Here is a 41,626-nt window from a genome sequence, read left to right on the forward strand (position 1 = left end):
CCGATGGTAGTGTGGGGCATCCCCATGTGAGAGTAGGGCACCGCCAGGTTACCAAATATAAATTGAAAGAGAGAACCCCAGTTGAAGGACTGGGGTTTTTGTTTTGGAATTTACTCATTATTTAATCAAATAAGAGTCTGATTTTAATTTCCAATAAATATGTCTATTTATATCATTTAGAGTTTTGATTTTTTATATTTTTCAAATAGACTTTATATACTCGTTTTCTAATCTCATCCATTATGCTTAAAAATTTAGACGAAATAACTTCAAGTATTATCGCTGATCCTCAAAATAAAGATTTTACAGAACGTGGAATTTTCCCTTTATTTTCGGCGCCTAAAATAGCCCGAATTAATATTGTAGGTCAAGCTCCGGGATTAAAAGCTGAGCAATCTCGTTTATATTGGAATGATAAAAGTGGTGATCGTCTGCGTAATTGGCTAGGTGTGGATTACGATTATTTTTATAATTCTGGGATATTTGCGGTTCTTCCTATGGATTTCTATTATCCTGGAAAAGGTAAATCTGGTGATTTACCACCTCGTCAAGGTTTCGCAGAAAAATGGCATCCAATGATTTTAGAGCATCTACCTAATATTCAGCTCACTATTCTTATTGGGCAATATGCACAGAAATATTATTTACTTGAAAATAAAGATAATGTAACTGACACTGTTAAAAATTATAGTCAATTCTTACCGCACTTTATGCCTCTTGTGCATCCTTCCCCTCGCAATCAGCTTTGGATTACAAAGAATCCTTGGTTTGAAGAACAAGTTATTCCTGAATTACAAATTTTAATCAAACAGATAATTAATAAAGACTAAGTTTTTCATTTCTTACGCACACATAGTAATAACAATCTCTTTTACTTTATGGATATAATAAAGCCTGTATGTGCAGGCTTTTTTATAACGATAATAATGTTTTAGGAGATTTGATGAAAAATTTCAAATATTTTGCTCAGAGTTATGTGGATTGGGTTATTCGTCTTGGGCGACTTCGTTTTTCTCTTTTAGGCGTGATGATTCTCGCGGTTTTAGCACTTTGTACTCAGATTTTATTTAGTCTATTTATTGTTCATCAGATTTCTTGGGTAGATATTTTTCGTTCGGTAACTTTTGGCTTACTCACTGCGCCTTTTGTTATTTATTTTTTCACTTTATTGGTCGAAAAGCTTGAACATTCTCGTCTTGATCTTTCTAGCTCGGTTAATCGATTGGAAAAAGAGGTCGCCGAGCGAATTGCCGCTCAGAAAAAATTATCCCAAGCATTGGAAAAGTTAGAAAAAAATAGCCGTGATAAAAGTACCTTACTTGCCACAATAAGTCATGAATTGCGCACGCCATTGAATGGAATTGTCGGGCTTAGCCAGATTTTACTTGATGATGAATTGGATGATCGCCAGCGTAATTATTTAAAAACTATCAACATAAGTGCGGTCAGTTTAGGCTATATTTTTAGTGATATTATTGATTTGGAAAAAATTGATGCGAGCCGAATTGAATTAAATCGCCAGCCAACAGATTTCCCCGCCTTATTAAACGATATTTATAATTTTGCCAGTTTCCTTGCTAAACAAAAAAATCTTATTTTTTCTTTAGAGCTTGAACCTAACTTGCCTAATTGGTTGAATCTTGATCGTGTGCGCTTGAGCCAAATTTTGTGGAACTTAATTAGCAATGCGGTGAAGTTTACAGATCAGGGAAATATTATTCTTAAAATCATGAGAAATCAGGATTGTTACCATTTTATTGTAAAAGATACAGGAATGGGGATTTCTCTTGAAGAACAAAAACATATTTTTGAAATGTATTATCAAGTGAAAGAAAGTCGCCAGCAAAGTGCGGGTAGCGGTATTGGGCTGGCTATTTCTAAAAATCTCGCTCAGTTAATGGAAGGGGATTTAACGGTTGAAAGTGAGCGAGGAAAAGGCGCAACTTTCCATCTTACTCTCCACGCTCAAGAAATTTCTGAAAAAGAATCCGTTAAGAAAAATATTCCATCTTTGAACATTCTTTTAGTGGAAGATGTTGACCTCAATATTATGGTTGCGAAAACTATTTTGGAAAAACTTGGGCATCATGTTGATGTTGCGACAAATGGCAAGCAGGCGATCACTTTATTTGAGAAAAATGTTTACGACATTTTATTGCTAGATATTAAATTACCAGATATGAGTGGTTTTGAAATCGCCCAATATTTGCGAGAGAACTATGAGAACGGTATTTATGATTTTTTACCGCCGATGATTGCTTTTACCGCCAATGTTATGCAAAGCGAGCAAGAATATTTAGAAATGGGCATGGATGGCGTATTACGCAAACCCATTTCAATTAAGGATTTACACCATTGTTTACAGCAATTTTTTGCGGATGAAAGGGAACCTATAATCGAAGTAAATGATACTAGTGTATTTTCAGAAAAATTTGATTTGGCATTAATTGAAACCCTTGGAAAATCCCAAATTTTAGAAAATTTATCTTTATTCAAACAAACGATGCCAAATTATCTTGCTCAATTATCAAAAGATAATATGAAAGAAACAGAAGATACCGCCCATAAAATTAAAGGCGCAGCGGCATCGGTAGGGTTAAATCATTTACGTCAATTAGCGGATACTTTAGAAAGTGCGGCTAAAAATTCTGATATTTTTAATTGCACTGAATTGATTGATGAAATTGGAAATCACTGGTTAGAAAATGTGGAAGACTTAGCTCAATTTTGTGAATACTAATGAATTTTTGTTTGGACAGATAACAATAATCCAGCAGTTTTAGGATCAAACTACTGGATTTAATGATTGATATATTAAATTTAAATCTTTCCCCCAACTCCTTTAAATTTCTCTACAAATGCAGCAATTTTTTGGAAAATAGTCTGTTTTTTAGTGAGATATTGTGGATTAAGTGGACTCATTTTTGGCAATACTTCATTGAGTGCCGTGCCGTTTTCGCTGGCATATTCGCGTTTTAGTGAAGTGCTGATATAGCGTTTTGCTGCATCGACATTCAAATTTTCTTTTTGAATTAGGGCTTCTGCTTCTTTTTGTTGCTCGTTCTGGGCAAAAAGGAAAAAGGCATCAATCAAGCTTGCTTTATCGGGAATATCATCTAAATTTGTTTGGTTGATAAAATCGACAATCAAGCTCTCTTTAGCACGGTTACCTAAACTTGAGCGAACTGTGCGGCGGATTTCATCAATTAACACCTCTTTGTCTTGGTTTTTCTTATGATGTTCGAAAATTAACGCAAGAATATAATCCAAATTGATTTCTTGAGATTTTAATAAATCAACTTCAAATACGACATCATCCCAGTTAATGGTTGAATTGTCTTTATCATTGCTTTCTTTTCGCTGGCGTAGCCAATAGCGAATATCATTATAAGTTGAACGATAATCTTGCTCCGCTCTTACTGGTAAAGTGGGAACTTTCAGCATTTCTGCAATTTGTTCATCATTCACATAATGTACTTGCTTGAATTTCTCCATTGCAATCGGATCATTTAAATCGACCGCTTGTAAGGCTTGCAATGCTGCAAATTCATCGTAATTTTGCAAAATATTTTCAATACGTAAATATTCGCCAAATAATTTTACAAACTCTTTTTTATCTTGCTCTGTTTCGATTTCTGTTGGATTAGGAAAGCGATTTTGCAGCTCTTGAATAACCTCCAAATAACCCCGTTGATTGTCATCACCGTTAAAATAGCTGTCATAGCTTTTCTCTAGTACGACATTCTTCGTGTTTTTATCGCCAAATAGTGTGATTGCATCAATGGTATTTTGTTCCAAATCGCGGAAAGTAACGATATTCCCAAAGGTTTTAGTTGTGTCATAAATGCGGTTGGTGCGAGAAAAAGCCTGCATTAATCCGTGATAACGCAAGTTTTTGTCCACGAAAAGCGTATTCAACGTAGGGGCATCAAAGCCTGTTAAGAACATTCCGACTACAATCAGTAAATCCACTTCCTGATTTTTCACACGTTTAGCAAGATCGCGATAGTAATTTTGGAATGATTGACTATCTACGCCATAACTCGTGCCAAAGTAATGATTGTAATCATCAATGGCTTTTGTTAAAAATTCTTTTGCCGTACTGTTTAGAGCAGTGGGTTCAAAGGTCTCATCTGGAATATCGCCAATCGCATCTTGTTCTTCATTTGCCGCAAAAGAGAAAATGGTGGCAATTCTTAACGGTTTTTCTTGTTCAGACTGTAGATTTTGTAAAGTTTCGTAATAACGTTTTGCCGCTTCCATACTGCTTACCGCAAACATTGCATTAAAGCCTTTACCTGTGGCGTTAAAGCGGTGGGTTTTCTGTTTAAAATTGTTAAGGATGTATTGCGAGATTTCTTTAATACGCTCAGGGTGTAAAAAGGCTTGTTTCTGCTCAAGTGCGGTTAATTTTTCAGGATCTTTTTCTATTTCTAAGGCTTTAAATTGTGGGCGGACATCGTTGTAATTGACCTTGAATTTCAGTACTTTGTCATCACGAATAGCATCGGTTATCACATAAGAATGCAATTCCGTACCGAATACACTGGCTGTCGTTTCCGCACCTAATGCGTTTTCAGGAAAAATTGGTGTGCCTGTAAAACCAAATTGATAGAATTTTTTGAATTTACGTTTTAGATTTTTTTGTGCTTCGCCAAATTGGGAGCGATGGGCTTCATCAAAAATAAATACGACTTGTTTTTGATAAATTGGCAAATTTTCTTCCGATTTCATCAAATTATTCAACTTTTGAATGGTGGTTACGATAATTTTGTTATCGTCTTTTTCAATATTGCGTTTAAGCCCTGCGGTACTTTCCGAGCCATTCACGCTATCAGGCGAAAAACGCTGATATTCCTTCATTGTTTGATAATCTAAGTCCTTTCTATCCACCACAAAGAACACTTTATCAATAAAGTCTAATTCTGTTGCAAGGCGAGAGGCTTTAAAACTAGTAAGCGTTTTACCTGAACCTGTGGTATGCCAAATATAGCCACCACTCTCGCGATTGCTCCAGTTTTTAGCCAAATAAGAACTTTGAATTTTCCATAAAATCCGCTCAGTGGCAGCAATTTGATACGGACGCATAATCAATAGGGTGTCGGAAACATCAAACACGCAGTAATTTACCAACACATTGAGTAAAGTATTCTTTTGCAAGAAAGTCGCTGTAAAATCCTTTAAATCTTTAATCAAAGTATTTTTTGCCGTTGCCCAATTCATTGTGAAGTCGTAGCTGTTCTTATCGCGTTTGGTGGTGTTGGCAAAATAGCGAGTATCCGTGCCATTAGAAATGACAAAAATCTGAATATATTTAAAGAGAGAATTTTCTTTATTGAAACTTTCTTTGCTGTAGCGATGAATTTGATTAAAGGCTTCACGAATCGCCACGCCACGTTTTTTCAGTTCAATATGCACAAGCGGTAAACCATTGACCAAAATTGTCACATCATAACGATTATCATAGCTGCCGCTTTGTTCAAATTGATTGATGACTTGCACAGTGTTATTAGAAAGATTTTTCTTATCAAGCAAATAGATATTCTGAATGCGTCCATTATCGAACACAAAATCATAAATATAATCATCGTGAATTTTTCGGGTTTTCTCTATCAGACTATCACTGGGCTTATCCAAATATTCTTCTAAAAAACGATGCCATTCCGCATCAGAGAAAACCACATTATTTAATCGCTGTAATTGAATACGCAAATTTTTAATCAGTTCCCCGTGATTATTAAGACCTTGTAAATGCTCATATCCTTGTGCCAGTAAATCACGAATAAACTCACGCTCAAGGCTCCCTTCCGTTTGGTAACCCGCATTAGGCTCTTCCACAAATTTATTATATTGATCTAAAACGATAAAATTATTGGATTCAGCGATGGTTTTGTATTGGGTCATGAGTGGCTCCTTAATGCTTTTGCTTTTTGTAGGGTGGGCTTTAGCCCACCGTTTTATTAATGTTTTACTTGATATTGCTTACCATCTTGGGCAGTTATTAAGTAATCCTTAATAACTGAATACTCATCTAACTCTTTGTCTTTTAATATATTTTTTATATGTAAGGCGATATTTTGTACAGAGGTGTCAAAAAGTTCCGCAAGCTGATTTTGGGTTAGCCAAGCCTCATTTTCAACAACTAATAAAGCAACGTGAGATTTGCCGTCATCGGTGTTGTAGATGATTAAGTCGTTCATTGGTACTCCACGAAATTGCAGAATTCATCAATCGCACTCATCAATTTCTTTACTTCATTTTTATCAGAATCACTCAAATTTGAAATTTCTTCGCTTGAGTGTGCTGAATGGCTATTCAGATCAATTAATCTTGGTTTAAAATCATTACCTGTTTTGTTATTAATAGCTTCCAATAATTCTTTCCATCCTTTATAGCCAAGATAAGTAGATGTTTTTTCTAATAGATTCCGGAGAAAATTAAAGTGATATTTTTGTAGATCTCCATTAACTATGGCTTTCTGAATTTCTTTTCTCAAAAAAATATGATATGCGAATGGGTGATCATTATCTTGTTTAATCAGAGCATATTCTTCATTTTCATATTTCTCTAGATAATATTTTTTATAGTTATCTTTTTTAAATTCATTATGTAATACATTATAAAATAATGGGTTGTGTGTTGATATTATTACTCTTACTTTGGATTTTATGATCTTAATTATTTTTGCCAAATCCATAGCTAGTTCTATTAAATGATTCTCATCTAAAGAGCTAACTGGATCATCTATAAAAATGTATTTAATGGATTTGAATCTGTCGTCAGATTCTTCATAACTTATTTTTACTTTATCTAAAATAGTGTAAAATATACTCCATATGAAGTTGCTTTCTTCCCCTTTTGATATTTTAATTTTTTCTTCTGCCCTGTTATCTCCACTAGCATAGTAAAAAATAACTTTAGAAAAGTCTTCGTCAAATTTAGGGGTTAATTTATTATTATTTATATATCTTTGAAAGTTTAAAATTATTTCTTCTTTTTCATCTTCATATAATATATTGTTTATCCAGTCTATAAATTTATTTTTATAGATATTCAATGTTGGTGTTGTTATCTTATTATCCCAATAAAAAATATCTTCTGTATAAGAGTTGTAATATATTATTTTTCTATTCTCATCTATAGATGTAGATGATTGAACTAACTTCTTGAATTCATTTGATAATCTTGTTTTACCAGTTCCATTGAAGGCATAAATTAAATGAACTTTCCCTTCGTCGTTCATTAAATCTTGAGATAGCTCTGATAATTTTTTACTCATAAATATTACCTCCTAAAAAATTTAGTAATTCTTTTTGATAATACGAATATTGTTTTTTTCGGTTATTAATTTCTTTTGGTAAACCATGAAGTAATGAGTTTGTTAAACTATAAAATTTATCTAGTTTTTCAATAATCCTTTGTTGAATAGTTATTTCGGGAACAGGTATCCTAAATTCCTTTACTTTTGAATCTGAGATTGCGGGGTATGCGGAGCCGCTTTGATTTTCTTCCACATAGTTTTTAAAGTTAATTGTAGATAAAAAATAAAATAGCCATTTAGGTAAAATAATTTTAGTATTTGCTCGTAATACGCAATATCCTGTACTTGCGATCTCATCTGAAAATTCCTTGCTAATCAATACTACACGTTGTTGTGTTGGTCTAGTTGTTGCAAAGATAACATCATTTTCTTTGACTATTTTTTGTGCTCTACTAGGGGCATTTAGGGCATTGATCTCAATAGTTCCAGTAATATTATTATTTTCTCTATCTACAGACGTTAAATCTATATAGCGATATGTTTTAGTATTGTTTTTCCATCTTATATTTTGAGTTTTTTCAACAAGTTCTTCTAACGTTTTCCACTCAAACCCAACCTTCCCAAGTTCTTCTTCACTTAACAATTTCTCCCGATAGTATTCATATTGTTTCTGGCGTAGTATAAGCTCGCTGGTAAGCTCGCTGGTAAGAGCTGTCAATGCGTCCAAAATTTTTACGATTTCGGTTTGGACGGAGAGTGGGGGGATGGGGATTTCTAATTTTTTTAGCTCGCTAGCATTTAGTGCTGGAATCCCTGTAAAAGAGCATAAATTATGAATCTCTTTTTGAAAATGAAGCAGCACATGGTAAAGAAAGCGAACATTTAATTCATAGTCTGATTTGATTGTTACAGAATAATTAAGATTTCCTCGGAAATATTTACCTTCTTGCCAAGTAATTGAGCCAACACCAGCTCCTCTTGTTGTAATACCAATAGGATCATTTTCAGTGTTCCACTCATTAATAAATCCTAAGGGATCACGTCCACTGTTGATAACAGGGTATATTCCAGGGTTTTGTGCAATAATATTTTTGCTAACTGACTGACCTGTTTTTATATCTGTGACTTTTCCTAAGGACTTCCACTCAATCTCAGCTCCATCCAATAATTTTTCTAAAAAAGTGCGGTTGTTTTTCATTGTGTTTCTCGTAGGGCGGATTTCATCCGCCGTTATAATATTGATATTCTTTCGGCGGACTGCTATCCGCCCTACTATGGCTTATTTTTTCTGATGCAACTTCTGTACGGTTGTTTTTTCTAATGCTTTTAATGTAGCTAGATATTCCTGTTCAATGGGGGAAAGTGTTTTTACCTCATAAGCTCTATATTCTGAAATGGCTTTTTGTTCAGCTTGTTCCCGACTGATTTTCCCCCACTTTGCAACACGCCTTTACCATACATTTGAGCAAATTTATCTAGTTCATTAACCCAATCTTGCATATACATTGGCGTATGAGATTGTGCTTTAAGTTCAGCTAGGTCAAAAAAAGCAGATACCAAACGATTTAAACGAAATAATTCTTCTTCTGTGAGATAATTTTTTGCAACTTTGACTTCTTTTAATGTGGGTAATGCACCTTTAAATGTAGTTAGCCCCATAAAATCTTTATTGCTATCTACTCTATAGTAAATGAGTTCTGCCGATGTTTGTTCACAAGTTGCATAATGTAACTTATTTTGTACCGTTTTGAAGAATTTAACTGTTGCTTCGCTTTTAGGATTATAATCTTGGCTGGTTGCGTATAGTTCTAGAACTTGGCGATATAATGCTTTTTCACTTGAGCGAATATCTCTGATTCTATTGAGTAATTCTTTCCAATAATCTCCACCACCATTATCTTTTAAGCGTTCATCATCTATCGTAAAACCTTTTACCATATATTCTTGTAATCGCTCGGTTGCCCATTGACGGAATTGTGTGCCACGAGATGATCGAACTCGGTATCCTACAGCAATAATCAGTGGTAACGAATAATAAGCTAATTGGCGAGAAACGTTTCGATTTCCTTCATTTTGAACTGTCAACTTATAGTTGACGGTTGAATTTTCATCAAGTTCGCCTTCAGAAAAGATAGCTTTGATATGCTTACTGATATTTTGTTTAGTGGTCTGATATAGCTCAGCCATTTCAATTTGAGATAGCCAAATCTGATCATCAAATTTCTGTAATCTAAACTGAGCATTACCTTCATTGGTGGTATAAAGCACAATTTCCATTGTTACCCCTCAATCTCCGCCACTATCTTGTCAATCTCGGCACGCAAGCGGTCGATATTAGCAACTGTTTTACGAATTTCCGCATTGAGTTCATCAATATTAATCACTTCGCGAGTGTCTTTTTGTTCCACATAAGAGCTGACCGCAAGGTTGTATTCATTTTTAACGATATCTTCAAAGGACACGGATTTGGCTAAATGCGGCATATCTTCTTTATCGGCAAACAGTTTGAGAATTTGTTCAATATGTTCTTCTTCTAGTATGTTGTTATTGGTGGCGGATTTAAATAAACCGCTGGCGTCGATAAATTGGGTTTGGGTATTAGGTTTATGTTTGGAAAGCACTAGAATATTCACTGCGATACTGGTGCCGTAAAATAGATTAGGTGCAAGGGCAATCACGGTTTCCACAAAATTGTTTTCCACCAAATATTGACGAATTTTTTGTTCCGCACCGCCGCGATAAAAAATGCCAGGGAAGGAAACAATCGCCGCCCTGCCTTTGCCTGAAAGATAGCTTAATGCGTGTAAAATAAAGGCAAAATCTGCTTTGGATTTTGGGGCAAGCACACCTGCGGGGGCGAAGCGTTCATCGTTAATCAGTGTGGGATCGTCCGAGCCAACCCATTTCACGGAGTAAGGCGGGTTAGAAACGATGGCATCGAAAGGTTTGTCATCGCCAAATTGTGGTTCCATTAAGGTGTTGCCTAAAGCGATATCAAACTTGTCGTAGTTGATGTTATGCAAAAACATATTCATACGGGCAAGGTTGTATGTGGTGTGGTTTATTTCCTGCCCGAAAAAGCCTTCTTCAATAATATGTTCATCAAATTGTTTTTTGGCTTGCAACAATAAAGAACCCGAACCAGCAGCAGGGTCATAAATTTTATTGACCGAGGTTTGCCCGTGCATTGCAATTTGAGCAATGAGTTTGGAAACACTTTGTGGAGTGAAAAATTCACCACCTGATTTACCTGCATTGGCGGCATAGTTAGAAATAAGATATTCGTAGGCATCGCCAAATAAATCAATATGGTTATCTTCAAATTTGCCAAAATCAAGTTCAGCCACGCCTTTCAAAACAGCCGTTAAGCGGTCGTTTTTATCTTTTACGGTATTGCCTAAGCGATTGCTGGTGGTGTCAAAATCTGCAAATAAGCCTTTAATATCTTGTTCAGACGGAAAGCCCATCGCTGAGTTTTCAATATCAGTAAAAATCTGTTTTAAATCTGTATTAAGATTTGGGTTGTTACTGGCGTTATCTGCAACATTTTTAAATAGCTGGCTTGGGTAAATAAAGTAGCCTTTCGTTTTTATTGCATCTGTTTTAATGTCTTGTGTAATGATTTCATCAGGTAATTGGGCATAATTTACTCTTTCATCGCCCGCTTCAATATAATTGGCAAAATTTTCGCTAATAAAACGATAGAAAAGTGTGCCAAGCACATATTGTTTGAAATCCCAGCCATCGACCGAGCCTCGAACATCATTAGCAATTTGCCAAATACGACGTTGAAGTTCGGCACGTTGTTGAATTGCAGCTGCCATAAAATCCTCAGAATATTTTGTGTAATGAGTTGGATAGATATGTGAAAAATTATACAGGAAATTAGTCTATTCTGCGTGAATTTCTATGAGTTTATCTTGTGGCTATTTGTAAAAATAATGTCTCGTTTGCAGTTTGTCTTGATAAAGTGCGGTTGAAATTTGCAATGTTTTTATGAAGGGCTTTTTTAGAGGAAAATATTTGAGAAAGGGCATGTCGTGCATGCCCTATAGTTTGACGTATTAGTTCATAATTCCTTTATGTCTTAACAACGCATCTAATTGCGGCTCTCTGCCACGGAAGCGTTTGAAGAGTTCCATTGGTTCTTCTGAGCCGCCACGCGTGAGAATTTCATCTAAGAATGATTTGCCGGTGATTGGGTTGAAAATACCTTCTTCTTCAAAGCGAGAATAAGCATCAGCTGATAAGACTTCTGCCCATAAATAGCTGTAGTAACCTGCGGCGTAGCCCCCTGCAAAAATATGGCTGAAACTGTGCGGGGTTCTTGCCCAATCTACGCCTTTTATGACGGCAACTTGTGATTTCACCGCTTTAAGAGTCTCTAATATTTGATTGGTTTTTTCCGCATCAAAGGTGTGATGTAAACGGAAATCAAAAATACCAAATTCAAGCTGACGTAAGATAAACATCGCAGCTTGGAAATTTTTTGCTTTTAATAATTGCGTAAGTTTTTCTTTTGGCAATGGCTCGCCTGTTTCGTAATGTCCTGAAATAAATGCCAAAGCTTCTTCTTCCCAACACCAGTTTTCCATAAATTGACTTGGTAATTCCACCGCATCCCAAGGCACACCGTTAATACCCGCCACATCGGAGACATCAATTTGAGTAAGCATATGATGAATGCCGTGACCAAATTCGTGGAATAGGGTAGTTACTTCATCGTGCGTAAATAACGCTGGCTTATTACCGCTAGGCGCATTGAAGTTGCAAGTTAAATAAGCCACTGGGGTTTGAATACTGCCATCTAGTTTACGCTTGTGCCCAATACAATCATCCATCCACGCCCCACCACGTTTATGTTCGCGTGCATATAAATCAAGATAGAAACTGCCACGGAGTTGATCGTTTTCATCAATTAAATCAAAGAAGCGCACATCTTTATGCCAAGTGTCCACGCCTTTGCGTTCCACTGCACGAATATTGAAAATGCGTTTAATTAATTCAAACAATCCTGAAATCACGCGATTTTCAGGAAAATATGGGCGAAGTTCTTCATCATTAATGGCGTATAAATGTTGTTTTTGTTTTTCGCTGTAAAAACCAATATCCCAAGGCGCAAGTTCAGTGACACCAAATTCTTTTTCGCAGTAATCTTTCAATTCTTGCAATTCTTTTTCGCCTTGAGGTTTAGCCCGTTCGGCAAGATGATCTAAGAAATCAAGCACTTGTTGTGGGTTTTCTGCCATTTTGGTGGCAAGTGAAAGTTCGGTGTAAGTATGAAAACCGAGTAATTTTGCCAATTCCACGCGTAACGTAAGAATTTCTTCCATAACTTTACTGTTGTCCCATTTGCCAGCATTAGGGCCTTGTTCAGAGGCGCGTGTTGCATAAGCACGGTACATTTCTTCACGCAATGCACGATTTTCACAGTAAGTCATCACAGGCAAATAACTTGGGATTTCTAACGTAAAACGATAACCTTTCAATCCTTTACTTTCGGCAGATTGTTGTGCAGCTTGTAGTGCGGATTCAGGTAAACCAGCAAGTTCTGCTTCGTTTTCAATGAGTTTTTCCCAGCCCATCGTGGCATCTAATACGTTATTGCTAAATTGTGAATTTAATTCCGATAAGCGCGCCACAATTTCGCCATAACGTTGTTGTTTCTCTTCTGAAAGCCCGATACCTGAAAGTTCAAAATCACGCAGTGAATTTTCAATGGCTTTCTTTTGCGCAATAGAATAATCGGCAAATTCAGCACTATTTTTTAACGCTAAATAGGCATTATAAAGTCCTTTATGCTGACCAACCCAAGTGCTGTATTCAGAAAGTAAAGGCAAGCAAGATTGATAGGCTTCACGTAATTCAGTGCTATTTTTTACTGAATTGAGATGAGAAACAGGCGACCAAGCACGGTTTAAGCGATCATTGGTTTCTGTTAAAGGCAAAATAAAATTTTCCCAAGTAAAGTGAGGTTGTTTTAACACTTGTTCTATTGTGTCACGACAATCTTGAATTAATTTTTCAACAGCGGGTTGAACGTGTTCTGGCTTGATTTGTGAAAATGGCGGTAAGCCTTGAATGTTAAGTAATGGATTTGACATAGACATAAATGTTCCTTTTTTGAAAACTGCTTTTTATGTGACGACAAATTCTATAATATCAAGGTTGAAAAATCTAAAAAATCAGTAATAATGGTTCGCATTTTCTTTTTTATTAGGAACATTATGAAAATTATTTACATTATTTTAGGTTTTCTTTCTCTTGCTCTTGGCATCATTGGCATTTTCCTTCCTATTTTACCGACCACGCCTTTTTTATTACTTACTTTATTTTTCTTCGCAAAAGGTTCAAAACGCTTAGAACAATGGTTTTTAGGTACAAGTATTTATCAAAAACATCTCAAGTCTTTTAATGAAAATCGATCTTTAAAGAAAAATACCAAAATTTGTATTTTGACTTTTGTCACCACAATGCTACTGATTGGTTTTTATTTCACGCCAAGTGTAATAGGTCGTAGTGTTATTGTTGCGTTGATTTGTATTAAGTTTTGGTTCTTCTTATTTTGGGTTAAAACCGAAAATGAATAATTTGTTCGCTTTGTGCCAACGAAGTGCGGTTATTTTTTCCATCATTTTTACGATGGTGGCTTGTGATAAATTGGATAGTCCCAAGCCTATTTTGCCTCAAGTTGAGACACCAAAAAATACTCAATTAGAATCTAACCGAGTTGAATTAAAACGTGGTGTTTATGGCGATTTGACTTTGCAACCTTGGCAAGCACAAAGCGAAGAACAAACTCAATTATTACGAGATCTTTTTGAAGGCTTAATGGCTTATGATGCGCAAGGTAATCTTGTTCCAGCTGTAGCAGAAAGTTGGCAAACCGAAGACAATAAAACTTGGATTTTCACTTTGCGTGAACATGCTAAATGGTCGAATGGTAAGCCTATCACTGCATCAGATTTTGTGCAATCTTGGCAAGCACTTTCTCAGTCTGAAAGTCCACTTAAAAATTATTTGGCTTTCATGAATGTGAAAAATGCGAAGACAGTATTGGAAAAAGCGTTACCTGTTGAATCCCTAGGATTGTTTGCCGAAAATGACCGCACTTTACGCATTGAATTAGATAAAGCATCACCATATTTACCTTCTATGTTGGCACACGTCAGCCTTTTGCCTCGCTATGCTAAATCAAGCGAAACGTTTATCAGCAATGGTGCTTATCAATTACAAAGTCAGGCTGAGAATCAGTACGTTTTAACTGCCAATCCTTATTATTGGGCAAAAGAAAAAGTGATATTTCAGCAAGTGAAGTATCAAAAAATTGCAGTTGATGCAGATTTATCTGATTTTGATGTTGTAATGAATCAGAAAAAAGTCGATCAGAATATCCAAGATTATCCGCAACTTTGTACTTATTTCTATGAGTTTAATCTTTCCGATCCTGTGTTACAAAAAAGTGCGGTAAGAAAAGCGATTGTTTCGATGATTTCTACCAAGAATTTGGTTGCAGATATTGCTCATCTTCATCCTAGCAATACTTTTCTGCCAAAATCTATGCTAGGTGAGCAAGAATCTATTTGGGAGCCTGTTGTTGCAGAACAGCTTCTTTCCCAAAATCAAATTAGTGAAACTCACCCGTTGAAATTACGTATTCGTTATGATGATTCGTCTCTGAATCAAACCATTGCAATGCAATTAAATCGTCAGTTATCGCAATCAGATTTATTACGAGTTGAAAATCAAGGGATGAGTTGGCAAGAATTACAAAGAGCTCGCACAAAAGGGGATTTTCAATTAATTCGTTCTGGCTGGTGTGCTGATTTTAATGATCCCGTCGCTTTCTTAAATTTGTTCTATTCAAAAAGCCCTGATAACAAAAATGGCTATAAAAATGCAGAATTTGATCGTTTATTTGAAAGTGCAATGATGACGACATCCGAAAAAGTGCGGTTAGAAAATTACGAAAAATTAAAAGAAATAGTTCAACAAGAACATTTAGTGTTACCCATTTTTCAATATAGTACGCCAGTTTATCTCGCACCAAGTATAATGGGCGCGCAAGTAAATTCCGTTGGAACCATTTACAGTAAAGATTTGTGGAGAAAGGTTCAAAATCAATAATTACCCTTGCAATCAAGAAAAAAAATCTTTAAGATTGGAGGCATTGGGGACAACTCCTACATCGTCCCCTTGCGATTATCTTAGATAACTGTGCCTGAACAGCTAACTAAACAACAGATAATCAAGAAAATGAAAAAGAGCGTTTTTTTCATTTTACTTACTCCTGATAAGCCCCGATCTTTGGAATACGAGACGGGGTTTCTCGTTTTTAGCAATATGCTAAAAAATCCTTCGATTATTCCGTAACTGTGAGTTTAAATAAAAAAGCCATACTGTTCAATATAACAGTATGGCTTTTTTAACATATCTTATTTGTTAAATAATCTCTTCCTGGCAATGTGGACAGGTCATTAAATGTTGTTCATCATTGTTATGCACAATGTAATGCCCCATTTTTTTCGCTTTTGTATCAAGATATTTTGTATTGTAGCGGTTTTCGCCCACATTAAGAGGAACTCGTTCAACCACGTTGATACCAGCTTTTTTCATGGTTTCTACTTTTTCTGGGTTGTTGGTCATCAAGCGAACTTTTTTGACACCAAGTAGCTCGAACATATCGGCACAGACTTCGAAGTTACGTTCATCTGCTTTGAAACCTAAAGCAAGATTGGCTTCAATGGTATCCATTCCTTTATCTTGTAAAGAATAAGCACGGATTTTATTAATCAAACCAATGCCACGGCCTTCTTCACGATGATAAATTAAGACACCGCGACCTTCTTCTTTAATTTGTTTCAACGCTGTCGCCAGTTGGAACCCACAATCGCATTTTAAGCTGTGAAGCGCATCGCCAGTTAAACATTCAGAATGGATGCGTGCTAACACAGGTTCATCAGCATTAGAAATATCGCCCATTACTAAGGCTACATGTTCTTTTTTGGTATCTGGAAATTCAAACCCCACCATTCTGAAAATACCATATTCAGTAGGTAAATTGGCTTGCGCAACTAGCTGAATTTTTGCCATAAAGTGATCCTTATTCGTAGTCATTTCTGTTAGAATGCGCGCGTTATTTTTTATTATCAAGGGGCGAGCATGTTTAAAAGGCTGTCATTATATACGTTATTACTTTGTCTTGTACCATTTTTTATTTGGGGTATTTCCTATCAGTGGCATGGCAATAGCCAATTAACTCAAGCTGATTATTGGCTTTATTTGCTCACTGAAACGGGTAGCGTACCTTATGCGTTGATCACCTGTGTGTTATTTACGATTTTGTTCGCCTTTTTATTCAAAAATCCAAAACAATGGATATTAGGCGTAATTGTGATGGGAATTTCAGTTATTGCCACTCAAGCCGCAAAAACAGGGGCAAAAGCATTATTTGAAGAACCTCGTCCATTCACCGTTTATCTAGCTGAGCAAACTCATTCAACGCCTGCAAACTTTTATAAAAATGACCGTACTTTGCGTGCAGAAATCGCTAAGAATTTTTATTCGATGGATGCCATTACACCAGCTTGGTTAGTTCATCATTATGAAAATGAAACAGGCTATTCGTTCCCCTCTGGACATACAATTTTTGCGGCAACTTGGCTAATGCTTGCTGTTGGCTTTACTCAATTATTGGGTAACCGTTCTTTTAAAGCAAAATTGCTGGTGGCGGGTATTGCAGTGTGGGGCTTGTTGATGTTGATTAGCCGTGTGAGATTAGGCATGCATTACCCAATAGATTTATTAGTGGCGACATTGCTGGCATGGTTGATTAATAGCATTATTTTTGCCTTTTTAAAGAAAAAGGCGATCTTTGTCATAAAATAATGATTAAAGTGCGGTTAAAATTTTGGTTAATTTTAACCGCACTTCTTTATACAGGAGCAGATTATGTATTATGGTTTAGATATTGGTGGTACGAAAATAGAGCTTGCCGTATTCAATGAAAAATTAGAAAAATTATATTCTGAACGGGTGCCAACACCTAAAACCGACTATGAAGAATGGCTTAACACAATTGTGGATTTAGTGAATCGTGCTGATGAAAAGTTTGGTGAAGTGGGCACCGTAGGGTTGGGCGTGCCTGGTTTTGTTAATCAACAAACTGGATTAGCCGAAATTACCAATATTCGTGTGGCAGATAATAAACCAATTTTACGCGATTTGTCTGCGCGTTTGGGCCGTGAAGTGCGGGCTGAAAATGACGCAAATTGCTTTGCGTTATCTGAAGCATGGGACGAAGAAAATCAACAATATCCGACTGTACTTGGTTTAATTCTTGGAACTGGTTTTGGTGGTGGCTTTGTCTTAAACGGTAAAGTTCATTCAGGTCAAGTGGGAATGGCGGGAGAGCTTGGTCATTTACAACTAAATTATCATGCTTTGAAATTATTGGGATGGGATAAAGCCCCAATTTATCAATGCGGTTGTGGTAACAAGGCTTGTTTGGATAATTATCTGTCTGGTCGCGGTTTTGAAATGCTTTATCGAGATTTAAAAGGTGAAACATTATCTGCGCGTGAAATTATTGATTTGTTCTATCAAGGCAATGAAAGTGCGGTAGATTTTGTGAATCTTTTTGTTGAATTGGCGGCGATTTCTATTGGCAATATTATTACGGCATTTGATCCGCATATGATTGTGCTAGGCGGTGGATTATCTAATTTTGATTACCTTTATGAGGCTTTACCAAAAGCATTACCACCTCACTTGATGCGAACAGCAAAAGTTCCACCAATTAAAAAAGCGAAACACGGCGATTCCGGTGGTGTGCGTGGTGCAGCAGCGTTGTTTTTAACCAAATAATTCAACAAACTAGCGGGCGTGTTCAAATAATACGTCCTTTATTTTAGAAAATATTTAGAATATTCTAAAATTATTAGATTTTTTCTTGTTTGTATTTCTTTTCTTTAGAGAAATTATTAAAAAATCTCGCCTTTTCATTGAAAACTCATACAATCAAATTATTTATCGCTTGAGGGATGATTATGGAATTTGAATTTTCAAAAATGTTAGAAGAAGTGCTAACTTGGATAGTCGCACACCTTGATGGACCTTTATGGGATGCCACAATTATTATTTTGCTTGGGACTGGTCTATTTTTTACCATTACAACAGGATTTGTGCAGTTCCGTTTATTTCCAGCAAGCCTTCGTGAAATGTGGTTTGGTCGTGCGGTAGAGGGAAGTTCGTTAACACCTTTCCAAGCGTTTACAACAGGTCTTGCGAGCCGCGTTGGTGTTGGTAACATTGGTGGGGTTGCAACGGCAATCGCCTTAGGTGGCGAAGGCGCAGTGTTTTGGATGTGGGTAACGGCATTTATTGGTATGTCGAGTGCTTTCGCTGAATCTACTCTTGCTCAATTATTTAAAATTCAGGATAAAGATGGCTCATTCCGTGGTGGCCCTGCTTATTATATTGTGCAAGGTTTAAAATCACGTTGTATGGCAGTGGCTTTTGCGCTTGCATTAATTTTTACATTTGGTTTTGCCTTTAATTCTGTGCAGGCAAACTCTATTGTTGAAGCGACGAGCAATGCGTGGAATTGGAAAGGGGAATATGTTGGTATTTCATTAGTAATTTTGACCGCACTTATTATTTTCGGTGGTGTTAAGCGGATTGCGATTATTTCGAGTAGTCTTGTGCCAATGATGGCGCTTTTCTATTTGATTATGGCGGTGATTATTCTTGGTATGCATATTGATATGATTCCTTCCGTGATTCATCGTATTATTCAAAGTGCATTTAGTTTTGATGCTGCCGCTGGCGGAATGTTTGGTGCGCTTGTATCAAAAGCAATGATGATGGGGATTAAACGTGGTTTATTCTCAAACGAAGCGGGGATGGGTTCTGCGCCTAATTCGGCTGCAGCAGCTCACGTTAAGCATCCAGTTAGCCAAGGTTTAGTGCAAATGCTCGGAGTTTTTGTTGATACAATGATCGTTTGTACTTGTACTGCCGTTATTATTTTGCTTTCAAATAATTATGGTAGCGAAACGCTAAAAAGTATCTCACTTACGCAAAATGCCTTGCAATACCACATAGGTGAATTTGGGGTGCATTTCCTAGCGTTTATCTTATTGTTATTCGCTTATTCTTCTATTATTGGCAACTATGCTTATGCGGAAAGTAATATCCGTTTTATCAAGAATAAACCTTGGTTTGTATTTTTGTTCCGTTTAATGGTGCTCTTCTTCGTGTATTTTGGTTCGGTTCGTTCAGGTAATGTGGTGTGGAATTTTGCAGATACGGTAATGGCAGTCATGGCAATCATTAACTTGATCGCAATTTTGATGTTGTCTCCAATCGTATGGAAATTGATGAAGGATTATCAACGCCAGCTTAAAGAAGGAAAAACACCAGAGTTTAAAATTGATGAACACCCTGAATTACGTAAGAAAATATTAGATTCCCGCATTTGGAAATAAAGATAAAATGGCTAGAAAGAAATTTTTAGCCATTTTTAGTTTATTTATATATTGCGTTTTATCATTAATATCGTGATAAATTGAAAATAATCCCCGATAGCTATTGTTCTACGTGGGTAAAAAGGGTATATTTCGACCCAAATTTTTTCTTTTTTACAGAACGGAGTTTATTATGTTTGGTTTATCCCCAGCTCAAATGATTATCTTATTAGTAGTCATTTTATTGGTTTTCGGTACGAAAAAATTAAGAAATGCGGGTTCAGATCTTGGCGCTGCAGTGAAAGGCTTTAAGAAAGCAATGCAAGATGATGAAAAAGCAAAAGATGCAGAATTTAAGTCTATTGACAATAATGCAACATCTGCAAAAACTGAAACTACAAAAGAGAAAGAACAGGCTTAATCCGTGTTTGATATTGGTTTTTCAGAACTTGTTTTGTTAATGGTGGTTGGCCTAGTTGTGCTAGGGCCGAAGCGTTTACCTGTCGCTATTCGCACAGTGATGGGCTGGGTGAAAACGATTCGTGGTTTAGCTGCCAATGTGCAAAATGAGTTGAAACAAGAACTAAAATTGCAAGAATTACAGGATAGTATCAAAAAAGCTGAATCTTTGAACTTGCAAACCCTTTCACCAGAATTGAGTAAAACGGTGGAGGAATTAAAAGCTCAAGCAGATAAAATGAAAGCAGAGCTAGAAGATAAAGCGGCTCAAGCTGGTACAACAGTGGAAGAGCAAATTAAAGAAATTAAAAGTGCGGCTGAAAATGCAGAAAAGTCTCAAAATGTGGCATTAACTGAGGATTCTACAGAAACTTTACCTGAAGTAGAAAAAACACCTGCAGATTTAACCGCACTTGAAGCCCACGAGCAAGCAGAATTGACCGAGCGTTTATCTGATTATTATCCGCCGGATGATATTGAAATTGCTCCAGCACCAAAATCTCAATCTTCAAAAACTGAATCATAGCGAGTTTTTATGAGTAATGTGGATGAATCTCAACCTCTAATTACACACCTTGTTGAGCTAAGAAACCGTTTATTACGCTGTGTGATTTGTGTGGTATTGGTTTTTGTCGCATTGGTGTATTTTTCCAATGATATTTATCATTTTGTTGCAGCACCTTTAACAACGGTTATGCCAAAAGGTGCGACGATGATCGCAACCAATATTCAAACGCCTTTCTTTACTCCAATTAAATTGACAGCGATTGTTGCTGTTTTTATTTCTGTTCCTTATTTGCTTTATCAAATTTGGGCTTTTGTTGCGCCTGCATTGTACCAACATGAAAAACGGATGATTTATCCGTTGCTATTTTCAAGTACAATTTTATTTTATTGTGGCGTGTCTTTTGCTTATTACGTTGTATTTCCGTTTGTATTTAGTTTCTTTACACAAACTGCACCAGAAGGCGTTGCTATTGCAACAGATATCAGCAGCTATTTAGATTTCGCTTTGGCATTGTTTTTAGCTTTTGGTGTGTGTTTTGAAGTACCGATAGCTATCATTCTACTTTGCTGGACTGGCGTAACAACAGTAAAAGCACTTTCAGGAAAACGTCCTTATATTATCGTGGGGGCATTTTTTATCGGCATGCTTTTAACGCCTCCTGACGTTTTTTCACAAACTTTACTCGCGGTGCCGATGTGCTTGCTCTTTGAGCTTGGTCTATTAGTAGCTCGTTTTTATCAACCAAAAGACGATGAAAGTGCGGTTGAAAACAACGATGAATCAGAAAAAACAGAATAATGAATCAATTAATATATAAAATGGGGGCTTAGCCCCTTTTTTATTGCATTGATGTCATCCTCGCGTTGTTTTTTCATAAAACAATATCTTTTGGTTTATTCGCGACTAAATGTGATTTATAGCTGAGTAAAAGAGTCGTATTTTCACCTAAAACATCATCATTTTATTACGTCATTATCTTTATTTTTATTTTCTATTTAATAAATTAGGTGATTTTTTAGATAATTTCTTTCTGTTTTGTTTTTCTTTAAATATCCTTCATAAAAATTATTGCAACGTTAAATTGCTCATTGCATATTGTCATTGCGCCCTATGAGGCGAACATAATAAAAAACACAATACACACAACATCAACAACAAAGAAGGAAATTCATTATGTCAACAGTTGCTTCCTTAGATGCATTCTTAGCAAAAGTCGCTCAACGTGATGGTCATCAACCTGAGTTTTTACAAGCGGTGAGAGAAGTATTTACTTCTATTTGGCCCTTTTTAGAAGCTAATCCTAAATATCGTTCAGAGGGATTATTAGAACGTTTAGTCGAGCCTGAACGTGCATTTCAATTCCGTGTGGCGTGGACTGACGATAAAGGGCAAGTACAGGTAAATCGTGCATTTCGTGTACAATTTAACAGTGCAATTGGTCCATTTAAAGGTGGTATGCGTTTCCATCCATCAGTAAATTTATCAATCTTAAAATTCTTGGGTTTTGAGCAAATTTTTAAAAATGCTTTAACTACATTGCCTATGGGCGGTGCAAAAGGTGGTTCGGACTTTGATCCAAAAGGAAAATCAGATGCAGAAGTCATGCGTTTTTGCCAAGCATTGATGGCTGAACTTTATCGCCATGTAGGGGCAGATACGGATGTACCAGCAGGCGATATAGGTGTTGGTGGGCGCGAAGTTGGTTATCTAGCTGGCTATATGAAAAAATTATCGAACCAAGCTGCATGCGTCTTTACAGGGCGTGGATTATCTTTTGGTGGTAGTTTAATTCGTCCAGAAGCAACGGGATATGGATTAGTTTATTTTGCTCAAGCCATGTTAGCTGAAAAAGGCGATAGCTTTGCGGGTAAAGTTGTATCGGTTTCAGGTTCTGGTAACGTAGCGCAATATGCTATTGAAAAAGCATTATCGCTTGGCGCAAAAGTGGTGACTTGCTCTGACTCATCAGGCTATTTTTATGATGCTGAGGGATTTACTACTGAAAAATTAGCCGCACTTTTAGAAATTAAAAATGTAAAACGTGGTCGAGTGAAAGATTATGCAGAACAATTTGGCTTGCAATATTTTGAAGGCAAACGCCCTTGGGAAGTGAAAGTTGATATTGCGCTTCCTTGTGCAACTCAAAATGAATTAGAACTTTCAGATGCTCAACTTTTAATTAAAAATGGCGTGAGATTAGTCGCTGAAGGCGCCAATATGCCAACTACCATTGAAGCAACAGAAGCGTTACAGGCTGCAGGTGTATTATTTGGACCTGGTAAAGCGGCTAATGCTGGTGGCGTGGCGACTTCCGGTTTAGAAATGGCGCAAAGTTCACAACGTTTGTATTGGACTGCAGAAGAAGTAGATGCAAAATTGCATCGAATCATGCTAGACATTCACGCAAACTGTAAAAAATACGGCACGATTGAGGGGCAAGAAAATATTAACTATGTGGTAGGCGCAAACGTAGCAGGTTTTGTCAAAGTCGCTGATGCCATGTTGGCACAAGGTGTTTATTAATCCTCAAAATTTCAAATAGAAAATAACCGCACTTTAAAAAAGAGCGGTTATTTTTTAGGATGAAATTTGAATATAAGAAAGGCGACATTTTGTCGCCTTAGAGATGTTATTTATTTGAATTGTTTTCATCACAATGATTAATATCACTACATTTCCCGTAAAGATATAAACTATGCGCTTTTAATTTAATGCCATATTTTTCGCTAATTTCACGTTGGCGTTGTTCAATAATATTGTCAGTAAATTCAAATACTTTTCCGCAATCTTCACAGATAATATGATCATGGTGTTCAGTGGGTGCTAGCTCAAATACAGATTTGTTCCCTTCAAAATTGTGACGAATTAGAATATGAGCCTCGTCAAATTGATTTAATACTCTGTAAACAGTCGCTAAGCCAATTTCACTCCCTTGCTCTAGCAGGATTTTGTATACATCTTCTGCTGAGAAATGTTCATTTTTGTGTTCTTGCATTAAGCTAAGAATCGTTAAACGTGGTTCGGTAATTTTTAATCCAGCTTTTTTGAGTAATTTAATGTTTTCTTCAGACATAACGTTCCCTTCTTATTGTGTGAGAAATGCTAAGCAAGCTCGGTTAAACACATTTCATCGTAAATTTGTTTACACCATTTTTCCACACGTTCTGCAGTAAGTTCAGGTTGGCGATCTTCATCAATACACAACCCAATGAAAGTTCCATCTTCTAATAATGCTTTTGAAGCTTCAAAAGTATAGCCTTCAGTTGGCCAGTTACCCACAATGATTGCGCCGCGCGGTTCTACGATGTCGCGCACGGTGCCGATAGCATCGCAGAAATAATCAGCATAGTCTTCTTGATCGCCACAGCCGAAAATACCTACGAGTTTATCTGTAAAATCGATTTCTTCTAACGTTGGGAAAAAATCATCCCAGTCTGCTTGTGCTTCGCCGTAATACCAAGTCGGAATACCGAAAAGTAAGAAATCGTATGCTTCAATATCTTCTTTGCTACTTTTTGCAATATCACGAATATCGATTAAGTCGTTACCTAATTGTTTTTGGATCATTTTCGCGATGTTTTCGGTATTGCCTGTGTCACTGCCATAAAATAGACCAACAACTGCCATTTTTCTTTCCTTTTAAAATTTAACGTATTGATTATAAATAGGGGATATCCCCTAAATTATGTGGGAGTATACTACAAAAGTATTCTCATTTAAATTAATTAATTCTTATTTACAAATCGCTCTATCGCACGTATAACAAATTCAGGTTTTTCAGCATGCACCCAATGCCCACAACCACTAATAGTAAAAGACGTCGCATGAGGAAATTGTTCTAAAATTTTTTCGCTATTCTCTATTTTTATATAAGAAGAATTTCCGCCTTTGATAAATAGCGTCGGCGTGAGTACATGCACCTTTTCCCAATCCATAATGTTAGCGTAATTGTTGAAAAGTGCGGTGAGATTAAACCGAAAATAATCGGGTGAATTTGGCTCAAAAGATTTCAGCATAAATTGCACGACATCCTGATCATCAATTTCCTTTTCTAAGAGCGGTTTCGCTTCTTGACGAGTTTTAGGGGCTGCATTTTTGACAGCGAACAAGCCATTAAACACATCTTTATGCCCAAATCCTTCATAAGGTAGGGGAGACATATCAATTATAATTAATTTTTCGACTAATTCTGGGCAAAGTGCGGTGATTTTCATGGCAGTTTTCCCCCCCATAGAATGACCAATTAATATCACTTTAGGTAAATTCAAGTGGCGGATTACTGCGATAACATCTTCAGCCATAAGTTGATAAGTCATTTTTTCCGAATGAAAACTATGGCCGTGATTACGCAGATCTACGCGTAAAATATTGTAATTTTCGCTAAAAGCTCTGGCGATGATGCCAAGATTATTCATATCCCCGAATAAACCGTGAATAAAAACCAAAGTTGGAGAATTAATCGTTTGTTTTACTTGATGAAATTGATAATTGAGCAATGAGTTTGCCATAATTTTTGCGTGAGAATTTGTAAAGAAGTCGTTATAATTAAAAAAATTCTAGCAAACAGAGAGAAAAAAATGAAGATCATTGAAGTTGATGAAGAATTATACCAATACATTGCGAGCCAAACCCGCTCTATTGGGGAAAGTGCTTCGGATATTTTACGCCGTTTGCTTAATTTACCGGCACATGCGAGTGTTTTCGCCGATGACTTAACATTTGCTCCGGCTGAAAATAACGAAAAAACAGAATCAAAAGTGGAAGTACAGACGGAACCTGCTAAATCAGAAAGTGTAAAACCGACGAAAAAACAGCCGATAACTGCAATTAATCAGATCGTAGAAAAAGTTCAAACGTTGTTGAACTCGACAGAATTTCAAGAAGAAGGCAAAGCTGTTACGCGTTTTTTAGCTATTCTGCGCGTGCTTTATCGCACTAATCCTGAGAGTTTTGCGCAAGCCACAGAATCTTTGCAAGGTCGTACGCGAGTTTATTTTGCACGCGATGAAGCAACATTGTTAATGACTGGCAATCATACAAAACCAAAACAAATTCCAGATACGCCTTATTGGGTTATTACTAATACAAACAGTGGCCGTAAAATGCTGATGTTGGAAGGCGCAATGCAATCAATGGATTTGCCTGAAAGTTTAATTGACGAAGTGCGGGCATATTTCACGGTAAATTAATGATGTATCCTTGGCAAGCCTTTGCTATCCACCCTAAGTTTTCTCATAAAATCGCCTTGCGCACTGCACAGGGCGATATTTTTAATTGGGCGCAAGTAACCGAGAAAGTGAATCAAACCGTTTCCTTCTTACTAAATAAAGGTGTAAATCCAGAAAGTGCGGTTGCTTTTGTTGGAAAAAATACAGAGAACATTTTATTTTTATATCTTGCTACAATCCAACTGGGTGCAAAAATTCTAGGTATTACCCCTGCGTTTCCGCAAGAAAAAATTGAAGAATTGTGTGAGATTTATCAAATCGATTTTTGTTTTTATGATGAAGATTTGAGCGATTTAACCAAAACGGATTCCGCTATACAAAAAGCTGATTTTTTTCGCCCAGCTACAATGACGCTCACGTCTGGCTCGACAGGTTTGCCAAAAGCTGTCGTGCATAATGTTCAAGCGCATTTAGATAATGCGAAGGGCGTATGCGAATTGATGAAGTTCAATAGCGAACATTCTTGGCTACTTTCCTTGCCGTTATATCATGTTTCAGGTCAAGGTATTGTTTGGCGTTGGTTGAGTTGTGGCGCTGAATTGCATTTTCCGAAAATGGATTTTTACGCTTCATTATTGGAGGCGACTCACGTTTCTCTTGTGCCAACGCAATTACAGCGTTTATTAGATTATTTACAGAAAAATCCGAGCATTTCATTTTCTACACGTCATATTTTACTGGGCGGTACGCATATTCCCACAGAACTTACACAAAAAATGGTGAAATATGGTATCGAAACGTATTCTGGCTACGGAATGACGGAAATGGCTTCTACGGTTTTTGCCAAAAAATCTAATGAAAAACAAGGCGTAGGGCAACCGTTATTAGGCAGGGAGTATCGCTTAGTAAATGATGAAATTTGGCTAAAAGGTGCTGGTTTGGCGATGGGCTATTGGAAAGATCGACAAATTTTTCCATTAACGAATAGCGACGGCTGGCTTCAGACAAAAGATAAGGGCATTTTGCAAAAAGGCGAACTGGTTATTATCGGACGACTTGATAATATGTTTATTTCAGGCGGTGAAAATATTCAGCCAGAAGAAATAGAGCAAGTTATGCTGAAAAATGCTACGGTGAAACAAGTTTTTGTTTTACCCAAAGCCGATCATGAATTTGGCTATCGCCCAGTTGCGATTGTTGCTTTGAATGAACCCTTTAATCAAAGTACGGTCGAAAAAATCACTGAATTTTTACAAGATAAATTGGCTCGCTTTAAACAGCCAATAGCTTATTATGAATTGCCAGTAGATTTATCTACTGGTGCAATAAAAATATCACGTAAAGTGCTTGCCGATTGGTTAGCAAAACAAATAAACGAACAATAAAAAATACAGGTAACTTATGAAAACATCACGTTTTTTCACCGCACTTTTAGCCACAGCTTTAATAGGTTGGGCGACGGTGCATCCAACATTTGCTGCAAACAAAAGCAAAATATTATTACCTACGGAGCAAGAGCTCTCTGCAGATTTAGCTGATGCGCAAAAAATGGCTGATGGTGATGTAAAAACAACACTTATTAATGAATTGCAAACCTCTTTAGATTTATTGCAACTCATTCAAACTCAACAAAAAAATAATGAAGATTTACATGATGTTTTAGCTCATGCTGATAGTGAAATTAAGAAAAATAATGCAGATTTATTGGCGTTTAAGAAGCAGTCAGAACAATCTAAATCAGTCGATTATCAAGCTCAAAATTTAGCAGATTTACAGGCTACATTAAGCAAACTTAATGTTCAACAGCAGGAAACCCAAACTGCGTTAAGCAAGGCTAATATTCAATTAGCGGGGCAAAGTGCTGTATCTGAGCGTGCACAAACCAGTCTTACTGAGAATTTGAAACGCACACAAGAAATTAATCAACAATTATCCGATAGCAATCTTACAAAAACTTTACGTCAAAAAAATCAAATAGAATTACAGTTGATTGATTTAAAAAACGCTTATAACCAAGATTTATTGAAAAATAGCGATCAGCTGACATTGCTTTATCAAAGCCGTTATGATTTGTTGAATGTTCGTTTGCAACTGCTACAACAACAAATTGTGGCGATCCAAGAAGTGATCAATCAGAAAAACTTGGCGCAAACTCAAAACCAAGTAGAACAAGTTCAGCAACAACAAAATAGCGCGAAAAATGCTTATATTCAGAAAGAATTAGAGCGTAATGCGGACTTGAGTCAATACTTGTTGCAACAAACTGAAAAGACGAACATCTTGACGCAAGATGATTTAAGAATGCGTAATGTGTTTGATAGTCTAACTCAAACTCAACATACTATCGAGGAGCAAATTAGTGCACTACAAGGTACGTTGGTGCTTTCTCGTATTATCCAGCAACAAAAACAAAAATTACCGACGAACTTAAATATTCAAGGTTTATCAAAACAAATTGCGGATTTGCGTGTTCAAATTTTCGATATTACTCAAAAACGTAATGAGCTTTATGATTTAGACGCGTATATTGCTAAAGTCGAATCAGATGAAGGTGAAAAATTTACTAACACCGAAAAAATACAATTAACTAATTTATTGACTGAGCGTCGTAAAATGAGTTCTGACTTAATTAAGTCATTGAATAATCAACTTAATTTAGCCATTTCTTTAGAACTCACACAACAGCAAATTACTCAGATAAGTGATCAAATTCAATTAAAACTAGATCAACAGAGTTTCTGGGTTAAAAGCAATAGCCCTATAAATTTGGATTGGTTTGCTGAATTGCCGAGGGCATTTATAGCGCAAGTCGATGGTATTTTGAAAAAAATTGGTTTACCCACAAATTACAGTAACTTGCCTTACTTATTGATGTACTGCTTGGGCTTGTTTGTCGTGGGTGGTGCTATTTTTAAATTTAAAGATCGTATCAAACAACGTCTGTCAAAAATTAACGGCGAAATTAACCGATTAAAATATGATAATCAGTGGAATACTCCACAAGCCTTATTGCTTACTGCATTTTTAACGCTTTCCGGAACCTTATGGTTTTTAGCCATTTGTCAAATGCTTGGCTTTTTCTTTATGAAAAATCCAACTGAGTTTTGGGATTGGTCGTTTAGTATGGCGGGCTATTGGTGGTTCTTCACGTTTTGGCTTTCTTTATTTCGCCCGAATGGAATTTTTGTCCGTCACTTTGAATTTTCTCAACAAAGTGCGGTGCGTTTTCAAAGTGTCATTAAACGTATTGTTGTAGCGGTTGTTTTATTACTGAATACATCAGTATTTAGTAACGTAACTGATTATGGTTTAGCAAATGATGTGATTGGACAAGTAAATACGATTGTTTCATTGCTGTTTTGCATTATTATCATCGCACCACGTTTCAAGAATGTGCTACGTTCTTACGAAGATGAGAAAAAAAACCATAACCACATTATCGTCAAAATTGTTCAATTTGGTTTACAGATTATTCCTGTTGGCTTAGTGCTATTAGTCGCATTGGGATACTATTACACTGCGTTGAATTTAATACAGCATCTGATTAATTCTTATATAGCTTGGTGTGTGTGGTGGTTAATTCGCCAAGTAATTTATCGTGGTATTACTGTATCATCTCGTCGCTTGGCTCATCGTCGTTTAGAAGAAAAACTCCGTCAAAAACAAGCAGGCTTTAATGATGGTTCGACATCCGATGATGTTGTTGTTCTGAATGAAAAAGAAGAAGGTTTAGCGTTAAATGAAGTGCGTAGTCAATTATTACGTTTTGCTGATCTCTTTATTTGGACTGCGTTGATTGGAATTTTCTATTACGTTTGGTCAGATCTTGTCACGGTAGCAAGTTATTTGCGTGAAGTAACTTTATGGCAGCAAACAACAACTACTGAAGCAGGTACAGTGACAGAAAGCATTACTTTATTTAATCTTCTTGTTGCCTTAGTTATCGTAGGGATTACTTATGTATTGGTACGTAACATTTCGGGTATTTTAGAAGTATTGATTTTCTCTCGCGTGAATCTTTCACAAGGTACGCCCTATACCATTACGACGTTGCTTACTTATATTTTTATCTCTATTGGTGGCGCGTGGGCATTTGCAACCTTGGGTATGTCTTGGTCAAAATTACAATGGTTATTTGCCGCACTTTCTGTTGGCCTTGGTTTTGGTATGCAAGAGATTTTTGCTAACTTTGTTTCTGGTATTATTTTGTTATTTGAACGCCCAATTCGAGTAGGCGATACCGTTACAATTAATGGCGTGAGCGGGACCGTTGCGAAAATTCGTATTCGTGCAATTACGTTGATTGATTTTGATCGTAAAGAAGTGATTGTGCCAAATAAATCTTTTGTAACAGGGCAGGTAATTAACTGGGCACTTTCTAACACTATGACGCGTTTAGTGATCAATGTTGGTGTCGCTTATGGTTCTAATCTTGAATTAGTGAAGAAATTATTGCTACAAGCCGCAAATGAGCAGACAACAGTATTAAAGGATCCTGAACCAAGAGCCTATTTCTTGAGTTTTGGTGCCAGCACCTTGGATCACGAATTGCGCGTTTATGTTGCTCAACTTGCTGAACGTACAAATACGATTGATGCACTTAATCGCCGTATTAATGAGCTCTTTGCAGAAAACAATATTGATATTGCATTTAACCAACTTGATGTTTTTATCAAAAATAATGATACTGGCGAAGAAATGCCTTTTATTGAAGTAAAAAAATAAGTGAGAAATTATGGCTGGTAACACAATCGGACAACTTTTTCGTGTGACAACTTTTGGAGAGTCACATGGTATTGCATTAGGCTGTATCGTTGATGGGATACCGCCAAATCTTGAATTATCTGAGCAAGATATTCAGCCAGATTTAGATCGTCGTAAACCTGGGACATCTCGATATACCACGCCACGCCGTGAGGATGATGAAGTTCAAATTTTATCTGGTGTGTTTGAAGGAAAAACGACAGGCACAAGTATTGGGATGATCATTAAAAATGGTGATCAGCGTTCGCAAGATTATGGCGAGATTAAAGATCGTTTTCGCCCTGGTCATGCGGATTTTACCTATCAGCAAAAGTATGGCATCCGTGATTACCGTGGCGGTGGGCGTTCCTCAGCGCGTGAAACAGCGATGCGAGTTGCTGCGGGAGCGATTGCAAAAAAATATTTACGCGAACATTTTGGTATTGAAGTCCGCGGTTTTTTAAGTCAAATTGGTAGTGTAAAAATTGCTCCGCAGAAAGTGGGGCAAATTGATTGGGAAAAGGTAAACAGTAATCCATTCTTTTGTCCTGATGAAAGTGCGGTAGAAAAATTCGATGAATTGATCCGTGAACTTAAAAAAGAAGGGGATTCTATTGGCGCAAAACTTACCGTTATTGCAGAAAATGTTCCAGTCGGATTAGGTGAGCCAGTATTTGACCGTTTAGATGCGGATCTAGCTCATGCATTAATGGGAATTAATGCAGTAAAAGGCGTCGAAATTGGCGATGGTTTTTCAGTGGTTGAACAACGTGGCTCAGAACATCGTGATGAAATGACCCCCGATGGCTTTGAAAGCAATCATGCGGGCGGTATTTTAGGTGGAATTAGTTCTGGTCAACCAATTATCGCCACGATTGCGCTAAAACCAACTTCAAGTATTACAATTCCAGGTCGTTCAATCAATCTTAATGGTGAACCCGTAGAAGTTGTAACAAAAGGTCGACACGATCCTTGTGTGGGTATTCGTGCTGTACCCATCGCAGAAGCCATGATGGCGATTGTTTTATTAGATCATCTATTACGTTTTAAGGCACAGTGTAAATAATCTTAGTATAAGATGGGAGTCTGTGCCTAGGGTAGGTATACCCTAGGTTAGTTTGATGTTACCCCTTTGGGGGAGGTGTAAAGTTCCCCAAAGGGGAACTATTTTTCTAACCGTGGGTATACTTACCCACTGCAAGAGCTAGGATATACTTACCTACGGCAAAACTTTAGAATGAATAAAATTTTATTAAAAACAACCATAATTTTTACCGCACTTTTCTCTCTGAATGTAGTTGCGTCTCCTCTAGATTGGCAAAAAGTGAAACGCCCTATTCCAAGTGACGATGGCAAAGCAAAACCTATTGGTAGTTATACCAATGGGTGTATTATTGGGGCGCAAGCACTACCGCTGAAAGGGGAAGGTTATCAAGTGATTCGTATGAATCGCAATCGCTATTATGGCCACCCAAATATGATTCAGTATCTTGAACGTTTGGGGCAACGTGCTAAAGCTGCAGGATTACCAACTATGTTAGTGGGTGATATTGCAATGCCGGGTGGTGGACGGTTTTTAACGGGTCATGCTAGCCATCAGATGGGATTAGATGCGGATATTTGGCTAAGAATGGGCGAAATGTCGGACGCCGATGCACTGAATTCTGATGGTAAAGGTTTGTTAGTTGTGGATAGAAAGGCACAACGAGTAGATGAGCGCGTGTGGAATAGCAATCATGCGATGTTAATCAAATTAGCTGCGCAAGATCCAAGTGTGACACGTATTTTTGTTAATCCTGCGATTAAGGTAAAATTATGTCAAACCGCTGGCAATGATCGCGGTTGGCTACACAAAGTTCGCCCTTGGTATGGACACGACTCTCACTTTCATGTTCGTTTAACTTGCCCAGCAGATGCGCCTTATTGTGAAAATCAAGCACCCGTTCCTGCTGGTGATGGTTGTGGAGACGAATTATATTCTTGGTTTGAACCGCCAAAACCAAGCACTTCAGTGAGTAAACCTAAAGTTACACCACCAGAGCCGTTTTTGTGCCAACAAATTTTGAACTCACCGAATCGGAGTGAATGGTTAGAATAGCATTAAGGTAAATCAATATGGATATCGGAATTGATCTTTTAGTAATCTTATTTTGCGTTAGTTTTGTTGCATCATTTATCGATGCGATTGCTGGTGGTGGTGGATTAATCACTATTCCAGCGTTGCTCATGACAGGTATGCCACCTGCAATGGCGTTAGGCACCAACAAATTGCAAGCTATGGGAGGTGCATTATCCGCAAGCCTTTATTTCTTGCGAAAAAGAGCGGTCAATTTACGCGATATTTGGTTTATTTTGATTTGGGTTTTCTTAGGTTCTGCCTTAGGTACATTATTAATTCAATCAATTGACGTGGCGATTTTCAAAAAAATTCTGCCTTTTTTGATTTTAGCTATTGGTTTGTATTTTTTATTTACCCCTAAATTAGGCGATGAAGATCGGAAACAACGATTAAGTTATCTGTTATTTGGTCTTTTAGTTAGCCCATTTTTAGGTTTTTATGATGGCTTCTTTGGGCCTGGGACTGGTTCAATCATGAGTTTAGCCTGTGTTACTTTGCTAGGATTTAATCTCCCGAAAGCGACAGCACATGCAAAAGTGATGAATTTTACTTCGAATCTTGCTTCTTTTACGTTTTTCTTATTGGGCGGACAAATTCTTTGGAAAGTGGGTTTCGTGATGATGGCAGGAAGCATTTTAGGTGCGAATTTAGGTGCCAAAATGGTAATGACGAAAGGTAAAACCTTGATTCGACCAATGGTTGTTATCATGTCTTTTATGATGACGACTAAAATGGTTTACGATCAGGGTTGGTTTCATTTTTAATTCGGAAAGCGCGCAAAAGTGCGGTTAAAATTAATTACATTTTATTATGTCGGATAATCAACAAAATTTACGTTTGACGGCGAGAGTGGGCTATGAAGCGCACTTTTCATGGTCGTATTTAAAGCCTCAATATTGGGGAATTTGGCTCGGTATTTTCTTTTTATTGTTGTTAGCATTTGTGCCTTTTCGTCTGCGCGATAAATTGGCGGGAAAATTAGGTATTTGGATTGGGCATAAAGCAAAAAAACAGCGTACGCGCGCACAAACTAACTTGCAATATTGTTTCCCTCATTGGACTGAACAACAACGTGAGCAAGTGATTGATAAAATGTTTGCGGTTGTTGCACAAGTTATGTTTGGTATTGGTGAGATTGCCATCCGTTCAAAGAAACATTTGCAAAAACGCAGTGAATTTATCGGTCTTGAACATATCGAACAGGCAAAAGCTGAAGGCAAGAATATTATTCTTATGGTGCCACATGGCTGGGCGATTGATGCCTCGGGCATTATTTTGCACACTCAAGGCATGCCAATGACTTCTATGTATAATCCACACCGTAATCCATTGGTGGATTGGCTTTGGACGATTACACGCCAACGCTTCGGCGGAAAAATGCATGCTCGCCAAAATGGTATTAAACCTTTTTTAAATCATGTTCGTAAAGGCGAAATGGGTTATTACTTACCAGATGAAGATTTTGGTGTGGAGCAAAGCGTATTTGTTGATTTCTTTGGAACTTATAAAGCGACATTGCCGGGATTAAATAAAATGGCAAAACTTTCTAAAGCCGTTGTTATTCCAATGTTTCCTCGTTATAACGCTGAAACTGGCAAATATGAAATGGAAATTCATCCAGCAATGAATTTAAGTGATGATCCTGAACAATCAGCCCGAGCAATGAACGAAGAAATAGAATCTTTTGTTACGCCAACGCCAGAGCAATATGTTTGGATTTTGCAACTATTGCGTACAAGGAAGGACAGCGAAGATCTTTATGATTAAGAATAGGGTTTAAAAGCCATACTCTCAAAAACGGATATTCAACAAGGTAAATAAAAAATGGAAGAAAAAATTCGGCTGACGCAATACAGCCATGGTGCAGGTTGAGGTTGTAAAATTTCGCCTAAGGTGTTAGGGACAATTTTACATTCAGAACTGGAAAAATTTTATGATCCAAATTTGCTCGTCGGTAATGAAACTGCTGACGATGCAGCGGTGTATGATCTTGGTAATGGAACTGCAATTATCAGTACTACAGACTTTTTCATGCCGATTGTGGATGATCCTTTTGATTTCGGACGAATTGCCGCGACCAATGCCATTAGCGATATTTTTGCTATGGGCGGTAAGCCGATTATGGGCATCGCCATTTTAGGTTTTCCAACTAATGTATTACCTGCAGAAGTTGCACAGAAAATTGTTGATGGTGGTCGCTTTGCTTGCCATCAAGCGGGTATTGCTTTGGCGGGGGGGCATTCCATTGATTCGCCTGAACCTATTTTTGGTTTAGCCGTGACAGGCGTGATTGACACTAAAAAAGTGAAACGTAATGCGTCTGCAAAATCAGGTTGTAGGCTTTATATGACAAAACCGCTTGGTATTGGTATTTTGACGACGGCGGAGAAAAAAGGAAAACTAAAACCAGAACATCAAGGTTTAGCTACTGCCGCCATGTGCCAAATGAATTCCATTGGCAGCCAATTTTCCCAAGTGGATGGCGTCACCGCAATGACGGATGTCACAGGATTTGGTTTACTAGGTCATTTAATTGAAATCTGTGAAGGTTCAAATCTAAGTGCGGTAGTTTTTGCGGACAAAATTAAAACCTTGGACGGTGTCAAAGATTATATTGCTCAAGGTTGCGTACCCGGTGGAACAGGGCGTAATTTTGAAAGTTATGGGCATAAAGTGGGTGTATTAACGGAAGAACAAAAAGCGATTTTGTGTGATCCTCAAACATCAGGCGGCTTATTAGTGGCAGTTGAGCCTAATAGCGTTCAAACCGTGATTGACATAGCCAAAGATGCGAGCATTGATTTATATGAAGTGGGTGAATTAAACCCTAAAAAAGTAGAAAAAACGGTTTTAATTGATATTTATTAGGGATTATGTAAGTTTTAAAAGCCCAATGAAAAGGCTAACTTTTAAAAGTTAGCCTTTTGTTTTCTTATTTTGGGGTGATATTCTACGTTATTCTTATTTTAGTGAGTTTATTGATAATATAGTGTAAAAGTCGTTGCGGCTTTTACTTCACCGCCTGCAACGGGAACACTCTGATTATTAACATAATATACGTCGAAATTGTTTCTAGAATAACCGCTTCCTGTGGCATCAGCCATTTGAAATTTCTCACCAAATTTAATTGGAGTGTTATTATCGTGGCGTTTTAAGCGTAAGGAAACCCCTTTCGCTTTTCCAGTACCTGTTTGAATGTTTAATAAATTATTATTACCATCGTTAGTTGTACTATTTAATCCTGTGAAAGTAACAAATACTTTTGGGGGCTTAAGCTGACTTCCTTCTTTATTATTTTCTCCAGTACAATTTACATCTAGGGAAAAATTCCCGCCCCGCGCTTCTAAACTACCAGTACTCCCGCTTGCGGTGGGGTCAATATCTCTCTTATAAATACCATCTAACTCGATATTTTGATCTGAACTACCATCTATTAAGCAAGATTTAATAGGATTTGAAATTACAAGCCCATTTGTTGAGAGATTGATATATGAACCATGTTCATCTTTCAATTGATACCTTCTACGAGGAGGTTTCTTATGTATTACGATATCAGATGTTGTTTCTATTTTAAAAATAGGCTTATTTATTGCTGGAATCTTGAAACTCTGACCAATAGCAGGTTTGTTTAATAGTATATAACGCGCTCTGACGACGGCTCCAAATGAACCAGTACTGTCGCTAAATTGAATTTTATATTTACCAAAAACTGTCTCTTGACTAGTTACTGGAATAGTAGAAAGAGTCCATCCATTACCTCTCATTCTGACATCAAAGATCAAGCCTAGGTCAGCTAGGTCAGGATTATTATCAAATTTGTATATTGTATAACCATCATGATTTGTTCCAGTTGATATGAGACCAGCTTGCATAACTAATTTCATCTTAATCTCAAAGGGATCTAAACCACTACCATTAGTTAAATTGCTTAAATTAAAACAAGCTGTATTTGATTCATCTGTGGAAAACCAATCTGAGATGAATACCCCTTGATCTTGTGAGAAATATTGAGTTTTTAATTCCAAGTTTGTATCTCTATTTCCTACAACCTCGTAGTATATTGGATTCGTTACTTTATCTGATGATTTTATCGGAGCGCAATTAGCAAATGTTTCCCGCATCCCTAGCATCAGTAAAACAGTTATGGCTATTCTATAAACGGATTTATTCATTCTTATTTCCTTATTTATTTAATCTTAAGGGTAACTAATTTCAAATTCTGCTCGAGCAGTGACCTCGCCAGCAGTAGCGCTCCCTGTTGCGTAATATTGGGCATAATAATCAAATTGGGGCTGAATGATTTTTCCCCCAAGCTGAATACCTGTATTTGCAGTTTTTGCAGAATCGGCAGTTGTACCATCAAGTGGCATAATTTGATTACTGGTTGCATTAATTAATTGAATCGAGACATGTTGTGCCCCTGTTGTAGTAAGATTATTTAATAATCCATTTGTGGCATTTGCATTCTTAAACTTAATCTTTGCTCTGCCATTATCTTCAGCATTACATTCTTTAAGTTTGATAGTAAATTTAGTTTTACCTGCAGTTTGCCCTGCAACAGCTAAACGGTTAGTCGCCACAGTGGGAAGTACCACTAATTGATCGTCGCTACCAATTTCTACTTTACAGGTGCCATCATCTTTTACCAATCCTGTAAAAGAAATCGTTCCTGTAGAAGAAGCATGACTGCAAGTAGTACTTGCCAGTAACAGGGTAAACAGCACTAAATAAGAGCTGATTCTTTGTTTCATGATAAATTCCTTTATTTTTCTATGGGTAAACACCTTGCGTCATATGTTTGGGCTTCTAAGCTATCAAGATTTTCTAAATTAACTTGGTAATCAAAATAGCATTGCTCATTATGATTTGGTCCCCAATTGACTGTAAGTCTTCCTTTTTCTTGTTGTAATTGACCAGCAAATAACATACCGCCTTGCACCACATACCCCACAAAATTGCCTTTATCATCTTGTGCAGTCGCTGCCATTGGCACATTTTCACCGTTGGATTGAGTTAAATTAAACAACACCATCACATTTTTATGAGTGCTAAACTCTACTAAATTAATCGCATTAGCACGTGGAATGATTTGTTGTTCAGTAGCATTAAATTCAATATTTCCAGAAATATCTTTTGGATCAATGCGAACATAGTTGATTGAATAAGGCATAGTGTAAGGAATAATACCATTACCAAAATAATCAATACGTTGGTTATTACCTTGAATTAATGCACCAGATGCATCTTTGGCTCGTACAATAGCAAAGCTATCTCCCACTTGTTGCCCTAATGTCACGCCATATTTATGAGCAACAATAGAACCGCTTGCTCCTAATCCTATTTGACGGTTATGGCTATTTTCCTGCGAAATATTCATACGGTAGCTACCAAAACGACCCGTATAGCCACCATTTGCGCCAATACCACGATATTGATGATTATTTTTGGATACATTTACACCATAATGCCATTGGTTTTGCTCTCCCATCGTGCCACTAACACCGACTCGATTGTAGCTATATCCTGAATTATTACGAGAATGAGAAGTACTGACGGTATGTTTACCTTCACCAAGAGGTAAACTTAGATTGATATAAATAGCAGTATCTCGTTTGCTACTTTCGCTATTAGTAGTTTGGGATAGCGTAATGTTATAGTTCAATTTTTTGTAACTATTCGCATAGGCAATCTGATATTCATTATTTGTTCCACTTTCGCCCCAATAATTATAAGTCTGCCCGAGCAAATACAAATCGCCGTAATCCCCTAAGGTTTGATTGATAGAGAATTGATATTGGCTTTTTGGACGTTGAGTGCGCACATTAACAAATTCATCGTAAATATAATCACGATGGTTAATTGCCAAGGTGTCTCGTAAAGTATAGAAATGACGGGATGAATAGCGATAGGCTGCCAACGTAATATTAGTACCTGTGCTATTAAAATTAATACTGTAAGTTCCGTGTAAACTATAACCTTTTTTATTTTCCTTTTCTTCTGGGAAAATGGCATGTGACCAAGTAGAATCTGCAGAAAAAGCACCAATCGGCGTATTTAAACCAAAACCAAATAAAGCAGCACGATAATTTTTACTGTAAATTACGCCACCATTTAAGGTCAAATTATTAAACAAACCATATTGTAGAGTGGCTTGAGTAATTGGATCTACGTACTCATTATTCCAATGACGATAACGACCTGATGCAATTTGATAGCGATATTGCCCAACCCGGATCAAAGGAGCGACATTAGAAAATGGCACCGTAAAAGTGCGGACAGAACCATCACTTTCTTGGATCTCTACTAGAAGATCACCGTTATATCCACTTGGGTATAAATCAGAAATAACAAAAGGCCCTGCAGGCACAGAAAGTTGATAAATAATGTTGCCATTTTGCTTAATCGTGACATTTGCATTACTATTTGCCACACCTCGTACAACAGGCGCAAATCCACGTTGTGAAGGACTTAGCATACGATCATCAGAAGCAATGCGTACTCCACGCATACCAAAACTTTCCCCAACCTGTGAGCTAGTATAAAAATCACCTAAGGTGACATTTCCGCGCAATAGTTCAAAATCGCGCTGAACATAGGTCTCACTTGGCTGATATTTAGAATAGGTATAACGGAAAGAATTTTCTTTGCTTCGGCTATTAACTTGGTTATAAAAACCAGTGTGGCGGAACGCTAAAGAACCGATATTCAAGCCCGCTCTCACATTGCCATAAAGGCTGTCACTTATAGAGCTTTCCGTTTGATAGCGGTAGTAATTTAAATCATAATTTAAAAATGCCGCCGTCGTTCCACTTTGCCAACGTTTTGGCGAAATGTATCCACGAGGTCGTTGAACAGTTAAAGCTTGCGGTATTTCAAAATCTAATTTTAGTTCGCCAGTTTTATAAACAAAGGTGCTCTCTGGTATTGCATCTTTAACAAATACGCAATCTTCATTACTTCCTTGTTTGATAATCGCAGCAGATTTTAGATCTAATACATCTTGTAGTTCTGGCGTTAAACAAAGTTCAGCTCGACCTTCTGAATTATCAACAAAACGTAACGTTTCGTGACCTTTTAATTGATTATTTACCCAAATATCTGCTCGATACTCTCCTGGTAATACCGCATTTGCCTGATTAAAACGGGCAAAATCTACGCCTAAAACAGAGCCACCGCCCCAGAGGGAGGCATCAAATTCATCGCTATAAGCGTGGTTACCGTAAAGCCCTAAAGCACATAAAATAGCAAGAGAAGAGCGGTTAAAATGGGATAATGTTTTTTGAATACGCATAAACATTCCCCATTATTGCAAAATAGATTCACCAATTGTGTCGCCACCAAAGTCATTAATGAGATTCCAAGTCACCTTGCTGCCAGCACGGGCGCCTGAAACATGGAAAACTTCCTCACTAAAAGGCGCAACCATACGAGCGTCTTTAACTGGAGTTTTATTGATTTGAGCTGAAACATAACTCATATAATAAGGCGTTTGATTGCTAACTTTAATGCCATCTGGCGTCGCAATCCATTTTACCGCTTGATAGGCATCTGTTACTGTTATAGGGAGATTGCTTGGGCGGTAAAAGAATTTTAAACGAGAACGAATAGCCAATTGTAAAAAGTTTGGACTTTCAGCTAAACGCTCCGCACTTGGTTTAGGCGGAATATCAAGTAAATTAAAATAATAGAGGCTTTCTCGATCTTGTGGCAAAGATTGGCTGCCTGTATAAGTAATACGTAAACTCTGACCAGATTTTGCCTCAACACGGCTTACTGGCGGAGTAATGATAAAAGGCGTTTTAATATTTTTAGGATCGGCATTTTGATCGCCCGTATCTAACCAAGCCTGCACTAATGCGGCATTTTTACCGTTATTTTCTAATTTCACGATAATATTTTTTTGATCTTGAGGGTAAATTACTCTGGTGCCGATAATGACGACGTTCGCTTGGGCAGAAAAGGTAAAAAGTGCGGTTAATCCGAATACAATTTTCTTAAACATCATTTTTTCTCAACTTTATTCATAAATAAGGTGATACCACCAAATAATTAAAACCGCATTGCTAAAATTGTCTTAACAATGCGGTGAAATAAAAGCTAATAATATTAGCCAAAAGAATTATTCATAAGTTAATTCAAAATCAACCGCAGATTCAACTTCACCTACGCCAACATTTGCGTCGGTGGAGTAATATTTTGCTATATACTTGAGAGTTTGATTTTGTTCAGTAATATTTTTAAAGGCTGCATCATCACCTGCGGTATGTGTAATTGGGGTAGTCGCTGTTGCAAGAATTGTTTTGCGTCGCATAGGATAAATAGCTGTAGTGCCATCTTCGTTAAATAGTTGAATATTAACGTTAGTAGCTGTAGCTCCTCCAGTTTTAGTATTTCTTAAAGTGTAGTTATGAGCTGTATCTACATTCGCAGCAGAAGCAAAGCGCGCTTTTACTTTTTTTGCTTGGGTTGCGTTTGGCGGTACGGAGCAACCACTTAATTTAATCTCAAATGGTGTTGGCATTGCTGTCTGATTCGCAGCAGTAAAACGATTTTTTGAAACTGTATCTAATACCACAATTTGATCTTGGCTATTGCCATCAATAGTACAGGTTTGATCGACCACTTTACCTTGGAAACGAACAATACCGCTATTTGCACCTGGTGTAGAACCATCAGTTGCTTTTCCTGCAGTAGTACCACCTACAGTAGATGTAGATTCTGCCATGACTTGGCTTGAGAATGCCGCAACTAATGCTGTTGCCAATATTAATTTTTTCATTTATTTTCCTTTTTTAAATGTTCAATAAAAAAATGACGACAAATAATGGATTTCTCCAATATTGATGTTTTTGCCATTTTTAACAGCGCAAAAGCTTCCCCATTCTAAAAAAAAAAAAAAAA

Annotated in this window: 33 protein-coding genes and 2 pseudogenes; 19 read left to right on the plus strand and 16 right to left on the minus strand. The window is 37.1% G+C overall.

The window, feature by feature from the left end; translation table 11 throughout:
• The first annotated feature begins 242 nt into the window (after nt 1–242).
• Both ABW51_RS07025 and ABW51_RS07030 read left to right on the plus strand, forming a co-directional pair.
• Nucleotides 243–830: a uracil-DNA glycosylase family protein gene (locus ABW51_RS07025; RefSeq protein WP_053466151.1), complete on the plus strand. Its 588-nt coding sequence runs from the start codon at nt 243–245 to the stop codon at nt 828–830.
• A gap of 113 nt (nt 831–943) precedes the next feature.
• On the plus strand, nt 944–2,740 hold the full coding sequence (locus tag ABW51_RS07030; RefSeq protein WP_053466152.1) for an ATP-binding protein: 1,797 nt from the start codon (nt 944–946) through the stop codon (nt 2,738–2,740).
• An 80-nt stretch (nt 2,741–2,820) separates the two neighbouring features.
• On the opposite strand, the gene ABW51_RS07035 is transcribed toward ABW51_RS07030, so the two are convergent.
• From ABW51_RS07035 to prlC, 7 genes and pseudogenes are all read right to left on the minus strand, one after another.
• Nucleotides 2,821–5,904, minus strand: coding sequence for a type I restriction endonuclease subunit R (locus ABW51_RS07035; protein WP_053466153.1), 3,084 nt, complete (start codon nt 5,902–5,904; stop codon nt 2,821–2,823).
• A gap of 59 nt (nt 5,905–5,963) precedes the next feature.
• Nucleotides 5,964–6,200 (minus strand): annotated as a pseudogene (locus ABW51_RS07040) (DNA-binding protein); the annotation flags it as partial.
• Nucleotides 6,197–7,279 carry an AAA family ATPase gene (locus ABW51_RS07045; RefSeq protein WP_053466155.1) on the minus strand — a complete coding sequence of 361 codons (1,083 nt, stop codon included), beginning with the start codon at nt 7,277–7,279 and terminating at the stop codon, nt 6,197–6,199. The gene ABW51_RS07045 and the pseudogene ABW51_RS07040, both read right to left, overlap by 4 nt.
• Nucleotides 7,272–8,459: a restriction endonuclease subunit S gene (locus ABW51_RS07050; protein WP_053466156.1), complete on the minus strand. Its 1,188-nt coding sequence runs from the start codon at nt 8,457–8,459 to the stop codon at nt 7,272–7,274. The genes ABW51_RS07045 and ABW51_RS07050 overlap by 8 nt, the downstream gene beginning before the upstream one ends.
• Before the next feature lie 81 nt (nt 8,460–8,540).
• Nucleotides 8,541–9,538 (minus strand): annotated as a pseudogene (locus ABW51_RS07055) (virulence RhuM family protein).
• A 2-nt stretch (nt 9,539–9,540) separates the two neighbouring features.
• Nucleotides 9,541–11,085, minus strand: a complete 1,545-nt coding sequence (locus ABW51_RS07060; RefSeq protein WP_053466157.1) for a type I restriction-modification system subunit M — start codon at nt 11,083–11,085, stop codon at nt 9,541–9,543.
• 240 nt (nt 11,086–11,325) lie between these two features.
• Entirely contained in the window at nt 11,326–13,365 is a 2,040-nt protein-coding gene (gene prlC / locus ABW51_RS07065; protein WP_053466181.1) for an oligopeptidase A, read from the minus strand.
• A 123-nt stretch (nt 13,366–13,488) separates the two neighbouring features.
• Between prlC and ABW51_RS07070 the strand changes: the two genes are divergently transcribed.
• Entirely contained in the window at nt 13,489–13,851 is a 363-nt protein-coding gene (locus ABW51_RS07070; RefSeq protein WP_053466158.1) for a YbaN family protein, read from the plus strand.
• On the plus strand, nt 13,844–15,388 hold the full coding sequence (locus ABW51_RS07075; protein WP_053466159.1) for a peptide ABC transporter substrate-binding protein: 1,545 nt from the start codon (nt 13,844–13,846) through the stop codon (nt 15,386–15,388). The genes ABW51_RS07070 and ABW51_RS07075 overlap by 8 nt, the downstream gene beginning before the upstream one ends.
• 315 nt (nt 15,389–15,703) lie before the next feature.
• On the opposite strand, the gene ribA is transcribed toward ABW51_RS07075, so the two are convergent.
• A complete protein-coding gene (ribA, locus tag ABW51_RS07080; RefSeq protein ID WP_053466160.1) occupies nt 15,704–16,354 on the minus strand; it encodes a GTP cyclohydrolase II in 651 nt (216 codons plus the stop codon).
• Nucleotides 16,355–16,423: 69 nt separating this feature from the next.
• Between ribA and ABW51_RS07085 the strand changes: the two genes are divergently transcribed.
• The 7 genes from ABW51_RS07085 (at nt 16,424) to gdhA (ending at nt 23,218) form a co-directional block, all read left to right on the plus strand.
• The gene (locus ABW51_RS07085; RefSeq protein ID WP_053466161.1) at nt 16,424–17,149 is read left to right on the plus strand and encodes a phosphatase PAP2 family protein; all 726 of its coding nucleotides are present in this window, start codon (nt 16,424–16,426) and stop codon (nt 17,147–17,149) included.
• A 63-nt stretch (nt 17,150–17,212) separates the two neighbouring features.
• The gene (gene nagK, locus ABW51_RS07090) at nt 17,213–18,127 is read left to right on the plus strand and encodes an N-acetylglucosamine kinase (protein WP_053466162.1); all 915 of its coding nucleotides are present in this window, start codon (nt 17,213–17,215) and stop codon (nt 18,125–18,127) included.
• Nucleotides 18,128–18,309: 182 nt separating this feature from the next.
• Nucleotides 18,310–19,749 carry an alanine/glycine:cation symporter family protein gene (locus ABW51_RS07095; RefSeq protein ID WP_053466163.1) on the plus strand — a complete coding sequence of 480 codons (1,440 nt, stop codon included), beginning with the start codon at nt 18,310–18,312 and terminating at the stop codon, nt 19,747–19,749.
• A gap of 172 nt (nt 19,750–19,921) precedes the next feature.
• The gene (gene tatA, locus ABW51_RS07100; protein WP_005629124.1) at nt 19,922–20,149 is read left to right on the plus strand and encodes a twin-arginine translocase TatA/TatE family subunit; all 228 of its coding nucleotides are present in this window, start codon (nt 19,922–19,924) and stop codon (nt 20,147–20,149) included.
• A gap of 3 nt (nt 20,150–20,152) precedes the next feature.
• Complete coding sequence (tatB, locus tag ABW51_RS07105; RefSeq protein WP_053466164.1) at nt 20,153–20,713, plus strand: Sec-independent protein translocase protein TatB; 561 nt, start codon at nt 20,153–20,155, stop codon at nt 20,711–20,713.
• A gap of 9 nt (nt 20,714–20,722) precedes the next feature.
• Entirely contained in the window at nt 20,723–21,493 is a 771-nt protein-coding gene (gene tatC, locus ABW51_RS07110) for a twin-arginine translocase subunit TatC (RefSeq protein WP_053466165.1), read from the plus strand.
• Between the two features lie 375 nt (nt 21,494–21,868).
• Complete coding sequence (gdhA, locus tag ABW51_RS07115) at nt 21,869–23,218, plus strand: NADP-specific glutamate dehydrogenase (RefSeq protein ID WP_053466166.1); 1,350 nt, start codon at nt 21,869–21,871, stop codon at nt 23,216–23,218.
• A gap of 106 nt (nt 23,219–23,324) precedes the next feature.
• Here the strand turns inward: gdhA and fur are convergent, their stop codons facing one another.
• The 3 genes from fur to ABW51_RS07130 all read right to left on the minus strand — a co-directional run bounded on the left by fur (nt 23,325) and on the right by ABW51_RS07130 (nt 25,203).
• A complete protein-coding gene (fur, locus tag ABW51_RS07120; protein ID WP_053466167.1) occupies nt 23,325–23,768 on the minus strand; it encodes a ferric iron uptake transcriptional regulator in 444 nt (147 codons plus the stop codon).
• Nucleotides 23,769–23,797: 29 nt separating this feature from the next.
• Nucleotides 23,798–24,322: a flavodoxin FldA gene (gene fldA / locus ABW51_RS07125; RefSeq protein WP_053466168.1), complete on the minus strand. Its 525-nt coding sequence runs from the start codon at nt 24,320–24,322 to the stop codon at nt 23,798–23,800.
• Nucleotides 24,323–24,420: 98 nt separating this feature from the next.
• Nucleotides 24,421–25,203, minus strand: coding sequence for an alpha/beta fold hydrolase (locus tag ABW51_RS07130; RefSeq protein ID WP_053466169.1), 783 nt, complete (start codon nt 25,201–25,203; stop codon nt 24,421–24,423).
• 69 nt (nt 25,204–25,272) lie between these two features.
• Here ABW51_RS07130 and seqA point away from each other — a divergent pair, with 69 nt between their 5' ends.
• The 8 genes from seqA to selD all read left to right on the plus strand — a co-directional run bounded on the left by seqA (nt 25,273) and on the right by selD (nt 35,593).
• The gene (gene seqA / locus ABW51_RS07135; RefSeq protein ID WP_005635399.1) at nt 25,273–25,884 is read left to right on the plus strand and encodes a replication initiation negative regulator SeqA; all 612 of its coding nucleotides are present in this window, start codon (nt 25,273–25,275) and stop codon (nt 25,882–25,884) included.
• 2 nt (nt 25,885–25,886) lie between these two features.
• Nucleotides 25,887–27,248, plus strand: coding sequence for an o-succinylbenzoate--CoA ligase (gene menE / locus ABW51_RS07140; protein WP_053466182.1), 1,362 nt, complete (start codon nt 25,887–25,889; stop codon nt 27,246–27,248).
• 16 nt (nt 27,249–27,264) lie between these two features.
• Nucleotides 27,265–30,588 (plus strand): mechanosensitive channel MscK, encoded by a 3,324-nt coding sequence (gene mscK, locus ABW51_RS07145; RefSeq protein ID WP_053466170.1) that lies wholly within the window; start codon nt 27,265–27,267, stop codon nt 30,586–30,588.
• Nucleotides 30,589–30,598: 10 nt separating this feature from the next.
• Nucleotides 30,599–31,672, plus strand: a complete 1,074-nt coding sequence (gene aroC, locus ABW51_RS07150; RefSeq protein ID WP_053466171.1) for a chorismate synthase — start codon at nt 30,599–30,601, stop codon at nt 31,670–31,672.
• Nucleotides 31,673–31,843: 171 nt separating this feature from the next.
• Nucleotides 31,844–32,704, plus strand: coding sequence for a penicillin-insensitive murein endopeptidase (gene mepA / locus ABW51_RS07155; protein WP_053466172.1), 861 nt, complete (start codon nt 31,844–31,846; stop codon nt 32,702–32,704).
• Nucleotides 32,705–32,721: 17 nt separating this feature from the next.
• Nucleotides 32,722–33,489 carry a TSUP family transporter gene (locus tag ABW51_RS07160; RefSeq protein ID WP_053466173.1) on the plus strand — a complete coding sequence of 256 codons (768 nt, stop codon included), beginning with the start codon at nt 32,722–32,724 and terminating at the stop codon, nt 33,487–33,489.
• Nucleotides 33,490–33,535: 46 nt separating this feature from the next.
• Entirely contained in the window at nt 33,536–34,492 is a 957-nt protein-coding gene (gene lpxM, locus ABW51_RS07165) for a lauroyl-Kdo(2)-lipid IV(A) myristoyltransferase (protein WP_053466174.1), read from the plus strand.
• Between the two features lie 57 nt (nt 34,493–34,549).
• The gene (gene selD / locus ABW51_RS07170) at nt 34,550–35,593 is read left to right on the plus strand and encodes a selenide, water dikinase SelD (RefSeq protein ID WP_082318413.1); all 1,044 of its coding nucleotides are present in this window, start codon (nt 34,550–34,552) and stop codon (nt 35,591–35,593) included.
• Nucleotides 35,594–35,700: 107 nt separating this feature from the next.
• Here the strand turns inward: selD and ABW51_RS07175 are convergent, their stop codons facing one another.
• The 5 genes from ABW51_RS07175 to ABW51_RS07195 all read right to left on the minus strand — a co-directional run bounded on the left by ABW51_RS07175 (nt 35,701) and on the right by ABW51_RS07195 (nt 41,504).
• A complete protein-coding gene (locus ABW51_RS07175; protein ID WP_053466176.1) occupies nt 35,701–36,897 on the minus strand; it encodes a fimbrial protein in 1,197 nt (398 codons plus the stop codon).
• Nucleotides 36,898–36,921: 24 nt separating this feature from the next.
• The gene (locus ABW51_RS07180) at nt 36,922–37,476 is read right to left on the minus strand and encodes a fimbrial protein (RefSeq protein ID WP_053466177.1); all 555 of its coding nucleotides are present in this window, start codon (nt 37,474–37,476) and stop codon (nt 36,922–36,924) included.
• Between the two features lie 11 nt (nt 37,477–37,487).
• Nucleotides 37,488–40,016, minus strand: a complete 2,529-nt coding sequence (locus ABW51_RS07185; RefSeq protein ID WP_053466178.1) for a fimbria/pilus outer membrane usher protein — start codon at nt 40,014–40,016, stop codon at nt 37,488–37,490.
• Between the two features lie 12 nt (nt 40,017–40,028).
• On the minus strand, nt 40,029–40,727 hold the full coding sequence (locus ABW51_RS07190; RefSeq protein ID WP_053466179.1) for a fimbria/pilus periplasmic chaperone: 699 nt from the start codon (nt 40,725–40,727) through the stop codon (nt 40,029–40,031).
• 117 nt (nt 40,728–40,844) lie between these two features.
• Entirely contained in the window at nt 40,845–41,504 is a 660-nt protein-coding gene (locus ABW51_RS07195) for a fimbrial protein (protein ID WP_053466180.1), read from the minus strand.
• Nucleotides 41,505–41,626: the final 122 nt, after the last annotated feature.

Origin of the sequence: Haemophilus sp. C1 (assembly GCF_001276515.1) — a bacterium.
In the GTDB taxonomy this organism is placed as follows: domain Bacteria; phylum Pseudomonadota; class Gammaproteobacteria; order Enterobacterales; family Pasteurellaceae; genus Haemophilus.

Coding starts and splice junctions, on each gene's coding strand:
- ABW51_RS07025 (WP_053466151.1), top strand. CDS start 243: ATGCTTAAAAATTTAGACGAAATAACTTCAAGTATTATCGCTGATCCT.
- ABW51_RS07030 (WP_053466152.1), top strand. CDS start 944: ATGAAAAATTTCAAATATTTTGCTCAGAGTTATGTGGATTGGGTTATT.
- ABW51_RS07035 (WP_053466153.1), bottom strand. CDS start 5,904: ATGACCCAATACAAAACCATCGCTGAATCCAATAATTTTATCGTTTTA.
- ABW51_RS07045 (WP_053466155.1), bottom strand. CDS start 7,279: ATGAGTAAAAAATTATCAGAGCTATCTCAAGATTTAATGAACGACGAA.
- ABW51_RS07050 (WP_053466156.1), bottom strand. CDS start 8,459: ATGAAAAACAACCGCACTTTTTTAGAAAAATTATTGGATGGAGCTGAG.
- ABW51_RS07060 (WP_053466157.1), bottom strand. CDS start 11,085: ATGGCAGCTGCAATTCAACAACGTGCCGAACTTCAACGTCGTATTTGG.
- prlC (WP_053466181.1), bottom strand. CDS start 13,365: ATGTCAAATCCATTACTTAACATTCAAGGCTTACCGCCATTTTCACAA.
- ABW51_RS07070 (WP_053466158.1), top strand. CDS start 13,489: ATGAAAATTATTTACATTATTTTAGGTTTTCTTTCTCTTGCTCTTGGC.
- ABW51_RS07075 (WP_053466159.1), top strand. CDS start 13,844: ATGAATAATTTGTTCGCTTTGTGCCAACGAAGTGCGGTTATTTTTTCC.
- ribA (WP_053466160.1), bottom strand. CDS start 16,354: ATGGCAAAAATTCAGCTAGTTGCGCAAGCCAATTTACCTACTGAATAT.
- ABW51_RS07085 (WP_053466161.1), top strand. CDS start 16,424: ATGTTTAAAAGGCTGTCATTATATACGTTATTACTTTGTCTTGTACCA.
- nagK (WP_053466162.1), top strand. CDS start 17,213: ATGTATTATGGTTTAGATATTGGTGGTACGAAAATAGAGCTTGCCGTA.
- ABW51_RS07095 (WP_053466163.1), top strand. CDS start 18,310: ATGGAATTTGAATTTTCAAAAATGTTAGAAGAAGTGCTAACTTGGATA.
- tatA (WP_005629124.1), top strand. CDS start 19,922: ATGTTTGGTTTATCCCCAGCTCAAATGATTATCTTATTAGTAGTCATT.
- tatC (WP_053466165.1), top strand. CDS start 20,723: ATGAGTAATGTGGATGAATCTCAACCTCTAATTACACACCTTGTTGAG.
- gdhA (WP_053466166.1), top strand. CDS start 21,869: ATGTCAACAGTTGCTTCCTTAGATGCATTCTTAGCAAAAGTCGCTCAA.
- fur (WP_053466167.1), bottom strand. CDS start 23,768: ATGTCTGAAGAAAACATTAAATTACTCAAAAAAGCTGGATTAAAAATT.
- fldA (WP_053466168.1), bottom strand. CDS start 24,322: ATGGCAGTTGTTGGTCTATTTTATGGCAGTGACACAGGCAATACCGAA.
- ABW51_RS07130 (WP_053466169.1), bottom strand. CDS start 25,203: ATGGCAAACTCATTGCTCAATTATCAATTTCATCAAGTAAAACAAACG.
- seqA (WP_005635399.1), top strand. CDS start 25,273: ATGAAGATCATTGAAGTTGATGAAGAATTATACCAATACATTGCGAGC.
- menE (WP_053466182.1), top strand. CDS start 25,887: ATGTATCCTTGGCAAGCCTTTGCTATCCACCCTAAGTTTTCTCATAAA.
- mscK (WP_053466170.1), top strand. CDS start 27,265: ATGAAAACATCACGTTTTTTCACCGCACTTTTAGCCACAGCTTTAATA.
- aroC (WP_053466171.1), top strand. CDS start 30,599: ATGGCTGGTAACACAATCGGACAACTTTTTCGTGTGACAACTTTTGGA.
- mepA (WP_053466172.1), top strand. CDS start 31,844: ATGAATAAAATTTTATTAAAAACAACCATAATTTTTACCGCACTTTTC.
- ABW51_RS07160 (WP_053466173.1), top strand. CDS start 32,722: ATGGATATCGGAATTGATCTTTTAGTAATCTTATTTTGCGTTAGTTTT.
- lpxM (WP_053466174.1), top strand. CDS start 33,536: ATGTCGGATAATCAACAAAATTTACGTTTGACGGCGAGAGTGGGCTAT.
- ABW51_RS07175 (WP_053466176.1), bottom strand. CDS start 36,897: ATGAATAAATCCGTTTATAGAATAGCCATAACTGTTTTACTGATGCTA.
- ABW51_RS07180 (WP_053466177.1), bottom strand. CDS start 37,476: ATGAAACAAAGAATCAGCTCTTATTTAGTGCTGTTTACCCTGTTACTG.
- ABW51_RS07185 (WP_053466178.1), bottom strand. CDS start 40,016: ATGCGTATTCAAAAAACATTATCCCATTTTAACCGCTCTTCTCTTGCT.
- ABW51_RS07190 (WP_053466179.1), bottom strand. CDS start 40,727: ATGTTTAAGAAAATTGTATTCGGATTAACCGCACTTTTTACCTTTTCT.
- ABW51_RS07195 (WP_053466180.1), bottom strand. CDS start 41,504: ATGAAAAAATTAATATTGGCAACAGCATTAGTTGCGGCATTCTCAAGC.